The organism is Brachybacterium sp. GCM10030252, from assembly GCF_042666535.1.
Lineage (GTDB): Bacteria > Actinomycetota > Actinomycetes > Actinomycetales > Dermabacteraceae > Brachybacterium.
The window spans coordinates 56549-114219 of the sequence record NZ_JBHTDM010000034.1 but is presented as its reverse complement, the minus strand read 5'-3'; the positions used below and the strand labels follow the sequence as shown (position 1 = coordinate 114219).

Genomic DNA, 57671 nt, shown 5'->3' with positions numbered 1-57671 from the left:
ACCAGTCGGCGGCGGAGTGCTCCTTCGCCAGGCGCAGCCCCAGAGTGTCCTCCACGACGGCGCCCAGGCCCACCCGCTCCATACCGAGCAGACGGGCGGCCAGCTCGGTGTCGAACAGGCTGCCGGGCTTCATGCCCAACTCGGCCAGGCTCGGCAGGTCCTGGTCAGCGGCGTGGAGCACCCATTCACGGGAGGCCAGCAGGTCCAGCAGCGTCGAGGGCATGGTGAAGGCGAGCGGATCGATCAGCAGGGTGCCGGCAGCCTCGGTGCGCAGCTGCACCAGATAGGCGCGCGGGCTGTAGCGGTAGCTGGAGGCCCGCTCGGCATCGACGGCGACGGGCTCGTCGGGTTCCGTGGACGCGGCCTCGCACCATGCCAGCACCGGCTGGATCCGATCGATCATCGGCACGAAACCGTCGCGGGGCGCCGTCAGATCAGTGGTGGTGGGTGCATCGGTCACCGAGCGTCACCGGCTTCCTCGGGGCGCGGTGCCCTCGCGAGGTGGGTGGGAGCGATGGGGGCGACCCGCGGCGGCGCCGGGGGCAGCCCGCCTGCGGCGGCCAGCATCGCCGTCCAGGCCGCGAAGTGCGGTGCGAGGTCGGGGGTCGTGGCCTCGGCCGACGAGCCGCCGAGGGCGAGCGGCGGCGTCTCCGGCCCGGCCGCGGAGGCGCTCGTCGTCTCCGATGCCTCCGGGGTCCATGACACGCGCATCTCGACGTCCACGGTGGAAGGCCGTGAGGCGAGCGCCCCGTAGGACTGGGAGACCACCCGCGTGGCGGTGCAGCCCAGTTCGCGCGCGTCGGCACCGTGCAGCTCGAGGGATTCGGTGACCCATGACCATGCGACGTCCCCGAGCATCGACTCGACGGCGAACTCCGGCTCCAGCTGCGCCTGGACCAGTGCCACCACGCGGTAGGTGCCGTCCCACGCCTCCTGCCCTGCAGGGTCGTGGAGGATGACCAGACGGCCGGAGGCGAGCTCCTCGTCGTGCACGAGCACCTCGCCCGTGCAGGCCCAGGTCGACGGCGCCATCTTCGAGGGCGCCGGGATGTCGCGCCATGTGAACTCGGGGCGGACCGGAGCGCTGGTCATGGCGTCGATGGCGGCACGGAAGGTGTCGTCGCCGGAGCGGAATCGATGGACGGACACACCGTGAGACTATCCGCGCGGGCGCCCGCCCCGGAACAGGCGCGCCGCGACCTCCTGCGGCAGGGCCCGCTCTCCTCGCCGGTTCCCCGACCCGTGAGTAGCCCGGGGCCGGGCCGGCCGCCGCCCCGCGGCGGGAGCCGCCGCGGGGCGGTGCGGTCAGCGTGCGGAGGCGTCCCCGGCGGGGGCGTCGTCGCTGTGGACCAGGCTGATCGAGTTGATGCAGTAGCGCTGGTCCGTGGGGGTGTCGAAGCCCTCGCCCTCGAAGACGTGCCCGAGGTGTGAACCGCAGTTCGCACAGCGCACCTCGATGCGGCGCATACCCATCGAGGTGTCCTCGAGCAGCTCGACCGAGTCGGAGTCCGTCGGCGCGTAGAAGGCCGGCCACCCGCAGTGGGCATCGAACTGGGTCTCCGCCGTGAACAGCTCCGCGCCGCAGGCCTTGCAGGCGTAGGTCCCGGCGGGCCGGACCTCCTCGTACTCGCCGGTGCCGGGACGCTCCGTGCCGCCCTGGCGCAGGACCTGGTACTCCTCGGGGGAGAGGCGCCGGCGCCATTCCTCCTCGCTGATCGCGATCGGGTAGGGACGCGTGCCGATGGGGTCGGTGGTCATGGGGGAGCCCTCCGATCTGCGGCGCTGCGGGCGTCGCTCTCGCCGATGGATCGAGCGCGCGCCTCGCCCAGGGACGGACACGGCGCTCACAGCTGCAATTCTAGCTCGCCGATAGGATGATCGGCATGACGCGAGAGTTCTTCCGGTGCCGGCCCGAGACAGGTCCCCTCGCGTGGACCCGCGCCCTGCGACCCCGTTCCGACCAGGGAAGATGGGCGGAAGCTGCCGTCGTGGGGGCGGTGGGAGCGGCGTCGATGTTCACACTCAGCGCAGGACTGCTGACCCTCGGGGCCCGCGTGATGGCGCGCCTGCCGCTGGTGCCGCAGCAGGGCCTGCGCCAACGCTCCGACCTTCCTGTGCGAGCGGTCCATCCCGACCGTGTCCATCTCGACGCGACCAAGGAAGCCGCGAGAGCCGGGTACCTCGCGCTGAGGCAGTCCGGTGGCGCGGTCCACGTGCGGCTGGGCCCGGTGGACGGCCGTCCCACCCCGACCACGGTGTCCCGTCCGCTGCTGGCCTCCGACACGGCCGAGCAGCTGACGGTCGAGAAGGCCGGCGTCAACGGTTTCTTCTGGGCGGGGTCCCCGCAGACCGCGCACGGGCTGGAGACCGAGGAGGTCGAGGTCGACTCGCCCGTCGGCCACATGCCCGCGTGGCTGGTGCGGCCCGATGCGGCGCAGGGAGCGGCCCCCGGCCGCGAGGACACGTGGGCCATCCTCATCCACGGCCACGGCTCCACCCGGGGCGAGGCGCTGCGGGTGATCCCTCTGCTGCACCGGCTGGGACTGACCAGCCTGGCGATCACCTACCGCAACGACACCGGCGCCCCGGCGTCCGCGGACAGCATGCACCACCTCGGGGTCGCCGAGTGGGAGGACACCGAGGCCGCGATCGAGTTCGCGCTGGCCCGGGGAGCCCGCCGCGTCGTCCTGGTCGGTTGGTCGATGGGCGGGAGCATCGCCCTGCGCACCTCGGTACGGTCGGCCCATCGTGATCTCATCGCTGCGGTGGTGCTCGACTCGCCGGCGGTGGACTGGCGGGACATCCTCATCTATCACGCCACGGCGCTGAAGGCGCCGCGGCAGATGCGGCGCCTGGCGATGTGGATGATGACCTCCCGCGTCGGAGCTCGGATGGTGCGGCTGCACGAGCCGCTCGCCCTGCACGAGATGACCCCGGAGTTCTACGCCGCCCACCTCACCCATCCCACTCTCCTGTTCCACGCGCTGGATGACTCGACCGTCCCTCCCGGTCCCAGTCGGAGACTGGCGGCGCTGCGTGGCGACCTGGTGGAGTTCGTGCCCTTCGAGGGCGCCTCGCACACGCGCGAATGGAACCGGGATCCTGCCCGGTTCGAGTGGCTGCTGGCTGATCATCTGGTGCGCGTCCTCGACCTCGATGAGGACGTCAGCTCGTGGCAGCTGCCGGTGCGCGACCCCGCCGCCGCCCCGCTCGCCGAATCCATCGGACTGCGTCTGTGAGTTCACGCGCTCGTGGTCCGGTCCGGTCCGGTGGCGGAACATACACTGGCCGACGTGACTGATGCGCTCTGCGACCGCCGGCCGGAACCTACCCTCGAGCGTCTGCTCGCGGATCTGGTCCCGCCGCCGAGGTTCTCCGGGGCGCGGCTGGAGAACTATGTGCCTGATCCCGCGTTTCCCTCGCAGGAGCAGGCCAAGCACAGCATCTCCGAGTTCGCCGCCCAGCTGGGCAGGCCGCGGGGCGGTTTCCTGGCGCGGCTGCGGCGCCGCCCGGAGCCCGCGCGCGGGCTGTATCTCGACGGTGGTTTCGGCGTGGGCAAGACCCACCTGCTGACCTCCCTCTTCCACGCCGTCGAGGGCGAGCGCGTCTACGGGACGTTCGTCGAGTACACCGACCTGGTGGGCGCGCTCGGCTTCCAGAAGGCCGTGGACCTGCTGGGGCAGTCGGTGCTGGTGTGCATCGACGAGTTCGAGCTCGACGACCCGGGTGACACGCTGTTGATGACCCGGCTCATCCGTGAGCTGTCCGACCGGGGAGTCGCGGTGGCGGCGACCTCCAACACGCTGCCCGACGCACTCGGTGAGGGTCGGTTCGCGGCGCAGGACTTCCTGCGCGAGATCCAGGCGATGGCCGAGCGCTTCGAAGTGATCCGCATCGACGGCGAGGACTACCGCCACCGCGACGGTGTGACCGAGGTCGTCGCACTGCCCGAGGACCAGGTGCGCGACCATGCCGCGGGCCTGGCCGACGCCACCTTGGATTCCTTCGACGACCTGCTGCGCCACCTCACGCGGCTGCATCCCTCCCGGTACGGGGCCATGCTCGACGGCGTCGCGGCCGTCCATCTGACCGGGATGCATGAGCTCTCCCACCACCACGACGCGCTGCGCTTCGTCGTCCTCGTCGACCGGCTCTACGACCGTGAGGTGCCCACCCTGGTCTCGGCCGCCGCCTTGCCGCCACGCACGGACACGGCCCGGGAGACGGACGCGGCAGGGAACGGGCCGTCCTCGCCGGCGACCACCGGGGACCGCCCCGCGGAGCCCACCGTGATCACCGAGCTGTTCGCGCCCGACCTGCTGCGCAGCGGATACCGCAAGAAGTACCTCCGGGCGCTGTCGCGGCTCGCCTCGCTCACGCACGACGGCAATGCCCTCGCCGCCGGGACATCGGGTCCCCGGACCGCGGAGCGCACTGCGTGAACGGCCCGGCCGAGCGAGCTTCCGCCACGGCCTCCGCAGCTCGCGGATCCCGCTCGGAGCAGGCCCGTCGGGCCCTCGCCGCGCGGATCATGGACGGCACGCTCGCTCCGGGCACCCCGCTGCGAATCGGCGTGCTCTCCCACGAACTGGGCATGAGCGCGACACCGGTGCGGGAGGCGCTGAACCTGCTGACCGGTGAGAAGCTCGTCGACTATCTGCCCATGCGTGGCTTCGTGGTCACCATGCCGCCCGATGACGATCAGGTGCGCTGGATGGGGGAGGCGCGGCTGCTGCTGGAGCCGGAGCTCGCAGCGCTCGCCGCCGCGCGCGCCACGGCGAGCCAGCGCGAGGACCTGGCCGCGACCCTCGAGCGCACCCGGTCCGCCGGTGTCGGGGTCCGCTTCAGCGAGTACGAGGGGTACCTGCAGCATTCCAGCGCCTTCCACGCGGAGATCGCGGGCGCCGCGCGCAACCCGTATCTCGCGGCCGCGCTCGAGGCGATCCCCGTGCACACGCTGCGGTTCCGCCGTTTCGGCGACGCCGGTGTCGACGACGCCGAGGTCTCGCTCGCCGAGCATCGCGAGGTGCTCGAGGCGGTGCAGCGCGGCGACGAGGACGCCGCGCGGGCGGCGATGAGCGCCCACGTCCGCGGAGTCACCGACCGGTCACTGGGCAGTGCCGGCTCGCCATGAGGCGGCTCAGCTCTCGGGATCCAGATAGAGCTCCTGTATCGCCGCGTGGTCCTCGTCGCCGTGCCCCTGCTCGACCGCCTCGGTGAACTGCTCGAGCAGTACGGGCAGGAGTCGCGCCGGCAGCGCCGCACGGTCCGCCGCCGCGGTCGCATACCGCAGATCCTTGACCTGGTTGATGGTCGAGCCACCTGACGAGTACTCGCGGGACAGCAGCTTCTGCTTCTTCTGACTGAGCACCTCACTGCGGGCCAGGCCGCTGCCGAGCAGCTCCACCACCTGCTCGGCATCGAGGCCGGAGCGCCGGGCCAGGGCGAGCGCCTCTCCGAGGGCGGCGAGGGTCCCGCCGACGACGATCTGATTGCACAGCTTCGCCACCGCCCCGCTGCCGAGCGGGCCCAGGTGCTCCACGGCGCCGCCGATGATCTCCAGGACGGGCCGCACTGCGGTGACGTCCGCCTCCGCCCCGCCGATCATGATCGACAGGGTGCCGGCGTCCGCCCCGGCGATCCCGCCGGACATCGGGGCATCGACCACGGAGATCCCGTCGGCTGCCAGCTCGTCGGCGAGAGACCTCACGGTGTCGGGGCCGGTGGTCGACATGATCACCAAGCGCGCACCGGCCGCGCCCCATGCTGCCCGGGTCTCCGCGTCCAGGCGCTCCCGCAGCTGGGCCACGTCGGGCAGCACCGAGAGGATCACGGGGGCCGCGGCGTGCGCGAGGGTCTCGGCGCGTCGTGCGCCGGCGGCGACGAGGTCGTCAGCCCGGGCGGGCGTGCGGTTCCACACCACCACGGAGTCCGGGGCGGCGGCGACCAGGGTGGCGGCGATGGGATGGCCCATCGGCCCCAGGCCGAGGACTGCGGTCCGGGGATGGTCCATGGTGGCTCCTTCACAGGTGCTGGGCCGGGGCATAGACTCCAGATCATATTTTATTCGGCAGTCCGCCGTCCCCGATCCTTCAGGAGCATCCCATGGCGCTTCCGGCCTATCCCGCCTCACCGTTCCCTGATCTGCCCGCCGCACTGGTCACGGGCGCCGCCTCACCGCGCGGCATCGGCCGGGCCACCGCGCACCGTCTTGCGCGAGAGGGGTGGGCCGTCGCCGTCGTCGACCTCGACGGCGGGGCGTGCGAGGAGCTCGCCGGGGAGCTCACGGAGCGCTATGGGGTCCCCGCGCTGGGTCTCGGTGTCGACATCTCCGACGAGCAGGCGGTCGCCGACGCCGTCGCCCGGATCGATGCCGAGCTGCCGCAACTGGTCGGCGTGGTCAACAACGCCGGCATCTCCTCGCCCACCCCATTCACCGAGGTGAGCACCGAGGAATGGCGGCGAGTCTTCGACGTCAACGTCCACGGCACCTTCTTCGTGACCCGCGAGGCCGTGGCGATCTTCCGGCGGCACAGCCTGGGGCGCATCGTGAACGTCTCCAGCGCCTCGGCCGAGCGCGGCGGTGGCGTGTACGGCCGCGCCGCATACTCCGGTTCCAAGGCCGCGCTGCTGGGGATGGCCAAGACGTGGGCTCGCGAGCTCGGGGAGTACGGCATCACCGCGAATTCGGTCGCTCCCGGCTCCATCGACACCGACATCATGGGTGGCCGGCTCACCGACGAGCGCAAGCAGGTGCTGCTCCAGGAGCTGCCCGTCGGCCGCGTCGGGACGGTCGACGATGTCGCCGGGGCCGTCCACTATCTGCTGGGCCGCGACGGCGGCTACCTGACCGGCGTCACCCTCGACGTCAACGGCGGCTCGCACATCCATTGAGGCCGGAGCCACGGAGTCGGAGACGGGGCAAAGAAGACAGCGACGACAGCGAAGACAGAGACGTCAGCGAAGACAGAGAAAACAGAGAAGGACGGGCATGAGCGCACCTGGCACCCTCAGCGTCGACCTGAACGGGGCGACCGCCGTCGTCACCGGATCCACCCGCGGCATCGGCCGCGCCATCACCGAGCGGCTGCTCGCCGCCGGCGCCGAGGTGATCGGTCTCCAGCGCGGCACCGAGCCGGTCGGGCCCGGCCACCACTGCGTCGGCGTCGATCTCACCGATCCCGACGCCCGCGCCGAGGCGGTGCGCCAGGTGCTCGCCGAGCATGACGTCGACATCCTGGTCAACAACGCCGGGATCAACCTGCGTCACCGTTTCGAGGAGTTCCCGCTGCCGGAGTTCTCCGAGGTGATGAACGTCAATCTCGACGCCGTGGTGCAGCTGACGCAGGAGCTGGGCCGCCCGATGCTCGAGCGCGGCCGCGGTCGCATCATCAACATCGCCTCGATGCTCTCCTTCTTCGGAGGGCTCAACGCCTCGGCGTACGCGGCCTCCAAGGGCGCCGTGGCGCAGTTCACGAAATCGGTGGCCAACGAGTGGGCCGGGCGCGGCGTGGCGGTCAATGCCGTCGCCCCCGGTTTCATCGCCACCGAGCTGAACGTCTCCCTGCGCGAGGACGAGGGTCGCAACAGCGAGATCGTCGGCCGGATCCCCGCCGGCCGGTGGGGCCGCGCCGACGACATCGCCGGCACCGTCCTCTTCCTCACCAGCGAGGGCGCAGAGTACGTGCACGGCACGGTGATCCCGGTCGACGGCGGGTATCTCGGCCGCTGATCCTTCCGGCCCCGCGGCGGGATCGGTCTGCGGCGCCGCAGCGTGACCGACCCAACGACCCGCCGCGCGGCGCGGTGCCCGTGCTCGCCGAGCGTCCGCGGCTCGGTGCGCCGAGGGCCCGGGGCTCGACGCGGAGTCTGTGTACGCCGAGGGTCCGATGATCCATTACGGTGATCGCCGCACATCCGTCGCCGGGCCGTGCCGCGGCCCCGACATCCGAGAACGCCCGACATTCGACAAGGAGGGATCCGACGATGGATCCGACACCGGTCCAGGAGACCGACTGGACCAGCTGGCTCGGCGACGGCGGGCTGATGGCGCTGGCCGTGGTCGCGGTGGGACTGCTGCTGTTCCTCGTCATCCGGTTCAAGCTGCACGCCTTCCTCGCCCTCATCGTGGTCTCCCTGCTGACCGCGCTGGTGGCGGGCGTACCTGCCCAGAACGTGGTGCCCACGCTGGTGAGCAGCTTCAGCGAGACGCTCGGCGAGGTCGCGCTGCTGGTCGCGATCGGCGCGATGCTCGGCGCCCTGGTGGAGACCTCAGGAGGTGCGCGCGCCCTCGCCGAGGCCATGATCCGGCTGTTCGGCGAGAGGCACGCCCCGTTCGCGCTCGGGGTGACCTCGCTGTTCATCGGCTTCCCGATCTTCATGGACGCCGCGTTCGTGCTCATGATCCCGATCGTGTACGCCGTCGCCCGACGCCTGACGGGCAATGTCCTGGCCTTCGGTTTCCCCGTGGCCGCGGCCCTGTCGGTCATGCACGTCTACGTGCCCCCGCACCCCGGTCCGGTGGCCGCCTCCGGGTACGTCGATGCGGAGATCGGCGTCGTCATGATCCTCGGGCTGCTGCTGGCCTTCCCGACCTGGTACGTCTCCGGTCACCTCTGGGGCAAGCACGTCGCCCGCAAGTACAACCTGCCGGTGCGGGACCTCTTCGGCACGGCCGACGAGGCCGAGCAGGTCGAGAACCCGCCGGCGCCGTGGCAGGTCGTCCTCGTCCTGGTCCTGCCCCTGGTCCTCATCCTGTTCAACACCGGCCTGAACACGCTGGCCGGCGCCGGCCTCATCGAGGGCGAGGCAGGATGGGTGCATGCCCTGCGCATGGTCGGGGAGACCCCGATCGCGCTGCTCATCACCGCCCTGACCACGATCGTGCTGTTCGGCTTCCGCCGTGGCCGCTCGGGCACCGCCATCGAGACCACGGTGGACAGGGCGCTCGGCCCGATCTGCTCGGTCGTCCTGATCACCGGAGCCGGCGGGATGTTCGGCGGCGTGCTGGCGGCCACCGGCATCGGCGGCGCGATCGAGAACACCCTCGCGGCGGCAGGCATCCCAGTCATCTTCGCCGCCTACCTGATCGCGGTCGCGATGCGACTGGCACAGGGGTCCGCGACGGTCGCCCTGACCACCGCTGCGGCGCTGATCGCACCGGCCGTCCTCGCCTCCGGGGCGGGCACCGTGGAGCTCGCCTGCATCGTCATGGCGACGGCCGCCGGCTCCGTCTTCGCCGGCCATGTCAACGACTCGGGCTTCTGGCTGGTCGGCCGCCTGCTCGGCATGGACGTGAAGACCACGCTGAAGACCTGGACGATCCAGCAGGCCATCGAGTCCGTCGTGGCGTTCACGATCGTGCTGGCGGTCTACGGGGTCGTGCAGCTGTTCTGAGGGCCCGCGGGATCGCTCCGGCGGTCAGCCTCGGCGGCCGGTGGCCTCGAGCACCTCGGGATTGAGGATGTTCCGGGGCCGGCGGCCGCCCAGGACGTCGACGACGTTCTCGATCACACGGCGCTTCAGCTCGGTCTCGGACTCCTCGCTGTACCAGGAGGCGTGCGGGGTGAGCACCGCGGTCGGGCACTCGCGCAGCGGACTGTCCGCCGGCAGCGGCTCGGTTTCGAACACGTCCAGCCCCGCCCCGCGCAGATGGCCGGAGCGCAGCGCATCGACCACGGCCATGGTGTCGACCACGCCGCCACGGCTGGTGTTGACCAGCAGCGTGCCGGCCTGCATCCGGGCGATGGCGGCGGCGTCGACCAGATGATGGGTGTGCTCGGTCAGCGGCACGTGCACACTGATCACGTCCGAACCGGACAGCACCGTCTCCTGCTCCATCACCGCGATGCCGTCCTCGGTGGTCGTGCCCGGCTCGCGCATCGGGTCGCAGCCGTGGACGGAGAAGCCCAGGGCGCGCGCCTTGCGGGCGGTGGCCGCGCCGATGCGCCCGAGGCCGATGACGCCGAAGCTGCGGCCGGCGATGCGGTGCAGCGGTTTGACGGGGGCCAGCGAGTACGTGCCCTCGCGGAGGTTCCGGTCCAGCTGCACGACGCCTCGGGCCAGGGACACCGCCAGCGCGACGGCATGATCGGAGACGTCCTCGGTGCCGTAGTCCGGCACGTTGGACACGGCGACTCCGAGCGCGGTCGCCGCCGCGAGGTCGACGGTGTCCACGCCGACGCCGTACCTGCCGACGGCCCGGACCGTCGGCAGGGCCTCGAGCACCCGTCGGGTGATGGGGGCGTACTGCACCAGCAGGGCGTCGGCGCCCTGGGCCGCGGCGATCACCTCGTCCTCGGTGCCGGCCTGAGCCCGCACCAGCTCGGCGCCGGCGGCGTCGGCGACCGTCTGCTCCTCGGTCGTGCGCTCCTGGTCCAGATCGGTGATGACGATCTTCATGCAGGTCCTCCTCGTCTCGGGTGCTCGGGTGCTCGGGTCCTCGGGTGCTCGGGTGCTCGGGGATGTCGATCAGGCCGCGCCGCTGCGGAGCACCACGGCGCCGGGGCCGGCCAGGGAGATCCTGCCGTCGCCGTCGCGCGTGACCTCGCCGAACGCGGCGAGGACCTCCTTAGCGCGCGGTCCGGCGGTCAGCGGGCCGGTCCCGCGACGGGCGAGCACGCCCAGGTCTCCGCGGCGCAGCAGCACCGTCTCCTCGCCGAGGACGTCGACGTCGGTGCGGCGCAGGTCGGGATCGGTGAGGTCGGGGTGCCGGCGACGCAGCGCGATCAGGGTCCGGTACCACTGGAGCATCCGGGCGTGCACGCCTCCGGCGCGCTCGTCCCAGCGCAGCATCGCGGCCTCGAAGGTGGAGCGATCCTGGGGATCGGGCACCTCGGCGTCCCAGCCCATGGCGGCGAACTCCTCCGCGCGCCCCTGACTGACCAGCGGGCCGAGCTCGTCGTCATGGTCGGTGAAGTAGGTGAACGGGGTCGAGGCCGCCCACTCCTCGCCCTGGAACAGCATCGGGGTGCCCGGACCCAGCAGGATCAGGGCGATCGCGGCGGCGTGCTCACCGGCGGTCAGCGAGTGATGGATCCGGTCGCCGGCGGCGCGGTTGCCGATCTGATCGTGGTCCTGCAGGAAGGTCACGAAGGAATGGGCGTCGTAGGACGGCGAGCCGGGATCGACGGGATGACCCCACACCGTCCCGCGGAAGCTCGAGTACGTGCCGGTGTGCCGGAACACGCGGGCGAGGACCTTCGCCAGCACGTCGGCGGATCCGAAGTCGCCGTAGTAGCCCTGGCGCTCGCCGGAGATCCACGCGTGCACGCCGTGGTGGACGTCGTCGGCCCACTGCATGTCCATGCCGAGGCCACCGGCCGCGGTGGGCGTGACGGTGGTCGGATCGTTGCGGTCCGACTCCGCGATCAGGGTCAGCTCGCGACCGGTCTCGCTCTCCCAGACGGCGACGGCGTCGGCCAGCTCGGCCAGGAAGTGGCGTTCGGAGTCGTCGCGGAGCTCATGCACGGCATCGAGTCGCAGGCCGTCCAGGCCCAGGTCGACGAGCCACTGTCGTGCGCTGCCCAGCAGGAAGTCGCGGACGTGGCGGGAGCCGGGCTGGTCGAGGTTGATCGCCTGGCCCCACGGGGTCTCGTGCTGGTCGGTGAAGTAGGGGCCGAACTGCCCCAGATAGTTGCCGGCGGGTCCGAGATGGTTGTGCACCACGTCCAGGATCACCGCGAGACCGCGCTCATGGGCGGCGTCGAGGAACCGCGCCAGGCCGGCGGGGCCGCCGTAGGCGGCGTGGACCGCGTACAGCCCGACGCCGTCGTACCCCCAACCACGATCCCCGGGGAAGGTGGCCACCGGCATCAGCTCGACGGCGTCCACGCCGAGGTCGACGAGATCGTCGAGCCGCTCGATCGCGGAGTCGAATGTGCCTCCGTGCCCCTCGGGCCCCGCCGTGAAGGTCCCCACGTGTAGCTCGTAGAGCACGCGGCCGCGCAGGCTGCGGCCCGCCCAGCCGACGGATCCACCCAGCAGCCGGGGGTCGACCACCTCACTGTCGCTGTGGACGCCGTCGGGCTGGCAGAGCGACCGGGGATCGGGCAGCCAGCGCTCGTCGTCATCGAGACGGAAGGCGTAGCGGGCTCCGGGGACGGCGGGGACGTCGTCGAGGGTGAACCAGCCGTCCCCGGCCGGACGCATCGCGTGCTCGTTCCCGTCGATCCGGACGGTGACGGCATCGGCCGAGGGCGCCCACAGCTGGTAGCGGTCGTAGGCGCGCGGGGCCACCGGAGCAGGGACGGGGTCGTTCATCGCGACTCCTGGGCAGGAGGGGACGGGTGGGACGGGGCGGATTCCGCGGCGCCGCACCGGACCAGCAGGGCGATCGGCGCGTCGGCCAGGAGCTCGTCCAGGGCGAGCCGCCCGCCGTCGAACTCCGCGCCGCCGAGGGTGTCGCGCCAGCGGCCGTCGGGCAGGGCTATCCAGGCATCGCCCCATCCGCCCCGCTGGGCGAGGCCGTGGGCGAGACGGGTGACGACGGTGACGACCTCGACGGGTCCCTCTCCGCGGGCCCGGCCGAAGGCGACGGCGTGGGCGGTGGTGGTGGGCAGCGGCCGGTAGGTGGCCTCACGCCCCTGGAACAGCTCCGGTCGCTCCCGGCGCAGGACGAGCGCGCGGTGGGTGAGCCACAGCTTCTCGTCCCCGATCCCGTCGGGTCCCGCGCCGTCAATCATCCGCGCCAGCCTTTCGGCGTGTCCGGCATGGTCGGCGGGTCGGCGGTTGTCGGGGTCCACGAGTGAGAGGTCGACGGTCTCGTTGCCCTGGTACACGTCGGGCACCCCGGGCATCGTCAGCTGGATCAGCTTCTGGCCCAGGATCGCGGTGCGCTGGACCGCCAGCGTGCGCCGGGTCCAGTCCGTCAGGATGCGGTCGACCTCGTCGTGCGCCAGCGCCGCCCGGCCCAGGTCCAGCACCTGCTGCTCGTACTCCGTGTCCTGGTCGGTCCAGGTGGTGTGGGTCTTGGCCTCGCGCATCGCCTTGACCAGGTACTCCTCGAGCCGCTCGGCGGTGATCCGGGGGGCGTCCGAGCCGGGCAGGTCCCAGCAGGCGGCGAGGGTCTGCCACAGCAGCAGCTCGATGGCGCCGTCGACCCGATCCCCGCGCACCTCGGCGGTGACCCGGTCGAGGTCCTGGACCACCAGCGCCCACTCCAGCGGCTGCTCGGTGAGCACGGCCAGGCGGGCGCGCACGTCCTCGCTGCGCTTGGTGTCGTGCGTGGACAGGGTGGTCATGGTGTCGGGCCAGGTGAGGACCATCGTCTGGGCGTGATCGTGGAGATCGTCGGGCTCGACGCCGATGTGCTCCGGATCCGAGCCCACCTCATTGACCGCCAGGAAGCGGGTGTAGCGGTAGAAGGCCGTGTCCTCGAACGCCTTGGCGTGCACGGGGCCGCAGGTCTGGGCGAAGCGGACGATCACTTCGGCGCGCGCCGGGCTCTCGGTGCGGCCCGCACTGCCGACCTCGTCCCCGCACACCAGGGCCACGACGGTCTCCAGGGTCGTCACCAGGTCCTCGTCGTCGCCGAGCTCGCGCTGAGCTCTCTCCGCCGCCTGCTCGATCACGGCGCGCTCGGAACCGGGGGCGGGTTCGCCGGGGACGATGTAGGCCCGGTACCGGTCCATGGCCGACAGCAGGGCCATGACCGTCTTCTGGATGTTGCGCCGGGTGGTGTCCCGCAGCCGGATGTCCTCCTGGCAGATGGCGTAGATCAGGGAGGTCAGACGTTCGATCTCGGCCCAGAGACTGGTGGAGATGATGTGCTCGGTGGACTCCCGGGCGATCTCGGAGAACGGCCGCAGGTCACCGGTGCGGCGCTGCCAGAGGTGGGTCAGTCCCAGAGCGCCGTGCGGATCGTGGAAGAGGCCCCCGACCCTCCACAGGGCGTCATAGCCGGTGGTGCCGGCACAGGGGAAATCGCCGGGCAGGCGCTCCTCGCCCTCGAGGATCTTCTCCACCACGGTCCACGCCCCGCCGGTGGCGTCCTCGAGGTCGCGCAGATAGCCGCGAGGGTCGGTGAGGCCGTCGGGATGGTCGATCCGGTACCCGTCGATGATCCCCTCGGCCTGCAGCCGCAGCAGCGTGGCGTGCGTCGCCTCGAACACGTGCGGCAGCTCCACGCGGACCGCCGCGAGGGTGTCGACATCGAAGAAGCGACGGTAGTTCAGCTCGTCGTCCGCGACCTTCCAGTAGGCCAGGCGGTACCACTGGCGTTCCAGCAGATCGGCCAGCCCCAGGTGCTCGGTGCCCTCGGCGACGGGCAGGACATGGTCGTAGTAGCGCACCACGGTCTCGGTGCTGGCCGTGCCGTCGGCCTGTGGGATCTCCTTCTCGCCCACGGTGATCTCGTCGTCGGCCAGGACGGCGCCGATCGGGCGGCCCAGCACGGGTACCAGGATGGATCGCTCGGCCGACGGATCGAGGTCGAACCAGTCGGCGAACGGCGAGCGCGGGCCGTCGCGGAGCACTGACCACAGCGCACGGTTGTGCCAGATCGGGGTGGGGATCGCCATGTGGTTGGGCACCACGTCGACGATCATGCCCATCCCGTGCGCATGGGCGGCGTCGGCGAGGCGACGCAGCGCGTCCTCGCCGCCGATCTCCGCGCTGATCCGCGAGTGGTCGACGACGTCGTACCCGTGGGTGGAGCCCGGCGCGGCCTGGAGGACGGGGGAGCAGAAGACGTGCCCGACGCCGAGCCGGGCCAGATAGGGCACCAGGGCAGCGGCGTCGTCGGCCGTGAACCCCTCGTGCAGCTGGAGCCGATAGGTCGAGGTCGGGACAGCCGCCGCGCGGGCGCTGTCCGGGGGCGGAGGGGCGAGGTCGCTGGTCACGGCGGGCTGCTCTCCTTATGGGGGCGGAGCCTCCGGCGCGGAGGCTCCCGGATCAGGCGCGGACGGGCTGGTCGAAATCCTCGGCCGGTGAGCTCTCCCCGTCGAGATCCATCGGCGGGCGCATGAGGATCAGCAGCGAATGTCCCGCCCGCGACAGGGTCTCCCCGGCCGAGACCTGAGCGCCGAGGTCCAGGGCGCCGCCGGTCCCCAGGACGACCGTCCAGCGCTCTCCGTGATCCTCGGGTGGCAGCGTGAAGTCGACGGCGTTGCCGGAGGCGTTGAACATGACCAGTGCCGAGTCCCCGACGATGCGCTCACCGCGCGAGTTCGGCTCGGGAATGGCAGAGCCGTTGAGGAACATGGTCAGGCACTTGTTCTCGGCGGCATCCCAGTCCTCGGAGGACATCTGGGCGCCGTCGGTACCGATCCATTCGACGTCCGGCAGGGACGATTCGGCGTCGTCGCGCACGTCGCCCTGCAGGAAGCGGCGCCGGCGGAAGATCGGATGCTCACGGCGCAGAGCGATCATCTGCTGGGTGAACCAGAGCATCTCGCGCTGATCGGAGTCCAGATCCCAGTCCATCCACGAGATCTCGTTGTCCTGGCAGTAGGTGTTGTTGTTGCCGCCCTGGCTGCGGCCCATCTCGTCGCCGTGGAGGATCATCGGCACGCCCTGGCTGACCAGCAGCGTGGCCATCAGATTCTTGGCGCGTCGAAGCCGCAGCGCCAGGACGTCCTCGTCCTCGGTCTCGCCCTCGGCACCCGAGTTCCAGGAGCGGTTGTGGCTCTCGCCGTCGTTGTTGTCCTCGCCGTTGGCCTCGTTGTGGCGTTCGTTGTAGGACACCAGATCGCGGAGGGTGAACCCGTCGTGCGCGGTGACGAAGTTGATCGAGGCGATGGGGGTACGGCCTGAGTGCTGGTAGAGATCCGAGCTGCCGGCGAGGCGGGAGGTGAAGTCCCCGATCACGCCGGGCTCGGAGCGGTGGAAGTCGCGCACCGTGTCGCGGTAGCGGCCGTTCCACTCCGACCACAGCGGAGGGAAGCCGCCCACCTGGTAGCCGCCCTCGCCGAGGTCCCACGGCTCGGCGATGAGCTTGACCTGGGAGATGATCGGATCCTGCTGGATGATGTCGAAGAACGCCGAGAGCCGGTCCACCTCGTGCAGCTCGCGCGCGAGGGTGGAGGCCAGGTCGAAGCGGAAGCCGTCCACGTGCATGTCGGTGACCCAGTACCGCAGCGAGTCCATGATCAGCTGCAGTACGTGCGGGGTACGCATCAGCAGCGAGTTCCCGGTGCCGGTGGTGTCGTAGTAGTGAGCCTTGTCGTCCTCGACGAGGCGGTAGTACGCGGCGTTGTCGATGCCCCGGAAGCACAGGGTGGGGCCCATGTGGTTGCCCTCGGCGGTGTGGTTGTAGACCACGTCGAGGATCACCTCGATGTCCGCCTCGTGCAGGTTCTTGACCATCTGCTTGAACTCCTGGACCTGCTGCCCGGGAGCGTCCGCGTAGGCGTACTCGTTGTGCGGCGCGAAGAAGCCGATCGTGTTGTAGCCCCAGTAGTTGCGCAGATCCTTCTCCAGGAGATGGCCGTCCTGGACGTACTGGTGGACCGGCATCAGCTCGACGGCGGTCACGCCGAGCTCGGTGAGGTGTTCGATGATCGCCGGGTGGCCCATGGCCACGTAGGTTCCGCGGATGCTGTCATCGAGATCCGGATGCTGCATGGTCAGGCCCCTGACGTGGGCCTCGTAGATCACGGTCTCGTGGTAGTCGTGCGCCGGGGGATGGTCGTTGCCCCAGTCGAAGAAGGGGGAGACGACCACGGAGTGCATCGTGTGCTCGGCCGAGTCCTCGGTGTTGCGCTGATCCGGATCGTCGAACTGGTAGCTGTACAGCGAGGGGTGGTTGCTCGCCATGCCCGTGATGGCCTTCGCGTACGGGTCCAGCAGGAGCTTCGACGGGTCGCAGCGGTGACCGGCTTCGGGATCGAACGGGCCGTGGACGCGGTATCCGTAGCGCTGTCCCGGCTGGACCGACGGCAGGTAGACATGCCACACGAAGGCATCGACCTCGGTGATCTCGACCGCGGTCTCCCCGCCGTCCTCGTCGATCAGGCACAGCTCGACGCGCTCGGCGACCTCCGAGAAGAGGGCGAAGTTGGTGCCGGAGCCGTCGAAGGTGGCGCCCAGCGGGTATGACTGACCGGTCCAGATCTGCATGGCTTCAGGGTAACCGTGCCGCGCGATATCCGGTTCGGGTTCTCCGCCTGTCAGGCTCTCCGCCTACCGAGTGGCCGGGGCGGCAGCCGGCCGGGCCGGCCTCCGGGTGCGACGGGGCAGGTCGCAGAGGAGGCCATCGACCATTGGAACGACGACAGCCCCGGCCGACGGGCCGAGGCTGCACAGGTACTTCGGTGGTGGGCGATACTGGGTTCGAACCAGTGACCTCTTCCGTGTCAGGGAAGCGCGCTACCGCTGCGCCAATCGCCCATACGCCCGGAGGCGCGAGGAGGAGTGGAGCGGACAACCGGACTCGAACCGGCGACCCTCACCTTGGCAAGGTGATGCTCTACCAACTGAGCTATGTCCGCACATCGGCTGAGCCGACGAGGGAACACGATATGCGGGTCCCGCCTTCTGGCGCAAATGCTGATGGCCTGCAGTGCCGGACGTCACGGTGCGAGGCGGGGTGTGGTCGCGAATCGGCTGCAGGGGTGGTCGCGAATCGGCTGTACCGGCTGCCGGCCGGCGCCGGAGCGTGCGGGCCCGTGCGGGAGTATGCGGGACTGTGCGGGAGGGAGTGTCGGAGCCGCTGAACGGTGGAGTGGTCGAGGTGGCCGGGGCGGCGCAGTTCGGCGAGAGTGCCGCCGGGCCGCCCTCAGGACGACATAGCTCACATCGCCGCAGGGCGATTCGGCCCGCGAGGTTCGTGTAAGCTTCTGCGAGTCCACTCGAGAGGGTGGCCAGCACCTTCGGGCGATTGGCGCAGTGGTAGCGCGCTTCCTTCACACGGAAGAGGTCACTGGTTCGAACCCAGTATCGCCCACGGCGCGATCTCCGGATCGTTGCATTGCGGACATAGCTCAGTTGGTAGAGCATCACCTTGCCAAGGTGAGGGTCGCCGGTTCGAGTCCGGTTGTCCGCTCCGGGAGCGGCGCGCCCGACGCGAGTCGGGAGCGCCGTTTCGTATGATGCAGGAGCATTTCCCGGTGGGTTGGCCGAGAGGCGAGGCAACGGCCTGCAAAGCCGTGTACACGGGTTCGAATCCCGTACCCACCTCCATCGGCGCTCCCGGGCGCCGGTAGGGGCGATTGGCGCAGCGGTAGCGCGCTTCCCTGACACGGAAGAGGTCACTGGTTCGAACCCAGTATCGCCCACCACCACGAACGGCCCCGTCGTCCTCATCGGGCGGCGGGGCTGTTCGCTGTGCGGAGCGTGATGGGCGACCTCGTGCCGCCCAGCGTCCCCGCCACACAACATGCCGCCCGCGCGTCGCGCCGGCCCGCCTACCCGAGCCCTTCCCGCCGGCCCGCCTCGATGGGCCCCCCGCTGGCTCGCCTACCCGGGCCCGTCCCGCCGGCCCGCTTCGATAGAGCGCTCGATACCGCGTGAACTGACCTTTTCCGGCCCGCCTGAGGTCAGTTCGCGCGGTGTCGACAGGGTGAGGCCAGGGACGAGCGGCCGGGGGCTCGAAGAACTCGGGCCCGGGGGTCAGGGAACCCGTCCTTCATCACGGGCGTTCCACACGCGCCCGACAGGACCGGGTGCCCACCGTGGGGCGGTCGGCGAGGGCGGTTGCGTGACCGTACGATGGTCTGCGGAGCCGGCATCGTCGGCCGGCTCGACCCGAACCCAAGGAGCATTCCCGTGGCCCAGATCGCCATCACCCTCGACGGATCCCCGCATCGACTCGAGGAAGGGACCACGGGCACCGCGCTCTTCGAGGGGCGCACCGAGATTATCGCCCTGCGTATCGACGGCGAGCTGCGTGATCTCGAGACGACCCTCGCAGACGGTCAGGTGGTCGAGGGCGTCGACATCTCCAGCGAGGACGGGCTCTCCATCCTCCGTCACTCGGCCGCGCACGTGCTCGCCCAGGCAGTGCAGAAGGCGAACCCCGAGGCCAAGCTCGGTATCGGTCCGCCCGTGGCCGACGGCTTCTACTACGACTTCGAGGTCGCCGAACCCTTCACTCCCGAGTCGCTCAAGGCTCTCGAGAAGGAGATGGGGCGCATCGTCAAGCAGGGGCAGCGTTTCGTGCGCCGCGAGATCAGCGACGAGGACGCCCGTGCTGAAGAGGCCTCCGAGCCGTACAAGCTCGAGCTGATCGGGCTGAAGTCCAGTGCCGAGGACGCCGCCGAGGGCGCCGACGTCGAGGTGGGTGCCGGCGGGCTGACCATGTACGACAACGTCGACCGCCGCGGCGAGGTGGTCTGGACCGACCTGTGCCGGGGTCCGCACCTGCCGAGCACCAAGCACATCGGCAACGGCTTCGCGCTGACCCGCTCCGCGGCCGCCTACTGGCGCGGCAGCGAGAAGAACCCGATGCTGCAGCGCGTCTACGGCACCGCCTGGCCCACCAAGGACGAGCTGAAGGCCTACCAGGAGCGGGTCGCCGAGGCCGAGCGCCGTGACCATCGCCGTCTGGGCAGTGAGCTGGATCTGTTCTCCTTCCCCGATGAGATCGGCTCCGGGCTGCCGGTGTTCCATCCCAAGGGCGCGATGATCAAGATGGAGATGGAGGACTACTCCCGTCGCCGCCACGTCGAGGCCGGGTACTCCTTCGTCTCCACCCCGCACATCACCAAGAAGAACCTCTTCGAGACCTCCAAGCACCTGGAGTGGTACGCCGAGGGGATGTACCCCCCGATGCACGTGGACGAGGAGCACGACGCCGAGGGCAACGTCACCAAGCAGGGCCAGGACTACTACCTCAAGCCCATGAACTGTCCCATGCACAACCTCGTCTACCGTTCCCGGGGTCGCTCCTACCGTGAGCTGCCGCTGCGGCTGTTCGAGTTCGGCAGCGTCTACCGCTACGAGAAGTCCGGCGTGGTGCACGGGCTCACCCGCGCCCGCGGCTTCACCCAGGACGACGCCCACATCTACACCACCCGCGAGCAGATGCGCGACGAGCTGGCGAGCCTGCTGGGCTTCGTGCTGGACCTGCTGCGCGACTACGGCCTCGACGACTTCTACCTCGAGATGTCCACTCGCGACCCGGAGAAGTCCGTCGGCGACGACGCGACCTGGGAGGAGGCGACCCGCACCCTGGAGGAGGTCGCCACCGCCTCGGGCCTCGAGCTCGTCCCGGATCCCGGCGGCGCCGCCTTCTACGGGCCCAAGATCTCCGTGCAGGCCAAGGACGCCATCGGCCGCACCTGGCAGCTCTCGACCATCCAGCTGGACTTCTTCGAGCCGGAGCTGTTCGAGCTGGAGTACACCGCGCCCGACGGGTCGCGTCAGCGTCCGGTGATGATCCACCGGGCCCTGTTCGGGTCGATCGAACGGTTCTTCGGTGTGCTGCTGGAGCACTACGCCGGGGCTTTCCCGGTGTGGCTCGCCCCGGTCCAGGTGGTCGGCGTCCCCGTCGCCGCCGAGTACGCGCCCTACCTCGAGGAGGTCGCGGCCAAGCTGCGGGCCCACGGGGTGCGCGTCGAGGTGGACTCCTCCGACGACCGCATGCAGAAGAAGATCCGAACCCACACCAAGGAGAAGGTCCCCTACCTCCTCATCGCCGGCGGCGAGGACCAGGACAAGGGGGCGGTCTCCTTCCGTCTGCGCGACGGCAGCCAGGACAACGGCATCGACGTCGACGAGGCCGTCGAGCGGATCGTGACCTCGATCCGGGAGAAGGCACAGGTGTGAGGGCCGAGGATCCACGCGATTTCGCGGGCGAGCCCGACGACACCCAGCGGCTGTGGACCCCGCACCGCATGGCGTACATCGGCGGGGAGAACAAGCCCGCCGACCCCGACGACGGTGATCAGTGTCCCTTCTGCTCCGCGCCGCAGCGCACGGATGAGGAGGCGCTGATCGTCCACCGCGGCGAGGTGGCCTACGCGGTCCTGAACCTCTACCCGTACAACGCCGGGCACCTGCTGATCTGTCCGTACCGTCACGTCGCCGATTACACCGACCTCGACGACGCGGAGGTGCGGGAGGTCGCCGAGCTCACCCGCACCGCGATGCGGGTCATCCGGGAGGTCTCCGGCCCGGCCGGCTTCAACCTGGGGATGAACCAGGGGCCGGTCGCCGGTGCCGGTATCGCCGCGCACCTGCACCAGCACGTGGTCCCGCGCTGGATGGGCGATGCGAACTTCCTGCCCATCATCGGCCGCACCAAGGCCGTCCCGATCCTGCTGGCGGACACGCGTCGGCTCTACGCCGACGCCTGGCCCTGAGCTAGCATGACCGAGGTCCGGGCGGCCGGGACGAGCGGGCACGGAGCACCCGGACGCCGCAGTCGGCACCGGGGGAGCGAGAGGAGACCGCAGCGATGAGCACCACCGGAGCCCCGCCGCGCCGACCGGGACAGCCCGATCCCGGATACGCCTACGACGTCGAGCGCGTCGATCCCCGAGCGCCGGGTCGGATGGGGGAAGCCGGGCCGCTGCGGATACGGCGTCGTCGCCCCTGGGTGCGCTGGGTCTTCTTCACGCTGACCTTCCTCGGCCTCGCGGGTGTGGCCGTCCTGCTGTACTTCTTCGTGATCCTCCCGCTGGGCTTCGGGACCTCCCTGGTCGCCTTCACCTCGGCGCTCGTGCCCGTGGCGATCGTGTTCACCGCCGTGTGGTGGATCGACCGGTACACGCCGCAGCCGCGCTCGTCGGTCATCTACGCCTTCGTCTGGGGCGCGGCCGGGTCGGTGGCCCTGACCTTCCTCTTCGGTGGGATGTTCACCTCCTGGATCAGCCCCAGCGAACCCAGCGAGGTCACCGCGTCCTTCCTGGGAGCGGTGATCCAGGCGCCGGTGATCGAGGAGTCGATGAAGTCCTTCGGGCTGGTCGCGCTGCTGATCTGGGGTCGCAAGTACATCGCCGGACCGATCGACGGCGTGGTCTATGCCGCGCTGATCGGCGGCGGCTTCGCGTTCACCGAGAACATCCTCTACTTCGGCCGGTCCTTCCACCAGGCGCAGGCCGCCGGGGAGGTCGCCGTGTTCTGGGAGACCTTCTTCCTGCGCGGCGTGCTCTCTCCATTCGCCCACGTCTGCTTCACCGCGCTGTGCGGGCTGGGCCTCGGGATCGCGGCCGAGCGCCGTTCCCTGATGCTCTACTTCGGGCTCGGTATCGGGGGGCTCTCGCTGGGCATGGTCCTGCACGCGCTGTGGAACGGCTCGAGCTTCTTCCTCGAGGTCGATCCCCAGAACCCGCTGGGCGGATTCCTGCGCTACTACGTGAGCGTGCAGGTGCCGATCTTCGTGCTGCTGGTCGCGATCGTGCTGTTCCTGCGATTGCGCGAGCGCCACATACTGCGCCGCCAGCTCTCGGACTACGGCCGCTCGGGCTGGTTCGCCCCGCCCGAAGTGGACATGCTGGTCGCCATGGGAAAGCGCCGCAAGGCGGAGAAGTGGGCCGCCCGTCATGGCGCGGTGGCCAGGATGGCGATGCGCGATCTCATCCGCGCCTCCATCGAGGTGGGCATGGAGCGCAACAGCGTGCTGCACGGCAAGCCATCGGCCAAGACACGGCGCCGCGAACGCGAGCTGCTCGAGCGGATCACCGCCGATCGCCGTCTGATCGGGTCTCTGACCCAGCCCGTCGTGCGCACCGCTGATACGGCCTCGTAGCAGCGCGCACGGAGGACGTGCAGCGCGCAGCCCTGCGAGTGCGGGGGAGCCGACCAGCTCGCCAGGGCACGGGCACGACGAGGGCCCCGGGGAAGTGGCACTAGAATGGGGCGGCATTCCGCCGGAGGCCGGCGGGCGAGTCGGGAGGAGAGAGATGTCAGGGCACTCGAAGTGGGCGACCACCAAGCACAAGAAGGCTGTCATCGATGCCAAGCGCGGCAAGCTGTTCGCCAAGCTGATCAAGAACATCGAGGTCGCCGCGCGCATGGGTGGACCCGACCCCACTGCGAACCCGACGCTCTTCGACGCCATCCAGAAGGCCAAGAAGACCTCCGTCCCCAATGACAACATCGACCGCGCCGTCAAGCGCGGCGGAGGCCTGGACGGCGGCGCCGTCGACTACGAGACGCTGTGGTACGAGGGGTACGCGCCGGGCGGCGTCGCAGTGCTGGTGGAGTGCCTGACCGACAACAAGAACCGCGCCGTCTCCGAGGTGCGCCTCGCCTTCAACCGCAACGGCGGGAACATGGCCGATTCCGGCTCCGTCTCCTACCTGTTCGAGCGCAAGGGCATCGTGACCCTCCCGCGGGGCGACCAGACCGAGGACACCCTGCTCGAGGTCGTCCTCGATGCCGGCGCCGAGGAGATCCGCGATGAGGGCGAGACGTTCGAGATCGTCTCCGAAGCCACCGACGTGGTCGCCGTGCGCACAGCGCTGCAGGAGGCGGGCATCGACTACGACAGCGCCGAGGCGCAGTTCGTGCCGACCATGCGCACTCCCGTCGACCTCGACGGCGCCCGGAAGGCGCTGCGCCTGATCGATGCCCTCGAGGACAGCGACGACGTCCAGAACGTCTTCTCGAATCTCGACATCCCTGACGACGTCGCCGCGCAGCTCGACGACGCCGAGTGATCCCGGTGGACGCGGGAGCCCGCAGGGAGCCGGCGGCCCCCGCGACACCTGTCCGCGTCCCTGACCGGCCGGGCGGGCACCGATGACCATGCGAGTGCTCGGGATCGACCCCGGCCTGACCCGGTGCGGGATCGGCGTGATCGACTCCACCGGTGCTCGCCGAGCGCGACTCGTCCACGCCGGTGTGGTCCGCTCCGATGCCGCCGACGGGATCGACCACCGCCTGCTCGCGATCACCCGCGGGCTGCGCAGCGCGATCGAGGAGTACGCCCCCGACGTCGTCGCCGTCGAACGCGTCTTCAGCCAGAACAACATCTCCACCGTGATGGGCACGGCGCAGGTCTCCGGTCTGGCGATCGTGGAGGCCGCCGAACGCGGGATACCGATCGCGATGCACACACCCTCCGAGGTGAAGGCCGCGGTCACCGGCAGCGGCAGGGCCGACAAGAAGCAGATCCAGACGATGCTCGTCAAGCTGCTCGGACTCGACGCGCCTCCGCAGCCGGCCGACGCCTCCGACGCGGTGGCGATCGCTCTGACGCAGCTGTGGCGCGGCCCCGGACCCGTCAGCCTCGACTCGACCGGCGGAGCCCGCACCAGCGCACAGGCAGTGTGGGCCGAGGCGGAGCGGAAGGCTCGACGCGCCCGGGAGCGGTCCACCTCCCGGCACTGATCGAACACCCGTTCTAGAGTGGCCTCGTGATCGCATCCCTGACCGGGCGAGTGGCCCGTATCGACCTCGACGCCCTCGTCCTGGACGTCGGCGGCGTGGGCTACCTCGTCCGCACCACCCCCCAGGCGCTGAGCGCGACCCGCCACGGCGTCGAACTCACCCTGCACACCGAGCTCGTCGTCCGCGAGGACTCCATGACTCTGTTCGGCTTCCCGCATCCCGAGGAGGCCGAGACCTTCCGCATCGTGCAGTCCGTCTCCGGGATCGGGCCGCGGACGGCGCTCGCGGTCCTCGCCGTCCTGGACCCCGAGGAGCTGCGCCGCGCCGTCGCCGACCAGGACGTCAAGACGATCGCCCGCACCCCCGGCATCGGTCCCAAGGTCGCCAGTCGCATGCTGCTCGAACTGGGCGGCAAGCTGCCCGCCCCCGTCGGCGCCGGAGCCTCCGGAGCCCCTGGGGCCTCTGGGGAAGATGCGGAGGCGGCCCCGGCGGCGGGCGTCGATGCGGACGTGGTCGAAGCTCTCGCCGGGCTGGGCTGGGCCGAGAAGGCTGCTGCCTCCGCCGTCGAGGGCGTGCGCGCCGACGAGGGGGAGGGGCTGGACGCCGCCGAGCTCCTTCGCCACGCCCTGCGACGCCTGGGAGGCAGCCGATGACACCCGAGGACGACGAGGTCGCACTGGAACCCTCCGCCGGCGCTCCTGCGCACGACCGCGACGGGAGCTCCGTGACGAACCCGGAGTCCGCGCCCCCGGAGCGCACGGCCGAGGCGGCGCTGCGGCCGCGCCGGCTGGATGAGTTCGTCGGCCAGCAGATCGTGCGCGACCAGCTCTCGCTGGTGCTGGACGCCGCGACCGCACGGGGCCGTTCCCCCGAGCACATGCTGCTGTCGGGTCCGCCGGGTCTGGGCAAGACCACGCTGGCGATGATCATCGCCGCCGAGCTGTCCGCCCCGCTGCGCATCACCTCGGGCCCTGCCATCCAGCACGCCGGGGACCTCGCCGCCATCCTCTCCTCGCTCGACGAGGGTGAGGTGCTCTTCATCGACGAGATCCACCGCCTCGCGCGCCCCGCCGAGGAGATGCTCTACATCGCCATGGAGGACTTCCGGGTGGACGTGGTGGTCGGCAAGGGCGTCGGCGCCACCTCCATCCCGCTGGACCTGCCGCCCTTCACGACGGTCGGGGCCACCACCCGGGCAGGTCTGCTGCCCGCGCCCCTGCGCGACCGCTTCGGCTTCATCGGCCACCTGGACTTCTACGCCCCGCACGAGCTGCGCGAGGTCGTCCGCCGCTCCGCGCTCCGTCTCGAGGTCGATCTCGTCGAGGAGGCCGGGGTGGAGATCGCCTCCCGCTCCCGGGGCACGCCCCGCATCGCGAACCGTCTGCTGCGGCGGGTGCGCGATTGGGCACAGGTGCGCGGCAGCGGCCGCCTGGATCTCGCCGCCGCGAAGGAGGCTCTGCGCGTGTACGAGGTCGACGAGCGAGGGCTGGACCGCCTGGATCGCGCCGTGCTCTCCGCCCTGTGCGGCCGCTTCGCCGGCGGCCCGGTGGGCCTGTCGACGCTCGCCGTGGCGGTCGGGGAGGAGACCGAGACGGTCGAGACGATGGTGGAGCCGTACCTGGTGCGGGAGGGTTTCCTCCTGCGCACTCCGCGCGGGAGAGCCGCGGCTCCGGCGGCCTGGACGCATCTGGGCCAGGAGCCACCGGAGGGTCCGGAGGGCACCGCGCCGATGCTCGGCCGGTTCTGAGACCCAGGCGGCACCGGGACGGACCGGATCGGTGTCGTCGTCGCGCAACGGCTGGGAGGAACGTCCCGACTCGGCGGGTACAGTGGGATGGTCAGCCGTCCGCGGCAGGGCCGTTGCTCGCGCAGAACATGCCGGGACCGCCGCTGTCCGCCGAAAGGAAATCCGTGGAATCCCTCCTTCCTCTCCTGCTCATCTTCGCAGTCATGATGCTGCCCCTGCTGTTCATGTCGAACCGCCAGAAGAAGATGCAGCGCAAGCAACAGGAGCTGGTCAACGCCCTGGGCGTCGGCGACGAGGTCCGCACGCACTCCGGTTTCTACGGCCTGATCGTCGATTCCTTCGACGACATCGTGATCCTGGAGTCCGAGAACGGCGCCCAGACCAAGTGGGCCCGTCAGGCCATCGCCATGAAGGTCGACCCGGAGGGTCTGGACGACGAGAACCTCGACGAGGACGCCGACGACGAAGCGCTCGAGGGCGAGAGCTCTGCGAACCGCGGTGATGTTCCCGGCGTGACCACGTCCGACGACGCCGCCCGCGACGAGGACCGTCGCGACCGCTGAGCGGTGCCCCGAACCACCCGTGATCTCTCCGTCGTCCTGAGGAACTCTGCCCCATGCCCGCACGTCGCATCGCCCTAGCGGCCCTCGCGGTGCTGATCCTGCTGCTGGGCGGCGGGATCGGTGCCGGGGTCGCCAAAGGTGGCTGGGAACCAGCCCCTGAGCTCGCACTCGACCTCGAGGGCGGCACCCAGGTCATCCTCCAGGCCGAGTCCCGCGACGGCGCGCAGATCGATCCGGCCGCCATGGAGCAGGCTCGCCAGATCATCTCCCAGCGCGTCAACGCCCTGGGCGTCGCGGAGACGCAGATCAGCATCCAGGGCGGGACGAACATCGTCATCGACGTCCCCGGACAGCTGGACCAGGAGACCTCAGAAGCCCTCCGGCAGACCGCCGCGATGTCCTTCCGCCCGGTGCTGGGCATGGTCGCCCCCGAGAGCGCCGGCGCCTCCGACGGCGGCGGCTCCGACGCCGGTGGGCTCTCGGACTCCGGTGGCGGATCGGACACGGGCTCCGGCTCCGAGACGACCGACCAGACGTCCTCCGCTCCGGCGGATCCCTCGCAGCAGAAGTTCGACGGGCCGGTCAGCGGCGACTCCTCGCTCGCTCCGCAGGAAGCCCCGGCCGAGGGTGAGCTGCAGTACCCGGCGTGGTCGATGGACTGGCTCACCCCGGAGCTGCAGACCGAGCTGATGAACGTCGACTGCACCGATCCGGCCGCTCAGCAGGAGAAGGTCTCCGACGCCGCCGCCGATGAGCCGGTCGTCGCCTGCGACACGGCGGGCACGCAGAAGCTGCTGCTCGGGCCGGAGGTGGTGGCCGGTTCCGCGATCGAGGATGCCGGCGTCGCCTCCGACATGACTCCCACCGGGCAGCCCACCGGCTACTACGTCGTGAACATGAGCTTCCACGAGGAAGGGTCCCAGGCCTTCGCGGACATGACCTCCGCGCTGTACAACGGCGAGGGGGCGACCCAGGCCTTCGGCATCGTGCTGGACGGGCTGGTGATCTCCGCGCCGCAGGTCCAGGAGCCCTCGACGGGCGGTGAAGCCTCGATCTCGGGGAACTTCTCCCAGGAGGAGGCGAGCCAGCTGTCCGATCAGCTGCGCTTCGGCGCGCTGCCGCTGGAGTTCGAGGTCGCCTCGGAACAGCAGATCTCCGCGACCCTGGGTGCCGACCAGCTCCAGATGGGACTGATCGCGGGCCTCATCGGCCTCGCCCTGGTCGTCGCCTACGCCTTCTTCCAGTATCGGGCGCTGGCGCTGGTGACCGCGGCCAGCCTCCTGGCGATGGGCACGCTCACCTACGGCGTGCTGACGGTGCTCTCGAACCTCCCCGAGATCGGGTACCGCCTGTCACTGGCCGGCGTCGTCGGCCTGGTGGTGGCCATCGCTTTCACCGCGGACTCGTTCATCGTCTACTTCGAACGCGTCCGTGACGAGATCCGCGAGGGCAGGGGCATCGTCGCGGCCGTCGACCATGGGTGGAACCGCGCCAAACGCACGATCCTCGCCTCCGACTCGGTCAACCTGATCGCCGCGATCGTGCTCTACATCCTCTCGACCGGCAGCGTCCGCGGCTTCGCCTTCGTCCTCGGTGTGACCACGGTGCTCGACCTCCTGGTCGTCTTCCTGTTCACCCACCCGATCCTGCAGGTCCTGGTGCGCACCCGGTTCTTCGGGAAGGGCCACCCCTGGAGCGGCCTGGACCCGGCGGTCCTGGGCCGCAGCGTCCCCGCCTACGCCGGTCGCGGCCGTCTGCGGTCCAGCGGCGGAGACGAGGACGAGGAGGAGCCCCGCGAGCCGCTGGCCGCGCGCAAGGCCCGCCTGGCCCGGGAGGCCGCCGAACGCGACGGCTCCGCCGAGGAACCATCCGGGGCCGGCGACGAACACCGGGCCGACGGCGGTGGCCCTGAGAACGACCCGGGGCGGGCGGACGGCTCCGGCCCGACCGACACGAGAGACGACGACTCCGAGGAGGAGAGCCGATGAGTGCGACCTTCTCCCGGATGGGCAATGACCTCCACGCGGGGCGTCGTACCGTCCCGATCGTGCGGCGCCGACGCACCTGGTACCTGATCAGTGTCGTGGTCGTGGTGATCCTGGCGGGGCTGGCCGTGCTGCGCGGACCCAACCTCGGCATCGAGTTCACCGGCGGATCGGAGTTCCAGGTCGCCGGTGTCAGCGATACCGACCAGGCCATCGCCCGGGACGTGGTGCGCGAGCAGCTGCCGGACAACGAGCCCAAGGTGACCGTTATCGGTCAGGACACGATGCGGGTCCAGACCGAACAGCTCGACTCCGGCCAGACGGCCGCACTGGCCGAGGACCTCGCCTCCGCCTACGGGGTGTCCACCGATACGGTCTCGACCTCGTACATCGGGCCGGTGTGGAGCACGGACATCACCCAGAAGATGCTCCGCGGGGTTCTCGTCTTCCTGGTGCTGGTCGCGGCCACGATGGCGCTGTACTTCCGCAACCTCAAGTCCTCCGCCGCGGCGATGACCGCGCTCGTGCACGACATGCTGTTCACCGCAGGGGTGTACGGAGTGGTGGGCTTCGAGATCACGCCCGGCACCGTGATCGGGTTCCTCACGGTGATGGGCTACTCCCTCTACGACACCATCGTCGTCTTCGACAAGGTGCGCGAGAACACGGCGGGCTTGACGGCACAGTCGACGGCGACGTACTCGGATCGGGTCGAGCTGGCCGCGAACCAGACCCTGGTGCGATCGATCAACACCTCGGTCGTCGCGCTGCTCCCGGTGGGATCGATTCTCTTCATCGGCGCCTTCCTGCTGGGAGCCGGGACGCTCAAGGATATCGCGCTCGCCCTGTTCATCGGCATCTTCGCCGGCACCTACTCCTCGATCTTCCTGGCCCCGGGTCTTCTCGTGGACCTGCGTTCCCGGGAGTCCGGCATCGCCGCGCACACCCGGCGGGTCGAGCAGGGGCGCCGCAGCGGCACCGTCGGCGATGAGTCCGGCACGGCCGATGACGCCGCCGGCGCGGACGACGCGGGCCCGGACGACTCGGACGCGGATGACTCTGACGCCGACAGATCGGACGAGGACGGCTCGGACGTGGACGGCTCGGACCAGGACCGCGGGGACGAGAACGGTGACCACGGCGATCCCGAGCACACGGAAGACGGGGATCGGAGCGAGCCCGACGCCGAGGGAGACCTCTCGGGGACCGGCGAACCGGCCGACGGCACGGCACGTCGCGAGCGCCGCCAGCCGCGCCGCACCACGCGCCGTGGCCGCAACGTCCCCGGACGGGGCTCGCGATGAGCGAGCCGGTGCCGTCCGCGGAGGAGATCGAGGAGCTGCGCGGCTCCCACATCACCGAGCACCCGGACTTCCCCGAACCCGGCGTCCTGTTCCGGGACATCACCCCGCTGCTGCGCGATGGCGCCGCCCTGCGCTCGGTCATCCGGTACTGGAGCTCGATCCTTCCCGACGGCATCGAGTACGTCGTGGGAACCGAGGCCCGCGGCTTCGTCCTGGGTGCCCCGCTCGCGTACGAGATGGGAGCCGGGTTCATCCCGGTGCGCAAGGCCGGCAAGCTCCCCGGCACCCCGGCGTCGCTCAGTTATGACCTCGAGTACGGCAGTGCCGTCGTGCAGATCCCGCAGGATTCGCTCCCGGCCGGCGCCCGCACGCTGGTTGTCGACGATCTCCTGGCGACCGGGGGCACCGCCGCAGCCACCGTCGAACTCACCCGACGGTTCGACGTGGACCTGGTCGGTGCCTCCTTTCTCATCGAGCTGGAGGGCCTGCGCGGGCGCGACCGGCTCCCCGGGGTGCCTCTCACGACGGTCTGGTCCATCCCGAACTGAGCAGTGGGCGCATCCGGCCCGGCGCACCGGCGCCTGTTCGCCCTGCGAAGACGTCTCCGAGCAACCGGGAGCGCGCGCGTAGACTGGAGGACCGAGCCAGGAGGTGCGCAGTGCAGGAGCGGTCCGTATCCGAGTCCACGGGAGCCGACGCCGTGGCGCCGGGTCCCGATCGCAGCGCGCCCGCCTCGCCCTCACCGCCCACTCCGCCGGCGCCCCCTGCGGCGTCCGCCCCGGCGGGTCAGAGCCAGGGACCGCGCAAGCCGCGTTCGCGGCTGTCGTTCTTCTCGCCCCGCTCCGGGACAGCGGACCCGCTGCTGGCGCCGCTGCTGGAGACCATGTCAGCGGTCAGCCCGAAGGAGAGCCTCGCCCTGGTCCAGCGGGCGTATGCGGTCGCCGAGCGCGCCCACCGCGGGCAGACGCGCAAGAGCGGCGATCCGTACATCACCCACCCGGTCTCGGTCGCGACGATCCTGGCGGAACTGGGCTCGCCGGCAGAAGTGGTGGCCGCGGCCCTGCTCCACGACACCATCGAGGACACCGACTACTCGCTGGACAAGCTCCGGGAGGAGTTCGGTGAGGTGATCGCCGTGATGGTCGACGGCGTGACCAAGCTGGACAAGGTCACCTACGGCGAAGCCGCGCAGGCCGAGACGGTCCGCAAGATGATCGTGGCGATGAGCCGCGACGTGCGGGTCCTGCTGATCAAGCTCGCCGACCGCCTGCACAACGCGCGGACCTGGAAGTACGTCCCCCCTGCCTCGGCCGAGCGCAAGGCCAAGGAGACGCTCGAGATCTACGCGCCGCTCGCGCACCGCCTCGGTCTGAACACCATGAAGTGGGAACTCGAGGACCGCTCGTTCCAGGTGCTCTACCCCAAGGTGTACGAGGAGATCGTCAGCCTCGTCGCCCAGCATGCACCGGCCCGGGACCAGTACCTCAGGACGGTCTCCTCCCAGATCCTCGAGGACCTGAAGAAGGCGAAGATCAAGGCCGAGGTCACCGGTCGACCCAAGCACTACTACTCGATCTACCAGAAGATGATCGTGCGGGGCCGGGACTTCACCGACATCTACGACCTGGTCGGGGTCCGGGTGCTGGTGGACACCGTGCGCGACTGCTATGGGGTTCTCGGCACGCTGCACGCGCGCTGGTCACCGGTCCAGGGCCGGTTCAAGGACTACATCGCCCTGCCCAAGTTCAACCTGTACCAGTCTCTGCATACCACGGTCATCGGCCCCACCGGAAAGCCCGTGGAGGTCCAGATCCGTACGCGCGAGATGCACCGGCGCGCCGAGTACGGCGTCGCGGCGCACTGGAAGTACAAGGCGATGGCCGGCCACGGCGGCGACGCGGCGTCGAAGCCCATCGCCAACGAGGCCGCCTGGCTGCGTCAGCTCATGGACTGGCAGAAGGAGACCACCGACTCCGGCGAGTTCCTGGATTCGCTGCGTTTCGAGATCAACACGCAGGAGGTGTACGTCTTCACCCCGAAGGGGGACGTGCTCGCGCTCCCGCAGGGATCGACACCAGTCGACTTCGCCTACACGGTGCACACGGAGGTCGGGCACCGCACCATCGGTGCCCGGGTCAACGGGCGCCTGGTCTCGCTCGAATCCGCGCTGTCCACGGGCGACGTGGTCGAGGTGTTCACCTCCAAGTCGCCGGACGCGGGGCCCAGCCGGGACTGGCTCGGCTTCGTCAAGTCTCCCCGTGCTCGCAGCAAGATCCGCCACTGGTTCTCCAAGGAACGCCGCGGCGAAGCGCTCGAGCGGGGGAAGGACGAACTGGCCAAGGCGCTGCGGCGCCAGGACATGCCGATGCGGCGACTGCTGACCCACGACACGCTCGCCACGGTCGCCACCGATCTCAACCTTCCCTCGGTCGACTCGCTCTACACCTCCATCGGCGAGGGCCACACCGGCGCGCAGCACGTGGTGGAGAAGCTTCGGGCCGTCTTCGGCGGGTCGGACGGCGCCGAGGAGGACCTGGCGGAGATGACGCTGCCCTCCCGGGCGCGCTCACGGCCCAGCCGCTCCGAACGGCACACCGCGGAGACCGACCAGGGCGTGATCGTCGACGGCCAGACCGATCTCTGGGTCAAGCTCGCCAAGTGCTGCGCCCCAGTCCCCGGTGACCCCATCATCGGCTTCGTCACGCGCGGCTCCGGCATCTCGGTGCACCATTCGCGGTGTTCGAACGCGATCCAGCTGCAGGAGAGGCAGGCGGACCGGATCGTGGATGTGGCGTGGTCCGGCAGGCACAGCACGGCCTACCTGGTCCACATCAAGGTCGAGGCCCTGGACCGTCCGCGGCTCCTGACGGACCTCGCCCTGGTGATCTCCGAGCAGCAGGTGAATCTGCAGTCGGCCTCCGCACAGTCCAACTCGGACCGACTGGCCTCGACGTACTTCTCCTTCGAACTGGCCGATCCCTCCCATCTGCAGTCGGTCCTGGCACAGGTGCGTCGTGTCGAGGGCGTCTATGACGTCTACCGGGTCACCGGAGACGGCAAACCGGTCGGCTCGGAAGCCCCTCTGACCGTGAGCTGATCTCAGGCCGCCGTCTCTGCTGGCTCCAGCATCATCCGGCGCAGCCGGTGCCGTGCCTCGCGCGCTCCGGGATAGCGCTCCATCTCCCATAATCGCTGTTCGACCGCCCCCTCCGGGACGTGCCCGCTGGCGATCAGCCGGGTCAGCGCCGGCTGCGCCACGTGGTCGGGGCTGAACCGCAGCAGGTCGACGGCGGTGCGGACCGGCTCGGTGACCGGGGCCCCGCCGATCGTCTCCACCTCGAGCGGACGCAACCGGCAATGGCGCACCGTCGTGCCGGCGACGGGACCGCGATGGGCCGGTGAGATCAGCTCGGCCGGCGCGGGAGGCTCCCCGCCGAGCAGGACCCAGGCTGCCGACGGCCCCGCGATCACGTGGTACGACTGGAGGCGACCGCCCAGAGCGCACCCCAGCGCGAGAGCACGGTCGATGGCAGAGCGCATCGCGTCGGGAGGCAGGAAGATGCCCGGCAGCAGCCGCGCCAGCAGCCCGTCCTTCACCATGGTCTGGACCGAGGGCGATTCCGCCCAGCGCTCCAGGCCGGCGCCCAGGGGGACCGCCAGCTCGGCAGCATGATGCGACCAGGCGGCGCAGAGCCCCGTCGGCAGCGGAGGAGGCCCGACCGCTCTCGGGCCGGGGACCATACGCTGGCGCGCGTTGTTCGCCGGCCTCGTCGATCTCATGCACCGACTCTGACCCGCGGGGCCCCCGACGGCAAACGCCCCGCCCGTCGATGTGGACGGGCGGGGCGCGGGGAGGAACCGTGGCGGACCGGTCAGCCGAGATCCTGGGCGGAGCGCTCGATCACTGCCAGCCACTCCTTGCGGGCCTCGAGCGCGGACTCCGCCTCGGCGATCTTCTGAGGGTCACCGGTGGCACGGGCCTTCTCCAGCGCCTCCTCGTACGAGGCGATCGCCGAGTGCAGCTGGGAGGAGACGCCCTCGACCCGGGCGCGGGTGCGGGGATCGGTGCGACGCCACTCCTCCTGCTCGGCGTTCTTGACGCTCCGTTCGACCTTGCGCAGACGCTCGTCGATCCGTCGCATGTCGGAGCGGGGCACCTTGCCCGCTTCCTCCCAGCGATCCTGGATCGAGCGCAGCTTCGCCTTCGCCGCATCGACGTCCGCCGTCGGGTCGATCTCCTCGGCCTCGACGAGCAGCGCCTCCTTGACCTCGAGGTTCTTGCGCTGCTCGGCCTCGATCTGCTGGAGATCCGCGTTCCGAGCGTCGAAGAAGCGGTCCTGGGCCGCCTTGAACCGCTTCCACTGCGCGTCATCCTTCTTGCGACTGCCGCGCGGCGCACTGCGCCACTGCTCCATCAGGTCCTTGAAGGCGCGGACTGTCGGTCCCCAGTCGGTGGAGTCCTGCATCGCCTCGGCGCGGGCGATGAGGTCCTCCTTGATCGCCGCCGCCTCCGTGTGCTTCTCATCGAGCTGGGAGAAGAACTGCTTGCGCATCCGGTCGAAGGTGGCCCGGGCGGCGGAGAGCCGCTTCCACAGGCTCTCCTCGGTGGGACGGTCCAGCGAGACGTCCTCCGTCTGCATCTGCTTCCAGCGCGGGACCATCTGCCGCATGGTGTCCCCGGCCTTCTTCCAGGAGATCTGCTCAGGATCGGTCGCGACCAGCGCCTCGATCGACTCGACGAACTCGGTGCGGCGCCGGGTGGCCTCGGCCCGCTCGTCGGCGCGCTTCGCCTCGAGGGCCTGGATCTTCGACTTGGCGTTCTCGCGCAGCTCGTTCGCTCGCGCCCTCAGAGCCGGGATGTCGCCGACGACCTGCGGCTCCTTCATCTTCTTGCGCAGGTTCTCGAGCAATCGGTTCAGCTCGTTCTGCGTGTGCTCCGGAGCGTTGAGGGTCTTCTGGGTCAGGTCCAGGAAGGCGACCAGGTCGAGATAGCCGCGAGCATAGGGATCGAGGGCCTTGTCGCGGTCCGTCTCGGTGGTCGTGCCGATGGTGCGCACCTGCGTGCCGTCCTGGACGGTCACCGTGCCCTCTTCATCGACGGACCCGAAGGCCTTCGCCGCGGCCAGCTGCTCCGCGTCGTAATCGGTGACGGGCGGTGCGACCGGCACCAGGGGAGCGGTGGGCTTCTTCCCCGCCAGGGCCGCCGGCGAGGGAACGCCGGGCTTGGGCCCGGGAGCCGGACGCGGTGTCGGTCGCGGCGCGGGGTCGGGTGCCGGCTCGGTCTGCTCAGCGGATGGGGCCTCGGTGTCGCGCTCCGGCTCGGCGGGGGCTTCCGAACCGGTCTCGGTCTGGGCGTCCGCTTCCGGAGCGGCGTCGGTCGCGGATTCGGACTCAGCATGGACCTCCGTGTCGGCGTCCGGCTGAACATCTGCTTGCGCATCGGCATCAGACTCGGCGCCGGCCTGCGCCGGTGCGTCGGCACCGGTCTCCGCGCCGGGCTCTGCCGGTGCGTCGGCATCAGACTCGGCGCCGGGCTCCGGCACCGCCTCGGGATCCGCAACGGCCTCGGGCGCGTCCGCGGCAGGGGCCGGAGCGCCCTCGTCGGAGACGTCGCCGGAGGCGCTGCTGGCCTCCGCGGGCTGCGCCGATTCGGGGGAGTCGGACGCGGGGGACTGGTCGCTGACCTGATCGGCGGTCGGTCCGGGTTCCTGACCGGCAGGGTTCGACGCGGGGACGGGGGTCTCGGACTCGCTCACGATTGAGCTCCTTCGAAGGGATCCGCTGCAGGGCGGGACACTGCCGCCTCGTGCGGCGGCCGGGCTGGCTCGCGGAACGCCCCGGGAAGGGACGAACCACTTCACGGAACTCTACAGCGAGCACCCCAGGTCTTTGTCACCGTCCGGCGTCAGCACGGGCCGCCGCACGCGGGAGATAATGGACGCTCGCCGCCCCTGCCGACGACCCGATAAGGATGTGCCCCGCATGGCGAAGACCCCGAAGACCTCTCGTCTGTCCGGATTTCCGGAATGGCTCCCCGCCGAGCGTCTCGTCGAACAGCATGTGATCGACGTGTTCCGCGAGGTCGCCGAGCTGCACGGATTCTCCGGCATCGAGACGCGTGCGGTCGAGCCGCTCGAGCAGCTTCTGCGCAAGGGGGAGATCGACAAGGAGGTCTACGTGCTGCGGCGGCTGCACGCCGAGGACTCCGACGGCGGGGGAGATGATTCCGGAGCCGATCCCTCCCGCACTCTCGGGCTGCACTTCGATCTCACGGTGCCGCTGGCCCGATACGTCCTGGAGCACCAGAACGATCTGACCTTCCCGCTGCGCCGTTTCCAGATCCAGAAGGTGTGGCGCGGGGAGCGGCCCCAGGAGGGCAGGTTCCGTGAGTTCTACCAGGCCGATCTCGATGTGGTCGGCCAGGACACCCTGCCCGGGCACATCGAGGCCGAGGTCGCCGTGGTGATGGCCGAGATCCTCGACCGGCTGCCGCTGCCCAGTGTCACGATCCACGCCAACACACGGCGGCTGTCCGAGGGCTTCTTCCGTTCCCTCGGCCTCGAGGACCACCCCGCCGTGCTGCGCATCCTCGACAAGCTGCCCAAGCTCGGGGCGGACACGGTGCGGGAGCAGCTGATCTCCGAGGCCGGGGCGAGCGCGGAGCAGGCCCAGGCGTGCCTGGACTTCGCCGCCATCCGCACCCGCGACTCGTCGTTCGCGCAGCGTGTGCGAGATCTCGGGGGCAGCGGCGAGATGGTCGAGGAAGGCATCGCCGAGCTCACCGCCGTCATGGAGCGGGTCGAGGCGTCCGTGCCCGGCGTGATCCTCGCCGACCTCTCCATCGCACGCGGTCTGGACTACTACACCGGCACCGTGTTCGAGACCTTCGTCGCCGGTCACGAGGGCCTCGGCTCCGTCTGCTCCGGGGGACGCTACGACTCGCTGGCCTCCGACAACCGCCACACCTACCCCGGCGTCGGGTTGTCGATCGGGCTCTCCCGCCTGGTCTCCCGGATGCTCTCGGCGGGTCTCGCCCGGCCATCGCGCGCTGTGCCGACCTGCGTGCTGGTCTCCGTCACGGACGAGGACTCCCGACAGGTCAGCGAAGCTGTCGCCCGTGACCTCCGCGCCCGCGGTATCTCGTGCGAGGTCGCCCCGACGGCCGCCAAGTTCGGCAAGCAGATCCGCTACGCCGACCGGCGCGGCATCCCGTTCGTCTGGTTCCCCGGGACCGAGGGCGAGGCCGACGAGGTCAAGGACATCCGCTCCGGTGAGCAGGCGCCGGCCGCCTCGAGCACATGGGAGCCACCGGCCCAGGACCGCACGGTGCGCATCCTCGCCGCCGATGCCGATGCCGATGCCGATGCCGATGCCGGATGAGTGCTGGGGCAGCGTGGGGTCGCTCGGCGTGAGCTGACTCACGGCTCGCCGTCTCGGGAATGATCGGCGCTCCCGAGGCGTTGCCCGAGCATGGCTACCGTCACGCTGACCGAAGAGAACCACGACAAGACCGTCGAGGACGGCATCGTCCTGATCGACTTCTGGGCGGGCTGGTGCGTGCCGTGCCAGCGTTTCGCCCCCATCTTCGAGGAGTCCTCGGAGAAGCATGAGGACGTCACGTTCACGAAGGTCGATACCGAGGACCAGCAGCAGCTGGCCATGCGCTACGGCGTCACCTCGATCCCGACCCTGGTCGCCTACCGCGAGGGCATCCCGGTGTTCTCGCAGGCCGGCGCCCTGCCGCAGTCCGCTCTGGAGGACCTCATCGGCCAGGTCAAGAACCTGGACATGGACGAGGTCCGCAAGGCCTATGCGGAGGCCCAGGAACAGCAGAGCTGATCGCCATGAGGTGCGGCTGCGGGCCGACGGCACACGTATCGCCGTCGGCACCCGCCGGCCGTGAGCCGGCTGGTCGGCACAGCTGACCGGCCGACACAGCTGGGACGTTCCCAGGCATCGCTCACCGCAGACCCCGCAACCGCAGAAGGCCCCGTCTCCGATCACTCGGAGGCGGGGCCTTCTCGCAGGGGCGAGGCCGGTCGATCAGCCGTCCGTGGGGCGGCGGTAGCTCGTGCGCTTCGCGTCGTGTCGACCGGCGTCGTCGCGCCGCGGGCGGTCGTCGTGGCGGCGCCGCGGGCCGGCGTTGTCGTGACGTCCGCCCCGATCGCCGCCGTGGCCGCCCTTGGAGGAGCGGGGGCCGTTGTCCGGGGCGATCCGCAGGGATCGTCCGCCGACGCGGGCCTTGCTGATGCGGGCCATCTGCGCATCGTCCAGCGAACCGCGGATCTGCACCAGGGCGAACGTGCCGAAGATCTGGATCTTGCCGACGTCCTTGCCATTGAGGCCGCCCTCGCCGGTGATGGCGCCGACGATGGCCGGCGGCCGGGCGCCGTGGGTGTGGCCCACGCCGATCCGGTAGGAGGTGTATCCCTTCTCGGTGTGGGCACCGCCCTCACCACGGGGTCCGCGGTCGCCGCGGTCACCGCGGGAACGGTCGTCACCGCCGGAGAGCGTCGCGGAGGTGAACTCCTCGTCCTCCGTGGTGGCTCCGGGCCCGTCGTCGCCGACGGTCATGGCGCCCAGCACGGCCGCGAGCTCCAGCGGGTCGATGTCGTTCTCGGCGACGTAGTCGCCGATGAGCTCGCGGTACAGCGCGAGCCGTCCGCGCTCGATGCGCTCGGGCACCTTGGTCAGCAGCGAGGCCAGGCGGTGACGGGACACGTCGCGCGGCGACGGGATCACGGCTTCCTCGAGGGTCTGCTTGGTGGCGCGCTCGATGTTCTTCAGCGCGCGACGCTCATGGGGACCGATCAGGGTCAGAGCCTCGCCGGAACGACCCGCACGGCCGGTGCGGCCGATGCGGTGGACGTAGGCCTCCGGCTCGCGCGGGACGTCGAAGTTGACGACCAGGCCGATGCGCTCGACATCCAGGCCGCGGGCGGCGACGTCGGTCGCGACCAGGACCTGCAGGGAGCCCTCGCGCAGCCGCTCGACGATCTTCTCGCGCTCCTTCTGGGGCACGTCACCGCTGATGGAGGCGGCGATCACCCCTCGCGAGACGAGGGCCGTGCCCACCTCCTCCGCGGCGGCGCGGGTGCGCACGAAGACGATGGCCGCTTCGGCGTCGGAGGTCGCGAGCACCCTGGCCAGGGCGCCGGTGCGGTGCTTGAACGGGACCACGGCGTAGGTCTGACGAACGCTCTTGACCGTGGAGGACTGCGGGCTCACGCTGACGCGGACCGGGTCCTTCATGTGGTTCTGGGCGACGCGCTGGATGGCCGACGGCATGGTCGCCGAGAACAGGGCGAGCTGCCGGCTGGCGGGGGAGTGGGAGAGGATCTCCTCGACGTCCTCCGCGAAGCCCATGCGCAGCATCTCGTCGGCCTCGTCCAGCACGGCGAAACGGATGGTCTCCAACCGCAGCGTGTTGCGCCGCATGTGGTCCATGACGCGGCCGGGGGTGCCGACGACGACCTGCGCACCGCGGCGCAGAGCGCGCTCCTGAGGGCTGTAGGGCGAGCCACCGTAGACGGCGACCACGTCCAGACCGCCGATGGCGGTGGCGAAGGAGGAGATCGCGTCGGCGACCTGCATGGCCAGCTCACGGGTGGGAGCGAGCACGAGGCCCTGGACCTCGCGCAGCTCGGGATCGATCGCGGCCAGCAGCGGGAGGCCGAAGGCCGCGGTCTTGCCGGTACCGGTCTGGGCGACGCCGATGATGTCGCGGCCCTCCAGCAGCGGCGGGATGGCGCGCGACTGGATGGCTGACGGGCTGGTGAAGCCGAGGTCGTCGACCGCGCGGCGCAGCGGGCCGGGCAGGTCGATGTCGTCGAAGCTGGGCTCGGCCGGCTCGGCCGACTCGGCGGGAGCAGCCGGGGCGGCCGCCTCTGCGGTGGGGACGGAAGTGTCGGAATCCTGGGCGGCGGTGACCGCGGAGTCTGCGGGGAGGCCGGTTTCGGAGGAGACGGCGGCTTCGGTGGACTCGGCAGGATCAGGGGCAGGGGCGGCGTCAGTCATTGCATCCTTCGGCGGTGGGGTGAAGATGGTGCCCTCACAGATCGCAGGGCGTGGGATCCCTGACAGATGGCAGGGCTGGGTGCCCTGACAGATCACTGGGCGAGGCTCGTGCGAAGCGCGCTCGAGGCTCGTGCGAAGGCGGGCGGGATGGACCCGCAATACCGCAGGTCGGACAACGTTCAGTCTACGGGCGCCGGGCTCGGACCGACAGGGGGCCATGGGCGAGATCGCTCACCCTGCGCGGTACGCTGGTGAGTCCACGCCCCCAGGCGTGCGGACCCCGTCGAACCCATCGTGAAGGACACCTCGTGCTGCGCACCCACTCCGCCGGCGAACTCCGCTCGGAGCACATCGGACAGACCGTCACCCTCACCGGCTGGATCGGCCGCCGTCGCGATCACGGCGGCGTGACGTTCCTGGATCTGCGCGATGCCAGCGGTGTCGCCCAGGTCGTCGTCCGCGAGGACGAGGCGATGCATCTGCGCGTCGAGTACGTGCTCAAGGTCGTCGGGACGGTCGATCGCCGTCCCGAGGGCAACGAGAACCCGCAGCTGCCCACGGGCGACATCGAGGTGACCGCCTCCGAGGTCGAGGTGCTCAGCTCCTCGGCGCCGCTTCCCTTCCAGCTCGATGAGCACTCCGAGGTCGGTGAGGAGACGCGCCTGCGCTACCGCTACCTCGATCTGCGCCGGCAGGGACCGGCCCGGACGCTGCGTCTGCGCTCCGACGTCAACCGCGCCGCGCGCGAGACGCTTCTGGGCCAGGACTTCCTCGAGGTGGAGACGCCGACGCTGACGCGCTCGACTCCCGAGGGAGCCCGCGACTTCCTGGTCCCGGCACGGCTCGCGCCCGGCTCCTGGTATGCGCTGCCGCAGTCGCCGCAGCTGTTCAAGCAGCTGCTGATGGTCGGCGGCGTGGAGAAGTACTTCCAGCTCGCTCGCTGCTACCGCGACGAGGACTTCCGTGCGGACCGCCAGCCCGAGTTCACCCAGCTCGACGTCGAGATGAGCTTCGTCGACCAGGAGGACGTGATCGCCCTGGCCGAGGAGATCCTCACCGCGGTGTGGAGGACGGGTGGGCACGAGATCTCCGCGCCGTTCCCGCGCATCACCTACGCCGAGTCGATGAGCCGTTACGGGTCCGACAAGCCCGATCTGCGTTTCGACCTCGAACTGGTCGAGATGACCGAGTACTTCGCCGAGACTCCCTTCCGGGTCTTCCAGGCCCCGTACGTCGGCGCCGTGGTCATGGCCGGAGGCGCGTCCCAGCCGCGCCGGCAGCTCGACGCCTGGCAGGAGTGGGCCAAGCAGCGCGGCCACAAGGGACTGGCCTACGTCCTGGTCCAGGAGGACGGCGCCCTGACCGGGCCCGTCTCCAAGAACATCTCCGAGACGGAGAAGGAGGGCCTGCTGGAGGCCACCGGGGCGAGCACCGGGGACTGCATCTTCTTCGCCGCCGGCGAGCCGAAGTCCGCGCGCGCACTGCTCGGCGCCGCACGCCAGGAGATCGCCGAGCGCCTGGACCTGATCGACCACGACGCGTTCTCGTTCGTGTGGGTCGTGGACGCGCCGATGTTCGAGCCCGCCGCGGACGCCCGCGCGGCCGGTGACGCGACCGTCGGTGGAGGGTCGTGGACGGCCGTGCACCACGCCTTCACCTCGCCCAAGCCCGAGTTCCTGGACACCTTCGACACCGATCCGGGCTCTGCCCTGGCCTACGCCTACGACATCGTGTGCAACGGCAACGAGATCGGCGGCGGCTCCATCCGAATCCACGACCAGTCCGTGCAGGAGCGCGTGTTCGAGGTCATGGGCATCGGCGAGGAGGACGCGCGCGAGAAGTTCGGCTTCCTGCTGGACGCCTTCCAGTTCGGCGCGCCGCCGCACGGCGGCATCGCCTTCGGCTGGGACCGCATCGTCGCCCTGCTCGCGGGCGAGGAGTCCATCCGCGAGGTTATCGCCTTCCCCAAGACCGGCAACGGCTACGACCCGCTGACCGCCGCCCCCGCTCCCATCACGGCGCAGCAGCGCAAGGAGGCCGGTGTGGACACCAAGCCCGCCTCGCGCAGCGAGAAGGCCGCGACCGCGGAGCCCGGCGACAGCTGAACGTCCGCAGGACCAGCCGCCCGTGAGGACAGGCCGTCCGAAGGACAGGACTCCCTCACAGACTGAACGGCCCGTGCATCGAGCACGGGCCGTTCAGTCTGTGAGGAGGGGTGCTGTACCGGGAGCGGGCCGGCCTCTCAGCTGCGGAGACGACCTCGTGGCCGTGCCGCGCCGTGCCGTGCAGTCGCGCCGATCTCAGCGAGGCGACTCGCCGTGCTTGACCTGAGCGCGGGGGAGCCGGAAGCGACGGATCTGGATCGCTCGCATGATGCCGTAGCCCACCAGTCCACTGCCGACCTCGCCGTACTCCTCGGACAGGCGTCGGCGCAGACGGCGGCGCAGCATGAACGAATCGATCACGCACAGAGCGATGCCGCCCCACAGCACGACGATCATCCCCGTGCTCATCAGCATGTACAGATCCGGTCGGATCAAGGGCATGATCAGCGCGACCAGCATGAAGATCAGTGCGACGGGGAAGAAGTACTCGGCGATATTGCGGCGCGAGTCGACGAGGTCCCGCACCAGGCGGCGCTCGGGGCCGCGATGCTGGAGCGGCATCTTCTTCTCATCGCCCGTCATCAGCGCCTGCTGCGCTTCCGCGCGCTGCACCCGGGCGCGCTCCCGATCGCGCCGACGGGCTTCCTTGCGGTCATCGACCACGAGCGGACGCCGGCGGGCGGCTTCGGCCTCTTTGCGGGTACGGGTGGGCCGCCCCTTCGATCCGGGGCGGGTGGTCTGCACCGGTTCGGGGGGCTCGGGAGTCTCGGACTTGCGGAATATCACCGGGGCATTCTAGGCGAACCCACCTGGGATTACCCGGTGCGCGCCGCGCAGGGGCCCGGCCCGGCCGCCGCGGCTCGACCCGTGTCAGCGGTACCGTGGCGAGCATGACGAGCTCGAACGAACCTTCCCAGAACCCTGCCGTGACCGGCGATGCCACGTCGGTCGACGCGCTGCGTGAGCGGCTCGAGCCACTGCTGCCGGCGGCGATCGCGGACCTCGAGGCCCTGGTGCGCATCCCGTCGGTCGCCTTCGACGGATACGACCGGGAACCGGTGCGGCGCAGCGCGGAAGCGGTCGCCGAGCTGCTCAGGGGCGCCGGGATGGCCGACGTCACGATCGAATCGGTCGCCGACGGGGCTCCCGCAGTCATCGGCCGCACCCCGGCGGCCGAGGGACGCCCGACCGTGCTGCTGTACGCCCACCACGATGTCCAGCCCACCGGCGATCCCGCCGACTGGAGCAGCCCGCCGTTCGAGCCGGTCCAGCGGGGGCGCCGGCTCTACGGCCGCGGCGCCGCCGACGACAAGGCCGGCGTGATGGCCCATGTGACGGCACTGCGGCTGGTGGGGGAGGAGCTGGCGGCCGATGGCATCGGGGTCACCGTCTTCGTCGAGGGCGAGGAGGAGGCGGGATCCCCGACCTTCCGCCCGTTCATCGAAGCGCACCGTGAGGCGCTCGCGGCCGACGTCATCATCGTCGCCGACTCGGCCAACTGGGCCGTGGGCACCCCAGCGCTGACCACCAGCCTGCGCGGCCTGGTGGATGTGGTCGTGGAGGTGCGCACGCTCGAGCATGCAGTGCACTCCGGCCTGTTCGGAGGACCCGTCCTGGACTCCCTCACCCAGCTCTCGAGGCTCCTGGCGACCCTGCACGACGAGAACGGCGAGGTCGCCGTCGACGGACTCGTACGAGGGCCGGACCCCGTGGTCGAGACGGACGAGGCGGATTATCGTCGTGACGCCGGCGTCCCGCAGGGCCTGGAGCTCGCGGGCACAGGTCCGCTCAGTGCACGGCTCTGGACCCGCCCCGCGCTCTCCGTCATCGGAATCGACGCGCCCCCTGTCCGGGAGGCCTCGAACACGCTGGTCCCGGTCTCCCGCGCGAAGCTGTCCCTGCGCATCCCCCCGGGCGAGGACCCGGATTCGGCGATGGAGGCACTGGTCTCGCACCTGGAGCGGCATACCCCGGCCACGGCCGAGGTCACGGTCCATCGCGGTGAGACGGGCAAGCCGTACAGCGCCCGCCAGGACTCTCCGGCGATGAGGCTTGCCCGCGGCGCGCTCGCGGACGCCTGGGGGACGGAGGCGGTGGACACCGGACTCGGCGGCTCCATCCCGTTCATCGCCGACCTCCTCGAGGTGTTCCCGCAGGCCGACGTCCTGGTCACCGGTGTCGAGGATCCCGAATCGCGAGCCCATGGCATCGACGAGTCCCTGCACCTGGACGAGTTCGCCCGGGTGTGCCTCGCCGAAGCGCTGCTGCTGCGCGGCGCCGGCTCCCTCCGCGGCGACGACGCATGAACGGCTCCGACCGCCGACCCCAGCAGCAGCAGCCGGGCCAGGGCCGGACCACCGTCTCGCCACTGGCCATCCCGCTGCTGTTCGCGGGGCTGATGATCGGCTTCTTCGCGGGATACTTCTTCCTGTGGTGGGGCATCCTCGCCGTCCTCGCCGTCGCCCTGGGCGCGCTGTGGATGGTGCTGGCCGGTCACAGCCGCGAGGCGGCCGCCTCCGCGATCGGCGGCGTCGCGGTCGGCTACGTGATCCTGCTTCTGCTGGCCGTCTTCCGCGGGGTGCTGTGACGGCGTGCTCGGACGGCTTCTCGCGCAGCGGGTCACGGCGTCCCGAGGACACGGGCACGTCGGTCTCGCGGGGAGGCGGATGCCGCGAGTCCACCGGCGACACGCGGGGTGAGCGGGATCGCCCGCAGCGGGCGGTCCCCTTCCGCGCCGGCGAGGCGTACCCTGGGACCACACGAGCATCGAGGAGGACCTCATGACCACGACCACCGAGCGCCCCGCCGCGACGCACGGCGTCACCCTCACGTCCGGTGCGGCGGAGAAGGTCTCGACCCTGCTGGAGCAGGAGGGCCGCGACGACCTGCGCCTGCGTATCGCCGTGCAGCCCGGAGGCTGCTCCGGCCTGATCTACCAGCTCTACTTCGACGAGCGCCTGATGGACGACGACCTGGTCGCCGACTTCGAGGGCGTGGAGGTCATCGTCGACAAGATGAGCTCCCCGTACCTCACCGGTGCGGTGATCGACTTCGCCGACACGATCGAGAAGCAGGGCTTCACGATCGACAACCCCAACGCGCAGAGCTCTTGCGCGTGCGGCGACTCCTTCGGCTGATCCGCTCTCGCGACCACCCTCAGCAGGGGGTCGCGGCGCTCGGCGCACAGCATGATCGGGCCCGGCCCGGTGACGATCTCGTCACCTGGTCGGGCCCGTTTTTGGTCTCAGCACGGCCGTCTGCGCATCACAGGGCGATGACGGCCCGCCGACGGCGCGTGCCGGTGAGCAACGCACCCCGCGAAAGCCGTATGATGACGACGTGCCGTTATGTGCCGGGCCTGAGCGCGGCACTGCCCGCTCTCCGGAGCGGGCGCGGCACCGTGGGCAGGTCCCCGCCCACACCAGTACCAGCTCCGCAGTCCGGAACCTGGCTCGCGCATCGCGCGGACCGGCCCCCGAGACACGGAGACGACGAGCGGAAGGTCATTCCCTGTGATCCCCCAGGTCCCCCAGCGCTCACGGCGCGGACGCCGCGTGGCCGCGGCAGGCCTCGCCCTGGCCACCCTGGTCCTCTCCGGCTGCACGGACGAGCAGCTGCGCGGCTTCTTGCCCGGCTACTCCGACGGCGAGGTCACCAACCAGACCGGCCGGATCACGGACCTGTGGGTCGGTTCCTGGGTCGTGCTGGTGGCCGTCGGCCTCATCGTGTGGGGTCTGACCATCTGGTGCGCCATCGCCTACCGTCGTCGCAAGAACGAGACGGGCTACCCGATCCAGCTGCGCTACCACGTGCCGCTGGAGATGATGTTCACCCTGCTCCCGGTGGTCATGGTGCTCACGTTCTTCTACTTCACCTCCCGGGACATCCGGGAGATCGAGCACCTCGAGGAGAACCCGGACGTCACCGTCCACGTCGTGGCCAAGCAGTGGAGCTGGGACTTCAGCTACCTCGAGGAGGACGTGCACGAGCCCGCCGGCGTGCAGTCCTTCGCCACCGGTGAGCTGGGCGCGGCCGAGACGCTGCCCGTGCTGTACCTGCCGGTCGATCGCACCGTGGAGTTCCGTCTGGACTCGCGCGATGTCGCGCACTCCTTCTGGGTCGTCGACTTCCTGTACAAGAAGGACACGCTGCCCGGCTTCACCAACGTCTTCCAGGTGACGCCGACGCGCGAGGGCACCTACTTCGGCAAATGCGCGGAGCTGTGCGGCGAGTACCACTCCGACATGCTCTTCAACGTGAAGGTCGTCTCCCAGGAGGAGTACGACGCTCACATGCAGGAACTGCGCGAGCAGGGCAACACCGGGGAGCTGGGCGTGGACCTGAACCGCAATCAGAAGGAATGGAGCATGCGGGACGAGAACGACGACATCTATCCCGCACCGCGTGAAGACCAGGAGGCCGAGCAGTGAGCGCGCAGACCCCGGTGAGCAGCCCGCAGACGACTGCTCCGGAGCGGTTCGAGCCGGTGGGTTCCACCAGCCTCGGCAAGCGGATGTTCAATCTGCTGACCACGACCGATCACAAGCTGATCGGCATGATGTACCTCGGAATGGGCTTCGCCTTCTTCGGATTCGCGGGCATCCTCGCGCTGATGATGCGTACCGAGCTGTGGGAGCCCGGTCTGCAGGTGGTGGTCTCCAAGGACCAGTACAACCAGCTGTTCACCATGCACGGCACGCTCATGCTGCTGATGTTCGGCACGCCGCTGTTCAACGGCTTCGCCAACTATCTGATGCCGCTGCAGATCGGTGCGGTGGACATGGCGTTCCCGCGCCTGAACATGTTCGCCTTCTGGGTCACGCTGTTCGGCTCGCTCATCGTCGTCGCCGGCTTCCTCACCCCGCAGGGCGCGGCGTCCTTCGGCTGGTTCGCCTACGCACCGCTGTCGGACACCACGTTCACCCCCGGCCTGGGTGGTGATCTCTGGGTCTTCGGCCTGGCCTTGCAGGGCTTCGGGACGATTCTCGGCTCGGTCAACTTCATCACCACGATCCTGTGCATGCGCATGCCCGGCATGACGATGTTCCGGATGCCGATCTTCACCTGGAACACGCTGATCACCGCGGTTCTGGTGCTGATGGCCTTCCCGCCGCTGGCTTCGGCACTGCTGGCTCTGGGCGCGGATCGCCGTTTCGATGCGCAGATCTTCGACGCCGCGAACGGCGGCCCGATCCTCTGGCAGCACCTGTTCTGGTTCTTCGGCCACCCCGAGGTCTACGTGCTCGCGCTGCCCTTCTTCGGTATCGCCTCCGAGATCATCCCGGCGTTCTCGCGCAAGCCGATCTTCGGGTACAAGACCCTGGTGGGCGCCACGATCGCCATCGCCGCTCTCTCGGTCACCGTGTGGGCGCACCACATGTACACCACCGGCGCGGTGATGCTGGACTTCTTCGCCTTCATGACGATGCTGATCGCCGTGCCGACGGGCGTGAAGTTCTTCAACTGGATCGGCACGATGTGGAGGGGATCGCTCACCTTCGAGACCCCGATGCTGTTCACCCTCGGGTTCCTCACCACCTTCATCTTCGGCGGCCTGACGGGCATCATCCTGTCCTCGCCGGTCCTGGACTTCCACCTCTCCGACACGTACTTCGTGGTCGCTCACTTCCACTACGTGATGGCCGGGACCGTGGTGTTCGAGATGTTCGCCGGGTTCTACTTCTGGTGGCCGAAGATGACGGGCTACAAGCTCGATGAGGGACTGGGCAAGATCCACTTCTGGCTCATCACCATCGGCTTCCACCTCACGTTCCTGGTCCAGCACTGGCTGGGCGTCGAGGGCGCTCCCCGGCGGTACGTGAACTACCTGGCCGAGGACAACTTCGGCTGGCTGAACCAGGTCTCCACGGTCGGTGCCTTCATCATGGGCATCTCGACGCTGCCCTTCCTGCTGAACGTGGTCCTCACCCGCATCCGTGACGAGAAGATCCTGGTCGATGACCCGTGGGGCTACGGGGCATCGCTGGAATGGGCGACGTCCTGCCCGCCGCCCCGGCACAACTTCGAGTCCCTGCCCCGCATCCGGTCCGAGCGTCCGGCCTTCGATCTCCATCATCCGGAGGTCGGAATCCAGGACCACATGACGGACCAGGAGCCCGCCGAGAACCCGAGGACGAACTGACATGCGAGCCGTAGCACAAATCTTCTGGATCCTGGGTGTCTTCATCCTGCTCTCCGCCATCGCCTACGGCTTCCTGACGGGTGCCTTCCAGCGATGGGGTGTCGAGACCGCCGGGTTCCCCGCCCTGCTGGCCGCGGCCGGGCTCTCCTTCATGATCGCGATGTTCGCGTCCCTGACCGGGCGCAAGCACAGCCTCGGAGCCTCGGACGACCTGGATGGTGAGGTGGCCGAGGAGCCCGGCGTCCAGGGCAGCTTCTCGCCGTACAGCTGGGCGCCGCTGTGGGCCGCGATCGGCGGGGGCCTGTGCTTCCTCGGCGTGGCCGCCGGCTGGTGGATCTTCGCCTTCGGCGTCCTCTTCGGCATCTACGGTGTGCTGAGCTGGGTGCTGGAATACTCCGTGGGCCAGCACGCGCACTGAGGTCTTCCGACCCTCCCGCCGAGACATCGCCCTTCGCCCTGACCGGGGAAGGGTGCCGCGAAGGCCCCGCATCGATCCGTTCGATGCGGGGCCTTCAGCATGCAATGTCGCGATCGCTGAGCTCTCGTAGCCGGCTGCGGCGCGAGACCCCCACACCTCCCGGAATCCCCGGGCCCCACGGCCTCCACGGCACCCGCGAGGCCCATGAGTCCTCCCGCGCCCCGCGGGCCGCACCGCCGCCCTCGGGACGCTCCGTAAGCGGAGGCAGGGGGAGCGACCGGTTCTGGCTTCGCAGGCGGACAACCCACGCAGTACCGATGACCAGCACTAAAAAGGTGTAGCGCAATGGACAGCGGTATTGAGCTGTATGGACCGCCCCGGCTCCTGGGGCGTGAGACGCCGCGGGTGCTAGCGTGTCGGCACGAGCCGTTGCACCGAGCTCAGCGCCCGAGCACCGGCACCGACGACGGACCAGGAGGCGTTCATGATGATCGGCGATGGAGCAGATCTTGTCGGCCGCGCCGAGCGCGAAGTCCGCGGCATCTTCGCGGACGAGGGTGCCCTCGAGCGAGCGGTCGCCTGGGCATCGGAGGTGCTCGCCAAGGACGGTATCGACCCGTCGGCCCAGCAGTTCCGGGCGATGCGGTCCTTGTGCCGCGCGGAGCGGCGGCTCAGCCTGACCGGTGCTCGCTATCTCGTCAACGCCACCTCCGGCCGGGGGAACCGTCGCGCGGCTCCACGCAACCCGATCCTCGAGTAGGACCCGGCGGCTAGTGACCCGGTCCTCGGCGAAGTGCCCGCGGTGTGCGCGGCGGCCGAGCCCTCTGAAGGGGCTCTCCGCCCACCGGACCATATAGCTGTGCCGGCACCTGCCGGCAGCATCATGAAGGGCCCCGGGAAACGTTCCCGGGGCCCTTCATGATGCTCAGCGAGGCGTCAGCGGATCATCCTGCGTGATGCTGCTTCTCTGCCGGCGTGCGGTAGTCGCCGCCGGTGGCCTCGTCGATCTTGTGCTTCTCATGGTGCGAGTGCTCGAGAGCCTCACGCAGCTCGGCCGGGGTGACCGGCTCGATCTGATCCTTGAAGAAGAAGCTCGTCGCCTTGGCCCGGAGCGAGGAGACGCCCTTGCCGGCCTTGAGCGGCCGATAGTCGTCGTGCTGGACGAGGACCCAGCGGTCGTACTCGCTGAGCGGCTCGTGGATCTCCAGCATCTCGCCGCCCTCGGTACGCACCACCCGAGAGGTCTCGCGGCCGTGCAGAGCCAGCTCACGCTTCTGTCTCTGGAGCGAGAGGCACAGCCTCTTGGTGATGAAAAAGCACAGGAAGGGCGCGACGAAGATGGCGATCCGGAACGCCCAGGTGAGGTCGTTGATCGACAGTTGCAGTGCGAAGGCGATGAGGTCGTTCGTCGCCGCCAGCGCCAGGATCAGATAGACGCTGATCCACGCGACTCCGAGCCCCGTGCGCACCGGCGCGTTGTACGGGAGGTCATTGAGATGGTGCTCGCGGTCATCGCCGGTGACCCAGTTCTCGATGAAGGGGTACAGCATCAGAACGGCCAGCAGCAGCCCGTAGACCACCATCGGGATAAGGATGTTCAGCGACACCGCGTACCCGAAGATCGTGAACTCCCACCCGGGGATCAGGCGCAGGCCGCCGTCGGTCCACAGCATGTACCAGTCGGGCTGGGAACCCGCGGAGACGGGGGAGGGGTCGTACGGCCCATAGACCCAGATGGCGTTGATGGCGGTGGTGGCCGAGATCAGCGTGATGATGCCGAAGACCAGGAAGAAGAAGCCGCCGGCCTTCGCGGCGTAGACCGGGAACACCGGGAACCCGACGACATTGCGCTCGGTGCGGCCGGGCCCGGGGTACTGGGTGTGCTTGTGCAGCACCAGCAGCACCATATGGATCGCGATCAGTCCCAGGATCATCGCCGGGATGAGCAGGATGTGGATCGTGAACAGGCGCGGGATGATGTCGGTTCCGGGGAACTCTCCGCCGAACAGCAGCATCGAGAGATACGTGCCGATGACAGGGATGCCCTTCATGAGCCCATCGACCACGCGCAGACCGTTGCCCGAGAGCACGTCGTCCGGCAGGGAGTAGCCGGAGAAGCCGGCGGCCATGCCGAGGACCATCAGCAGGAACCCGACGACCCAGTTCAGCTCGCGGGGCTTGCGGAAGGCACCGGTGAAGAACACGCGGAACATGTGCACGAAGATCGCGACCATGAACACCAGTGCAGCCCAGTGGTGCATCTGGCGGAACAGCAGGCCCCCGCGGACCTCGAACGAGATCTCCATGGTCGACTCGAACGCGCGGGACATGTGCGCGCCCTGCAGCGCCTCGTACGGACCGGCGTACGTGACCTCCTCCATGGAGGGGTCGAAGAACATGGTCAGGAACGTTCCCGAGATCAGCAGGATGACGAAGCTGTACAGCGCCACCTCGCCGAACATGAACGACCAGTGGTCCGGGAAGATCTTGCGCGCGATGAAGCGGACGAAGCCGCCCCCGGCGACGCGCTGGTCGAGCCAGTCCGCACCGATCGCGCCGAGCTTGTACGCACGGCCGTCGGGATCGAAGTCGGAGGTCTGCTTCTGGGGAGTGGGAGTCGTGGTCGTCACGTGATCACTTGTCCTTGTGGATGTCCCAGAAGCTGGGACCGATCGGCTCGGGGAAGTCGCCGCTGGCCACCAGGTAGCCCTCGTCGTCGACCTCGATCGGGAGCTGGGGCAGCGGGCGGTGCGCGGGGCCGAAGATCACCTTGGCGCCGTCGGTGACGTCGAAGGTGGACTGATGGCACGGGCACAGCATGTGGTGCGTCTGCTGCTCGTACAGCGCGACGGGGCAGCCCACGTGGGTGCAGATCTTCGAGAAGGCCAGGATGCCCTCGACCCCGTTCTTCATGCTCTCCTCGTTCTGGGCGAGCTTCGGGTCGATGCGCACGATGACGGCGGCCGCCTTCGCGCGCTCCTCGAGGAAATCGGGCGTCTCCTCCGTCAGGCCCTCAGGCATGACGTGGAAGATCGAGTTCATCGCGACGTCGGCCAGCCGGATCGGCGTGCCGTCGTGGTCACGGGCCAGGCGCTGGCCCGGGTGCTCGCCCCAGAAGGTGTGGTGGAGCTTGTTCCCCGGCAGCGGGCCGAGGGTGGACAGCGGAGCGAGGACCGCGACCGGCAGAGCGGCCATGGCGGCGACCATGGCGGTGACGATGACCGGGCGACGCCCGATGCCGGATTCGTTCAGCCCGTCGGTGATGATTCCGGCGGCGACCTCGCGGGTCTCCTCGGATCCGCGGATCGCGTGGCGCTCCTCGACCATCTCCTCATCGGGCATCAGGGTCTTGGCCCAGTGCACAGCCGCGGCGCCGATGAAGAACACGGCGATCGCGAGGCCGAGCCCGGTGATCAGGTTCGACCACCACAGCGCCTCCGGGCTCGCCTGCGCGGCGAAGAGGTTCGTGCCGGTCGGGGTCACCACGAAATACGCGGCGATGAAGATCGCGGTGCCCAGCACGGACAGCAGGAACATCCCGGCGACGAGACGCTCGGCGCGCTTGGCGGCGGCGGGGGACTCGTCGGCCTGTCGATGGACGTGCGGCGGCAGGCCCGGGTTCGGGAATCCTCCGCCCTCCTTCGGAGCGACAGCGCTGGCTCCGCGGGCGTGGGAGTCGGGGGAGGCCCCGTCGTGGTCGTGATTCATGCTCGCATTCACTTCGCCTTCGCCCCCAGCCAGACGGCGACCGACAGGAGCAGGGAGAGGATGATCGTCCAGGCGTACAGGCCTTCGGTCACGGGCCCCAGTGAGCCCAGGGAGATGCCACCGGGTGACCCGGTCTCCTCGAGGGATTCGAGGTAGGTGATCACGTCGCGCTTGTCCTCGGGGGTCAGGCTCGTCTCGTTGAACACGGGCATGTTCTGCGGCCCGGTGTCCATGGCCTCGTAGATGTGCTTGGGCTCGACGCCCTCGAGCTCCGGGGCGTACTTGCCGCGCGTGAGCGCACCGCCGGCGCCGGCCGCGTTGTGGCACATGGCGCAGTTGATGCGGAAGATCTCTCCGCCCTGGGTGGCATCACCCTGGGAGGTGTCGAGGTACTCCTCGTCGGGCACTGCGGGGCCGGGGCCGAGGGAGGCGACGTAGGCCGCCAGCTGACGGGTCTGCTCCTCGTTCATCTGCGGGGGCTTGCGCTGCGCCTGTGCGCCCGAGTTCTGCATGGGCATGCGACCGGTGCCGACCTGGAAGTCGACGGCCGCGGCACCCACCCCGATCAGCGACGGGCCCAGGGTGCTGCCGTCGGAGTCGGTCAGGCCCTGCCCGCTGCGACCGTGGCAGGTGGCGCAGTTGGCCAGGAACAGCGCTTCCCCGGCGTCGACGTCGTCCTGCGTGTAGGTCTCCGCCTGGGCTGTCTGCGGCTGGAACGCGGCGTACAGCCCGCCGGTCGCGACGAGGGCGAGCAGCAGGATCACGAGTAGCGCCATCGGATGATGACGTCGTGCGGCGAGTGCCTTCACGGTTCGGACCTCGATTCGTGGAGGGGACGAGCAGGGGCGGGAGGGGAGCTGCGGCGCGCACCAGGCGGGGGAGCCTGTGCGGGCGCGGGGATCAGAAGATGCTCCAGTCGAAGTCGACGGGCACGGCGTGGCCCGGGCTGGTGCCGGTCATGATCGGATCCAGCAGGTAGACCACGAAGAACAGGCCCACCCAGACCACATCGACGAAGTGCCAGTAGTACGAGATGCAGATCGCGGAGACCTGCTCGTGCTGGGTGAAGGACTCCGCCATGAAGGACCGCATCATCACCATCAGGAAGGCGATCAGGCCGCCGACGACGTGGATGCCGTGGAAGCCCGTGGCGAGGTAGAAGATCGAGCCGAACGGGGAGGACGAGAGCGTCACGCCCTCGTGGATGAGCTCGGTGTACTCGTAGGCCTGCCCGGAGACGAAGACCGCGCCCATGACGAAGGTCAGCGTGTACCACTCGATCATGCCCCACCCGGCGACGTTGAAGATCGAGCCGGTGCGGGCCTTGCGCGGGGCGAAGGGCTTGCCCCAGGGGAACTGGCCCTCGGCCAGGAACACGCCCATCTGGCAGGTGAACGAGCTGGCGACCAGGATGATGGTGTTCACCATGGCGAAGCCGTGAGTGAAGTTCGCCTCGCCGTCGGCGAACGTCTCCGGCGCCATCGAGCGCAACGTGAAGAACATGGCGAACAGCCCGCCGAAGAACATCAGTTCGCTGGCGAGCCAGACGATCGTGCCGATCTGCGTCGGGTTCGGGCGGCCTACCGCTGGGGCAGCGGCGGCGGAGCGCTCAGGCAGGGTCGCAGTAGTCACGTCACCATTATGTCGTGTCGTCAGATTCGGCGTGCCGGGTCACGACGCCCGACCACACCGCGGGGCAGCGCCCCGGGGCGGACGACGTCAGCATATCCCTCCTGACGGCCTGTCACGAACGGGGACACGCTCCGTCCGGCTCGCGGGATCGGTGCAGGTGATCGCCGCATGCGGGGTCGTGATCGCTCCGTGATCCGATCCGTGATCCTCGCGACGGCCGGGCGTCCCGAAGTGCCATGATCGGGGCATGAACGAGAACATCCCGACCTGGCCCCGGATCACGTCGCGCCTCGTGCGTGGTGAAGAGCTCGAGGCCGGCGAGGCGTCGTGGGCGATGGACGAGGTCATGTCCGGAAACACGACGCCGGTCCAGCTCGCCGGGTTCCTGGTGTCGCTGCAGGCCAAGGGCGTCACCAGTGGGGAGCTCGCAGCTCTGGCGGATGCGATGGTCTCGCATGCGCGGCCGGTGCGCGCCCCGTCGCGCGCTGTCGACATCGTCGGTACCGGCGGGGATCTGGCTCATACCGTGAACATCTCCACCATGGCCTCCATGGTCATCGCCTCGACGGGCCGCGCGGTGGTCAAGCACGGAAACCGGGCCTCGAGCTCGAGATCCGGCTCGGCCGACGTGCTCGAGGCGCTCGGCGTGCGCCTCGACCTGCCCGTCCCCGTGGTCGAGGATCTGGTCGAGGAGATCGGGATGACATTCCTGTTCGCGCAGGTCTTCCACCCGTCGATGCGGTTCGCTGCGGAGGCCCGCAAGGGGCTGGGCATCCCCACCGTGATGAACATCCTGGGTCCCATCACCAATCCCGGCCGGCCCCGGGCGAGTGCGGTGGGCGTGGCCGACGCCACGATCGCGCCGACCGTCGCCGGCGTGTTCGCCGCTCGCGGCACCAGCGCCCTGGTCTTCCGTGGCCAGGACGGGCTGGACGAGCTCACCGTCACCGCTGCCTCCGACGTCTGGGAGGTGCGAGGCGGCGAGGTCCGTGAGCACTCGCTGGACCCGGAGCTCCTGCTGGGTATCCCGCGCAGCGGCCACGACGCGCTGCGCGGCGGCACCGCCGAGGAGAACGCGGAGGTGACTCGGGAGCTCTTCGCCGGGGCCCGCGACGGGCGGATGGGGCCGATCCGTGACGCGGTGCTGCTGAACGCGGCGGCCGGCGTGCTCGCCTTCGACGGGATCGATCAGGCGGCGGCCGACGGGTTCGAGGAGCGGTTCGCAGCCGCGTTCGCGGAGGCCCGGGACGCGTTGGACTCGGGGCGTCCTGCGGAGCTGGTCCGGCGTTGGGCTATCGCCTCGCGGGAAGCTGCCGCCGAGGACGGCTGAGGCCGTCGGCTCAGCCCTCGATGCCGAGGTCGAACGCGGCGTCCAGATCACGCGTGGAGTAGGTCTTGAAGGCGATGTTCGTCGTGGTGTCGAGGATGCCCTGGACCTTCCCGAGATGCCCCGCGATGACGTCCGCGAGATCCTCGTGACGGCGCACCCGCACGACGGCGATCAGGTCGACGTCGCCGGTGACCGAGTACACCTGCTCGACGCCGTCGAGATCGACGACGGCCTCGGCGACCTCGGGGATGCGGGCGGACTCGACGACGATCGAGACGATGGCGGTGATCATGGCTTCTCCTCGGACGGGGCGCAGGGCGCGCCGGGACGTGTGCTCCGAGCCTAATCCGCGATCGGCGCCGCGAGTGCGGTCGTCCGGGCGAAGCGCTCCGCGAGCAGCTCGGCGTCGAAGCGAGCCCTCGCGGGCACATGCCACTCGCCCTCCATCAGCACCGTGCGCACGCCCTCGCCGTCGAGCCAGCTGAGCAGGATCTCCGCCTCCTGGTGGTAGCCCTGGCACAGCGGGGCGGCGAGCTCCGCCTCCCCGGTGCCGGTCACGGCCAGGGAGCGCGCGACCGCCAAGGGGTCGGCGTGGGCGGGCACCAGAGCCGTGCCGGCGAAACGGCCGTGCCTCACCGCCAGCAGCTCCCATCCGCGCCCGCCGATCACGCCCTCCTTGCTGGGCCGGGCGGCGATCAGCAGCGGCACCTCGCAGATCGCCCGCAGCCGGGAGGCGCGACGCGCGGCCGCGAGGTACATCCCCGCCAGGCGCCGCAGCTTCTCGGCGTCCTCGTAGCGACCGGCCGAGACGTGGCCTCGCATGCGGGCGGCGACATGGTCGAGGACCTCGCGGGGGTCGGCGAGCATCGCCCGGCGGATGCGATCCCGGTGCCCGGCCTCAGCGCGGGCACCGCGCCCGGAGGCCTGCTCGAACGCCGCCCCGCGGCCCAGGATCGCGTCGGTGAGCAGCCCGCGCAGGGGCTCGACGTCGTGCCGGGAGGACAGCGGGCCGATCTGGGCGGAGCCGTCGGCCTCCGGGCGCGCGATCCGTGCCGCGCGCAGCCCCTCGGAGCCCGAGCCGAGACGGAGCCACACCGCCTTCTCGGGGGAGAGCCCATGCCGGTTCGTCGGCGGCTTCTTCGCCGCGATGATCCGCAGCTCGCGCACCGCGGCCTCGGTCGGCGTGGTGCACTCCAGCACGTCGACCGACTCGGCGCGCGGCAGCATGTCCAGCACCTTGCGCCGGGTCTCGGCCGCCGTGAAGTACGTGCGCACCCGGGAGCGCAGATTCCGGGAGGTGCCCACGTACAGCACGCCTCCGTGGGCATCGAGGAACTGGTACACGCCGGGAACCGAAGGAACCGTCTCGGCCAGGTGCTTCTTGCGCAGCTGCACCGGTGTGGCGCGGCGATGCGCGGAGGAGAGGTCCTCGAGGGTGGCGGCGCCGCGCGGTCCCAGCCGGTCGATGATCGCGTGCAGGACGTCCACCGTGGCCCGGGCATCCGAGAGCGCCCGGTGGTCAGGGGTGATGCTCGCTCCGACGTGCGCCGCCAGGGTGGAGAGCTTGTGGTCGCGCACCTCGTCGCGCCGGAAGACCGTCCGCGCCAGAGCCAGGGTGTCCAGCACCAGCGGCCGCGGCCACCCGATGTCGCAGCGGGCGGCCTGGGCGGTCAGGAACGAGATGTCGAACCGTGCGTTGTGCGCCACCAGGGCGGCGTCGCCGACGAAGTCCAGGAACATCGGCAGCACTGTGCGGATCGACGGGGCACCGGCCACCGAGGCGTCCGAGATCCCCGTCAGGGAGGCGATGTACGCCGGGATCGGGCGCTCCGGATCGACGAAGGTGCGGAACTCGCCGAGCACCTCCCCGCCGCGCACCTTGACCGCCCCGATCTCGGTGATGGCGTCGGCCCTCGGGTCGGTGCCGGTGGTCTCGAGGTCGACGACGACGAGGGTGGCGTCCACCAGCGGGGTGCCGAGATCATCGAAGCTCAGCTGGCGGCGCGCGGACATGGCCGCAGACTACGACGCGGCCCTGACCATCGGAGGTGCCCGATGGTCCCGGCGCTCAGGACACCGGCTTGGACCCGGAGTAGATGCGCTCGATGACCTCGGAGAGGTCCTGGACGACGACGTTGCGCTTGAGCTTCATCGAGGGCGTGAGATAGCCGTTCTCCTCCGTGAAATCCGTCTCGATGACCTCGAACGCGCGGATCGACTCGGCGCGGGAGACGGACTGATTGGCCTTGTCGACGGCCGTCTGCAGCTCGGCGCGCACGGCCGGGTCCTGGGCCGCCTGCGCGATCGTCATCTCCTCCATCCCGTTGTTCTTCAGCCAGGTCGGGAGCATCTCGGCGTCCAGCGTCAGGATGGCGGCGACGAACGGCCGCTGATCGCCGATCACGACGCACTGGCTGATCAGCGGATGCGCCCGCAGCTGATCCTCGAGCTGGGCGGGCGAGATGTTCTTGCCGCCCGCGGTGACGATGACCTCCTTGCTGCGG

The 57671-nt window shown here is 70.0% G+C and carries 48 protein-coding genes and 6 tRNA genes (2 of these 54 running past the window's edge); 33 read left to right on the top strand and 21 right to left on the bottom strand.

Going from position 1 to position 57671, the window contains the following annotated elements; all coding sequences use genetic code 11:
- From ACFQRJ_RS15485 to msrB, 3 genes are all read right to left on the bottom strand, one after another.
- Positions 1-460, bottom strand: the 5' end (the start) of a protein-coding gene (locus ACFQRJ_RS15485) for a ribonuclease D (RefSeq protein WP_377020111.1). It extends 773 nt beyond the left edge of the window; 460 of the gene's 1233 nt are visible here — the first part of the coding sequence; the start codon lies at positions 458-460; its stop codon lies beyond the left edge, outside the window.
- Positions 457-1149: a DUF3000 domain-containing protein gene (locus ACFQRJ_RS15480; protein ID WP_377020110.1), complete on the bottom strand. Its 693-nt coding sequence runs from the start codon at positions 1147-1149 to the stop codon at positions 457-459. Before ACFQRJ_RS15480 ends, ACFQRJ_RS15485 begins: the two co-directional genes overlap by 4 nt.
- A 156-nt stretch (positions 1150-1305) precedes the next feature.
- Positions 1306-1758 carry a peptide-methionine (R)-S-oxide reductase MsrB gene (msrB, locus tag ACFQRJ_RS15475; RefSeq protein ID WP_377020109.1) on the bottom strand — a complete coding sequence of 151 codons (453 nt, stop codon included), beginning with the start codon at positions 1756-1758 and terminating at the stop codon, positions 1306-1308.
- 254 nt (positions 1759-2012) lie between these two features.
- Here msrB and ACFQRJ_RS15470 point away from each other — a divergent pair, with 254 nt between their 5' ends.
- From ACFQRJ_RS15470 to ACFQRJ_RS15460, 3 genes are read left to right on the top strand one after another with little or no spacing between them, the layout of a single operon-like run.
- The gene (locus ACFQRJ_RS15470) at positions 2013-3239 is read left to right on the top strand and encodes an alpha/beta hydrolase family protein (RefSeq protein ID WP_377020108.1); all 1227 of its coding nucleotides are present in this window, start codon (positions 2013-2015) and stop codon (positions 3237-3239) included.
- 54 nt (positions 3240-3293) lie between these two features.
- Positions 3294-4442, top strand: coding sequence for a cell division protein ZapE (gene zapE, locus ACFQRJ_RS15465; RefSeq protein ID WP_377020107.1), 1149 nt, complete (start codon positions 3294-3296; stop codon positions 4440-4442).
- Complete coding sequence (locus ACFQRJ_RS15460) at positions 4439-5134, top strand: GntR family transcriptional regulator (protein WP_377020106.1); 696 nt, start codon at positions 4439-4441, stop codon at positions 5132-5134. Before zapE ends, ACFQRJ_RS15460 begins: the two co-directional genes overlap by 4 nt.
- Before the next feature lie 6 nt (positions 5135-5140).
- On the opposite strand, the gene ACFQRJ_RS15455 is transcribed toward ACFQRJ_RS15460, so the two are convergent.
- The gene (locus ACFQRJ_RS15455; RefSeq protein WP_377020105.1) at positions 5141-6013 is read right to left on the bottom strand and encodes an NAD(P)-dependent oxidoreductase; all 873 of its coding nucleotides are present in this window, start codon (positions 6011-6013) and stop codon (positions 5141-5143) included.
- A gap of 92 nt (positions 6014-6105) precedes the next feature.
- On the opposite strand from ACFQRJ_RS15455, the gene ACFQRJ_RS15450 reads away from it, so the two are divergent.
- From ACFQRJ_RS15450 to ACFQRJ_RS15440, 3 genes are all read left to right on the top strand, one after another.
- Positions 6106-6894, top strand: a complete 789-nt coding sequence (locus tag ACFQRJ_RS15450) for an SDR family NAD(P)-dependent oxidoreductase (protein WP_377020104.1) — start codon at positions 6106-6108, stop codon at positions 6892-6894.
- Between the two features lie 97 nt (positions 6895-6991).
- Positions 6992-7732, top strand: a complete 741-nt coding sequence (locus ACFQRJ_RS15445) for an SDR family oxidoreductase (RefSeq protein ID WP_377020103.1) — start codon at positions 6992-6994, stop codon at positions 7730-7732.
- Positions 7733-7986: 254 nt separating this feature from the next.
- Positions 7987-9396: a GntP family permease gene (locus tag ACFQRJ_RS15440; RefSeq protein WP_377020102.1), complete on the top strand. Its 1410-nt coding sequence runs from the start codon at positions 7987-7989 to the stop codon at positions 9394-9396.
- Positions 9397-9420: 24 nt separating this feature from the next.
- Here the strand turns inward: ACFQRJ_RS15440 and ACFQRJ_RS15435 are convergent, their stop codons facing one another.
- The 6 genes from ACFQRJ_RS15435 to ACFQRJ_RS15410 all read right to left on the bottom strand — a co-directional run bounded on the left by ACFQRJ_RS15435 (position 9421) and on the right by ACFQRJ_RS15410 (position 17429).
- Positions 9421-10401: a C-terminal binding protein gene (locus ACFQRJ_RS15435; RefSeq protein WP_377020101.1), complete on the bottom strand. Its 981-nt coding sequence runs from the start codon at positions 10399-10401 to the stop codon at positions 9421-9423.
- Positions 10402-10470: 69 nt separating this feature from the next.
- Positions 10471-12261 (bottom strand): malto-oligosyltrehalose trehalohydrolase, encoded by a 1791-nt coding sequence (gene treZ, locus ACFQRJ_RS15430; RefSeq protein ID WP_377020100.1) that lies wholly within the window; start codon positions 12259-12261, stop codon positions 10471-10473.
- Complete coding sequence (treY, locus tag ACFQRJ_RS15425) at positions 12258-14840, bottom strand: malto-oligosyltrehalose synthase (protein WP_377020099.1); 2583 nt, start codon at positions 14838-14840, stop codon at positions 12258-12260. The genes treZ and treY overlap by 4 nt, the downstream gene beginning before the upstream one ends.
- A gap of 52 nt (positions 14841-14892) precedes the next feature.
- Positions 14893-17058, bottom strand: coding sequence for a glycogen debranching protein GlgX (gene glgX / locus ACFQRJ_RS15420; protein ID WP_377020098.1), 2166 nt, complete (start codon positions 17056-17058; stop codon positions 14893-14895).
- 195 nt (positions 17059-17253) lie between these two features.
- Positions 17254-17328: transfer RNA gene (locus ACFQRJ_RS15415), tRNA-Val, on the bottom strand.
- A gap of 25 nt (positions 17329-17353) precedes the next feature.
- Positions 17354-17429: transfer RNA gene (locus tag ACFQRJ_RS15410), tRNA-Gly, on the bottom strand.
- A 383-nt stretch (positions 17430-17812) separates the two neighbouring features.
- Here ACFQRJ_RS15410 and ACFQRJ_RS15405 point away from each other — a divergent pair.
- The 16 genes from ACFQRJ_RS15405 (at position 17813) to ACFQRJ_RS15330 (ending at position 32912) form a co-directional block, all read left to right on the top strand.
- A tRNA-Val gene (locus tag ACFQRJ_RS15405) sits at positions 17813-17884 on the top strand.
- Between the two features lie 26 nt (positions 17885-17910).
- Positions 17911-17983: transfer RNA gene (locus ACFQRJ_RS15400), tRNA-Gly, on the top strand.
- A 63-nt stretch (positions 17984-18046) separates the two neighbouring features.
- A tRNA-Cys gene (locus tag ACFQRJ_RS15395) sits at positions 18047-18120 on the top strand.
- Between the two features lie 23 nt (positions 18121-18143).
- Positions 18144-18218: transfer RNA gene (locus ACFQRJ_RS15390), tRNA-Val, on the top strand.
- Positions 18219-18705: 487 nt separating this feature from the next.
- A complete protein-coding gene (gene thrS / locus ACFQRJ_RS15385) occupies positions 18706-20706 on the top strand; it encodes a threonine--tRNA ligase (RefSeq protein ID WP_377020097.1) in 2001 nt (666 codons plus the stop codon).
- A complete protein-coding gene (locus ACFQRJ_RS15380) occupies positions 20703-21242 on the top strand; it encodes an HIT family protein (RefSeq protein ID WP_377020096.1) in 540 nt (179 codons plus the stop codon). The genes thrS and ACFQRJ_RS15380 overlap by 4 nt, the downstream gene beginning before the upstream one ends.
- 95 nt (positions 21243-21337) lie before the next feature.
- Positions 21338-22630, top strand: coding sequence for a PrsW family intramembrane metalloprotease (locus ACFQRJ_RS15375; protein WP_377020095.1), 1293 nt, complete (start codon positions 21338-21340; stop codon positions 22628-22630).
- 154 nt (positions 22631-22784) lie between these two features.
- Positions 22785-23543: a YebC/PmpR family DNA-binding transcriptional regulator gene (locus ACFQRJ_RS15370; protein ID WP_377020094.1), complete on the top strand. Its 759-nt coding sequence runs from the start codon at positions 22785-22787 to the stop codon at positions 23541-23543.
- 82 nt (positions 23544-23625) lie between these two features.
- Positions 23626-24216: a crossover junction endodeoxyribonuclease RuvC gene (gene ruvC, locus ACFQRJ_RS15365; protein ID WP_377020093.1), complete on the top strand. Its 591-nt coding sequence runs from the start codon at positions 23626-23628 to the stop codon at positions 24214-24216.
- Positions 24217-24242: 26 nt separating this feature from the next.
- The gene (gene ruvA / locus ACFQRJ_RS15360) at positions 24243-24869 is read left to right on the top strand and encodes a Holliday junction branch migration protein RuvA (protein ID WP_377020092.1); all 627 of its coding nucleotides are present in this window, start codon (positions 24243-24245) and stop codon (positions 24867-24869) included.
- Positions 24866-25963: a Holliday junction branch migration DNA helicase RuvB gene (gene ruvB / locus ACFQRJ_RS15355; protein ID WP_377020091.1), complete on the top strand. Its 1098-nt coding sequence runs from the start codon at positions 24866-24868 to the stop codon at positions 25961-25963. The genes ruvA and ruvB overlap by 4 nt, the downstream gene beginning before the upstream one ends.
- A 164-nt stretch (positions 25964-26127) precedes the next feature.
- The gene (gene yajC, locus ACFQRJ_RS15350) at positions 26128-26526 is read left to right on the top strand and encodes a preprotein translocase subunit YajC (RefSeq protein WP_377020090.1); all 399 of its coding nucleotides are present in this window, start codon (positions 26128-26130) and stop codon (positions 26524-26526) included.
- A 53-nt stretch (positions 26527-26579) separates the two neighbouring features.
- Positions 26580-28514, top strand: coding sequence for a protein translocase subunit SecD (secD, locus tag ACFQRJ_RS15345; protein WP_377020089.1), 1935 nt, complete (start codon positions 26580-26582; stop codon positions 28512-28514).
- Entirely contained in the window at positions 28511-29815 is a 1305-nt protein-coding gene (gene secF, locus ACFQRJ_RS15340; protein ID WP_377020088.1) for a protein translocase subunit SecF, read from the top strand. Before secD ends, secF begins: the two co-directional genes overlap by 4 nt.
- On the top strand, positions 29812-30363 hold the full coding sequence (locus ACFQRJ_RS15335; RefSeq protein WP_377020087.1) for an adenine phosphoribosyltransferase: 552 nt from the start codon (positions 29812-29814) through the stop codon (positions 30361-30363). The genes secF and ACFQRJ_RS15335 overlap by 4 nt, the downstream gene beginning before the upstream one ends.
- Positions 30364-30473: 110 nt before the next feature.
- Positions 30474-32912 (top strand): RelA/SpoT family protein, encoded by a 2439-nt coding sequence (locus tag ACFQRJ_RS15330; protein ID WP_377020086.1) that lies wholly within the window; start codon positions 30474-30476, stop codon positions 32910-32912.
- A 2-nt stretch (positions 32913-32914) separates the two neighbouring features.
- On the opposite strand, the gene ACFQRJ_RS15325 is transcribed toward ACFQRJ_RS15330, so the two are convergent.
- Positions 32915-33595, bottom strand: coding sequence for a hypothetical protein (locus ACFQRJ_RS15325; protein WP_377020085.1), 681 nt, complete (start codon positions 33593-33595; stop codon positions 32915-32917).
- A 92-nt stretch (positions 33596-33687) separates the two neighbouring features.
- Positions 33688-35571, bottom strand: a complete 1884-nt coding sequence (locus ACFQRJ_RS15320; protein ID WP_377020084.1) for a DUF349 domain-containing protein — start codon at positions 35569-35571, stop codon at positions 33688-33690.
- Between the two features lie 226 nt (positions 35572-35797).
- On the opposite strand from ACFQRJ_RS15320, the gene hisS reads away from it, so the two are divergent.
- Positions 35798-37195, top strand: coding sequence for a histidine--tRNA ligase (hisS, locus tag ACFQRJ_RS15315; RefSeq protein WP_377020083.1), 1398 nt, complete (start codon positions 35798-35800; stop codon positions 37193-37195).
- A 90-nt stretch (positions 37196-37285) separates the two neighbouring features.
- A complete protein-coding gene (gene trxA / locus ACFQRJ_RS15310; protein ID WP_377020082.1) occupies positions 37286-37654 on the top strand; it encodes a thioredoxin in 369 nt (122 codons plus the stop codon).
- A 204-nt stretch (positions 37655-37858) separates the two neighbouring features.
- On the opposite strand, the gene ACFQRJ_RS15305 is transcribed toward trxA, so the two are convergent.
- Entirely contained in the window at positions 37859-39832 is a 1974-nt protein-coding gene (locus ACFQRJ_RS15305) for a DEAD/DEAH box helicase (protein ID WP_377020081.1), read from the bottom strand.
- A 308-nt stretch (positions 39833-40140) separates the two neighbouring features.
- Here ACFQRJ_RS15305 and aspS point away from each other — a divergent pair, with 308 nt between their 5' ends.
- Entirely contained in the window at positions 40141-41937 is a 1797-nt protein-coding gene (gene aspS, locus ACFQRJ_RS15300) for an aspartate--tRNA ligase (protein WP_377020080.1), read from the top strand.
- A 195-nt stretch (positions 41938-42132) separates the two neighbouring features.
- Here aspS and ACFQRJ_RS15295 read toward each other — a convergent pair whose 3' ends face one another.
- Positions 42133-42723 carry a DUF3043 domain-containing protein gene (locus ACFQRJ_RS15295; protein ID WP_377020079.1) on the bottom strand — a complete coding sequence of 197 codons (591 nt, stop codon included), beginning with the start codon at positions 42721-42723 and terminating at the stop codon, positions 42133-42135.
- Positions 42724-42827: 104 nt separating this feature from the next.
- Here ACFQRJ_RS15295 and ACFQRJ_RS15290 point away from each other — a divergent pair, with 104 nt between their 5' ends.
- The 7 genes from ACFQRJ_RS15290 to ACFQRJ_RS15260 all read left to right on the top strand — a co-directional run bounded on the left by ACFQRJ_RS15290 (position 42828) and on the right by ACFQRJ_RS15260 (position 49257).
- Positions 42828-44243, top strand: a complete 1416-nt coding sequence (locus tag ACFQRJ_RS15290; RefSeq protein WP_377020078.1) for a dipeptidase — start codon at positions 42828-42830, stop codon at positions 44241-44243.
- The gene (locus tag ACFQRJ_RS15285) at positions 44240-44524 is read left to right on the top strand and encodes a hypothetical protein (RefSeq protein ID WP_377020077.1); all 285 of its coding nucleotides are present in this window, start codon (positions 44240-44242) and stop codon (positions 44522-44524) included. Before ACFQRJ_RS15290 ends, ACFQRJ_RS15285 begins: the two co-directional genes overlap by 4 nt.
- Positions 44525-44717: 193 nt before the next feature.
- Positions 44718-45074, top strand: a complete 357-nt coding sequence (gene erpA / locus ACFQRJ_RS15280) for an iron-sulfur cluster insertion protein ErpA (protein ID WP_377020076.1) — start codon at positions 44718-44720, stop codon at positions 45072-45074.
- A 375-nt stretch (positions 45075-45449) separates the two neighbouring features.
- Entirely contained in the window at positions 45450-46367 is a 918-nt protein-coding gene (gene coxB, locus ACFQRJ_RS15275; RefSeq protein ID WP_377020075.1) for a cytochrome c oxidase subunit II, read from the top strand.
- Positions 46368-46423: 56 nt separating this feature from the next.
- Entirely contained in the window at positions 46424-48079 is a 1656-nt protein-coding gene (gene ctaD / locus ACFQRJ_RS15270; protein ID WP_377020127.1) for a cytochrome c oxidase subunit I, read from the top strand.
- Position 48080: 1 nt separating this feature from the next.
- Positions 48081-48497 carry a cytochrome c oxidase subunit 4 gene (locus tag ACFQRJ_RS15265; RefSeq protein WP_377020074.1) on the top strand — a complete coding sequence of 139 codons (417 nt, stop codon included), beginning with the start codon at positions 48081-48083 and terminating at the stop codon, positions 48495-48497.
- Between the two features lie 484 nt (positions 48498-48981).
- Entirely contained in the window at positions 48982-49257 is a 276-nt protein-coding gene (locus ACFQRJ_RS15260) for a hypothetical protein (RefSeq protein ID WP_377020073.1), read from the top strand.
- A gap of 184 nt (positions 49258-49441) precedes the next feature.
- On the opposite strand, the gene ACFQRJ_RS15255 is transcribed toward ACFQRJ_RS15260, so the two are convergent.
- The 4 genes from ACFQRJ_RS15255 to ACFQRJ_RS15240 form a co-directional block, all read right to left on the bottom strand.
- Positions 49442-51127, bottom strand: coding sequence for a cytochrome bc complex cytochrome b subunit (locus ACFQRJ_RS15255; protein WP_377020072.1), 1686 nt, complete (start codon positions 51125-51127; stop codon positions 49442-49444).
- A gap of 4 nt (positions 51128-51131) precedes the next feature.
- Complete coding sequence (locus ACFQRJ_RS15250; protein ID WP_377020071.1) at positions 51132-52205, bottom strand: Rieske 2Fe-2S domain-containing protein; 1074 nt, start codon at positions 52203-52205, stop codon at positions 51132-51134.
- Positions 52206-52213: 8 nt separating this feature from the next.
- A complete protein-coding gene (locus ACFQRJ_RS15245; RefSeq protein ID WP_377020070.1) occupies positions 52214-53014 on the bottom strand; it encodes a c-type cytochrome in 801 nt (266 codons plus the stop codon).
- A gap of 91 nt (positions 53015-53105) precedes the next feature.
- Positions 53106-53837 (bottom strand): heme-copper oxidase subunit III, encoded by a 732-nt coding sequence (locus ACFQRJ_RS15240; protein WP_377020069.1) that lies wholly within the window; start codon positions 53835-53837, stop codon positions 53106-53108.
- Between the two features lie 247 nt (positions 53838-54084).
- Here ACFQRJ_RS15240 and trpD point away from each other — a divergent pair, with 247 nt between their 5' ends.
- Positions 54085-55167: an anthranilate phosphoribosyltransferase gene (gene trpD, locus ACFQRJ_RS15235; RefSeq protein ID WP_377020068.1), complete on the top strand. Its 1083-nt coding sequence runs from the start codon at positions 54085-54087 to the stop codon at positions 55165-55167.
- 10 nt (positions 55168-55177) lie between these two features.
- Here the strand turns inward: trpD and ACFQRJ_RS15230 are convergent, their stop codons facing one another.
- The 3 genes in view from ACFQRJ_RS15230 to ACFQRJ_RS15220 are tightly spaced (at most 55 nt apart) and all read right to left on the bottom strand, a layout consistent with a single transcriptional unit that may run on beyond the window.
- Entirely contained in the window at positions 55178-55459 is a 282-nt protein-coding gene (locus ACFQRJ_RS15230; RefSeq protein ID WP_377020067.1) for an Lrp/AsnC family transcriptional regulator, read from the bottom strand.
- A gap of 50 nt (positions 55460-55509) precedes the next feature.
- Positions 55510-57180, bottom strand: a complete 1671-nt coding sequence (locus tag ACFQRJ_RS15225; protein WP_377020066.1) for a DEDD exonuclease domain-containing protein — start codon at positions 57178-57180, stop codon at positions 55510-55512.
- 55 nt (positions 57181-57235) lie between these two features.
- Positions 57236-57671: the final stretch of an AMP-dependent synthetase/ligase gene (locus ACFQRJ_RS15220; RefSeq protein WP_377020065.1), read on the bottom strand. It continues 1373 nt past the right edge of the window; only the last 436 of its 1809 coding nucleotides appear in the window; its start codon lies off the right edge, out of view — the gene reads right to left on this strand; its stop codon occupies positions 57236-57238.

Bases quoted from the DNA above. Each gene is read 5' to 3' on its own strand.
- ACFQRJ_RS15325 (WP_377020085.1), bottom strand. From the start codon at position 33,595: ATGAGATCGACGAGGCCGGCGAACAACGCGCGCCAGCGTATGGTCCCC.
- glgX (WP_377020098.1), bottom strand. From the start codon at position 17,058: ATGCAGATCTGGACCGGTCAGTCATACCCGCTGGGCGCCACCTTCGAC.
- ACFQRJ_RS15375 (WP_377020095.1), top strand. From the start codon at position 21,338: ATGAGCACCACCGGAGCCCCGCCGCGCCGACCGGGACAGCCCGATCCC.
- ACFQRJ_RS15445 (WP_377020103.1), top strand. From the start codon at position 6,992: ATGAGCGCACCTGGCACCCTCAGCGTCGACCTGAACGGGGCGACCGCC.
- ACFQRJ_RS15225 (WP_377020066.1), bottom strand. From the start codon at position 57,180: ATGTCCGCGCGCCGCCAGCTGAGCTTCGATGATCTCGGCACCCCGCTG.
- ACFQRJ_RS15335 (WP_377020087.1), top strand. From the start codon at position 29,812: ATGAGCGAGCCGGTGCCGTCCGCGGAGGAGATCGAGGAGCTGCGCGGC.
- ACFQRJ_RS15470 (WP_377020108.1), top strand. From the start codon at position 2,013: ATGTTCACACTCAGCGCAGGACTGCTGACCCTCGGGGCCCGCGTGATG.
- trxA (WP_377020082.1), top strand. From the start codon at position 37,286: ATGGCTACCGTCACGCTGACCGAAGAGAACCACGACAAGACCGTCGAG.
- ruvC (WP_377020093.1), top strand. From the start codon at position 23,626: ATGACCATGCGAGTGCTCGGGATCGACCCCGGCCTGACCCGGTGCGGG.
- ACFQRJ_RS15290 (WP_377020078.1), top strand. From the start codon at position 42,828: ATGACGAGCTCGAACGAACCTTCCCAGAACCCTGCCGTGACCGGCGAT.
- ACFQRJ_RS15455 (WP_377020105.1), bottom strand. From the start codon at position 6,013: ATGGACCATCCCCGGACCGCAGTCCTCGGCCTGGGGCCGATGGGCCAT.
- ACFQRJ_RS15250 (WP_377020071.1), bottom strand. From the start codon at position 52,205: ATGAATCACGACCACGACGGGGCCTCCCCCGACTCCCACGCCCGCGGA.
- erpA (WP_377020076.1), top strand. From the start codon at position 44,718: ATGACCACGACCACCGAGCGCCCCGCCGCGACGCACGGCGTCACCCTC.
- hisS (WP_377020083.1), top strand. From the start codon at position 35,798: ATGGCGAAGACCCCGAAGACCTCTCGTCTGTCCGGATTTCCGGAATGG.
- secD (WP_377020089.1), top strand. From the start codon at position 26,580: ATGCCCGCACGTCGCATCGCCCTAGCGGCCCTCGCGGTGCTGATCCTG.
- ACFQRJ_RS15260 (WP_377020073.1), top strand. From the start codon at position 48,982: ATGATGATCGGCGATGGAGCAGATCTTGTCGGCCGCGCCGAGCGCGAA.
- ACFQRJ_RS15305 (WP_377020081.1), bottom strand. From the start codon at position 39,832: ATGACTGACGCCGCCCCTGCCCCTGATCCTGCCGAGTCCACCGAAGCC.
- ACFQRJ_RS15440 (WP_377020102.1), top strand. From the start codon at position 7,987: ATGGATCCGACACCGGTCCAGGAGACCGACTGGACCAGCTGGCTCGGC.
- ACFQRJ_RS15265 (WP_377020074.1), top strand. From the start codon at position 48,081: ATGCGAGCCGTAGCACAAATCTTCTGGATCCTGGGTGTCTTCATCCTG.
- ACFQRJ_RS15285 (WP_377020077.1), top strand. From the start codon at position 44,240: ATGAACGGCTCCGACCGCCGACCCCAGCAGCAGCAGCCGGGCCAGGGC.
- ACFQRJ_RS15435 (WP_377020101.1), bottom strand. From the start codon at position 10,401: ATGAAGATCGTCATCACCGATCTGGACCAGGAGCGCACGACCGAGGAG.
- msrB (WP_377020109.1), bottom strand. From the start codon at position 1,758: ATGACCACCGACCCCATCGGCACGCGTCCCTACCCGATCGCGATCAGC.
- secF (WP_377020088.1), top strand. From the start codon at position 28,511: ATGAGTGCGACCTTCTCCCGGATGGGCAATGACCTCCACGCGGGGCGT.
- ruvB (WP_377020091.1), top strand. From the start codon at position 24,866: ATGACACCCGAGGACGACGAGGTCGCACTGGAACCCTCCGCCGGCGCT.
- treZ (WP_377020100.1), bottom strand. From the start codon at position 12,261: ATGAACGACCCCGTCCCTGCTCCGGTGGCCCCGCGCGCCTACGACCGC.
- trpD (WP_377020068.1), top strand. From the start codon at position 54,085: ATGAACGAGAACATCCCGACCTGGCCCCGGATCACGTCGCGCCTCGTG.
- ACFQRJ_RS15230 (WP_377020067.1), bottom strand. From the start codon at position 55,459: ATGATCACCGCCATCGTCTCGATCGTCGTCGAGTCCGCCCGCATCCCC.
- ACFQRJ_RS15450 (WP_377020104.1), top strand. From the start codon at position 6,106: ATGGCGCTTCCGGCCTATCCCGCCTCACCGTTCCCTGATCTGCCCGCC.
- ACFQRJ_RS15370 (WP_377020094.1), top strand. From the start codon at position 22,785: ATGTCAGGGCACTCGAAGTGGGCGACCACCAAGCACAAGAAGGCTGTC.